55 protein-coding genes and 8 pseudogenes (1 of these 63 only partly in view) are annotated in these 55,809 nt (G+C 67.0%); 26 read left to right on the top strand and 37 right to left on the bottom strand.

All coding sequences use genetic code 11. The features are described 5' to 3' along the window. The 6 genes from NBG84_RS03670 to NBG84_RS03645 form a co-directional block, all read right to left on the bottom strand. On the bottom strand, positions 1-1,610 hold the 5' portion of the coding sequence (locus tag NBG84_RS03670; protein WP_250917781.1) for a thiopeptide-type bacteriocin biosynthesis protein. It extends 1,588 nt beyond the left edge of the window; only the first 1,610 of its 3,198 coding nucleotides appear in the window; the start codon lies at positions 1,608-1,610; the stop codon falls past the left edge of the window. A gap of 397 nt (positions 1,611-2,007) precedes the next feature. Beyond that, on the bottom strand, positions 2,008-2,289 hold the full coding sequence (locus tag NBG84_RS03665; protein WP_250917780.1) for a hypothetical protein: 282 nt from the start codon (positions 2,287-2,289) through the stop codon (positions 2,008-2,010). A gap of 183 nt (positions 2,290-2,472) precedes the next feature. Next, positions 2,473-2,775, bottom strand: coding sequence for a hypothetical protein (locus NBG84_RS03660; protein WP_250917779.1), 303 nt, complete (start codon positions 2,773-2,775; stop codon positions 2,473-2,475). 823 nt (positions 2,776-3,598) lie between these two features. Then, positions 3,599-4,693: a winged helix DNA-binding domain-containing protein gene (locus NBG84_RS03655; protein WP_250917778.1), complete on the bottom strand. Its 1,095-nt coding sequence runs from the start codon at positions 4,691-4,693 to the stop codon at positions 3,599-3,601. A 4-nt stretch (positions 4,694-4,697) separates the two neighbouring features. After that, the gene (locus NBG84_RS03650; protein ID WP_250917777.1) at positions 4,698-5,729 is read right to left on the bottom strand and encodes an aldo/keto reductase; all 1,032 of its coding nucleotides are present in this window, start codon (positions 5,727-5,729) and stop codon (positions 4,698-4,700) included. A 97-nt stretch (positions 5,730-5,826) separates the two neighbouring features. Beyond that, on the bottom strand, positions 5,827-6,249 hold the full coding sequence (locus tag NBG84_RS03645; protein WP_250917776.1) for a VOC family protein: 423 nt from the start codon (positions 6,247-6,249) through the stop codon (positions 5,827-5,829). Positions 6,250-6,385: 136 nt separating this feature from the next. On the opposite strand from NBG84_RS03645, the gene NBG84_RS03640 reads away from it, so the two are divergent. Both NBG84_RS03640 and NBG84_RS41345 read left to right on the top strand, forming a co-directional pair. Then, complete coding sequence (locus NBG84_RS03640; protein WP_250917775.1) at positions 6,386-7,372, top strand: helix-turn-helix transcriptional regulator; 987 nt, start codon at positions 6,386-6,388, stop codon at positions 7,370-7,372. A 148-nt stretch (positions 7,373-7,520) separates the two neighbouring features. Continuing rightward, positions 7,521-8,087, top strand: a pseudogene (locus tag NBG84_RS41345) (zinc-binding dehydrogenase); the annotation flags it as partial. Between the two features lie 840 nt (positions 8,088-8,927). On the opposite strand, the gene NBG84_RS03625 reads toward NBG84_RS41345, so the two are convergent. Continuing rightward, complete coding sequence (locus NBG84_RS03625; RefSeq protein WP_250917773.1) at positions 8,928-11,144, bottom strand: alpha/beta fold hydrolase; 2,217 nt, start codon at positions 11,142-11,144, stop codon at positions 8,928-8,930. Positions 11,145-11,837: 693 nt separating this feature from the next. On the opposite strand from NBG84_RS03625, the gene NBG84_RS03620 reads away from it, so the two are divergent. The 3 genes and pseudogenes from NBG84_RS03620 to NBG84_RS03610 form a co-directional block, all read left to right on the top strand. After that, on the top strand, positions 11,838-12,389 hold the full coding sequence (locus tag NBG84_RS03620; RefSeq protein WP_250917772.1) for a hypothetical protein: 552 nt from the start codon (positions 11,838-11,840) through the stop codon (positions 12,387-12,389). 550 nt (positions 12,390-12,939) lie between these two features. Continuing rightward, a complete protein-coding gene (locus NBG84_RS03615) occupies positions 12,940-14,343 on the top strand; it encodes an MATE family efflux transporter (protein WP_250917771.1) in 1,404 nt (467 codons plus the stop codon). A gap of 144 nt (positions 14,344-14,487) precedes the next feature. After that, positions 14,488-15,066 (top strand): annotated as a pseudogene (locus NBG84_RS03610) (transposase domain-containing protein); the annotation flags it as partial. Between the two features lie 386 nt (positions 15,067-15,452). On the opposite strand, the gene NBG84_RS03605 reads toward NBG84_RS03610, so the two are convergent. Next, a complete protein-coding gene (locus NBG84_RS03605) occupies positions 15,453-15,701 on the bottom strand; it encodes a DUF5133 domain-containing protein (protein WP_250917770.1) in 249 nt (82 codons plus the stop codon). A 231-nt stretch (positions 15,702-15,932) separates the two neighbouring features. Between NBG84_RS03605 and NBG84_RS03600 the strand changes: the two genes are divergently transcribed. Both NBG84_RS03600 and NBG84_RS03595 read left to right on the top strand, forming a co-directional pair. Beyond that, positions 15,933-16,091 (top strand): hypothetical protein, encoded by a 159-nt coding sequence (locus NBG84_RS03600; RefSeq protein ID WP_250917769.1) that lies wholly within the window; start codon positions 15,933-15,935, stop codon positions 16,089-16,091. Beyond that, on the top strand, positions 16,088-17,797 hold the full coding sequence (locus tag NBG84_RS03595) for a dihydroxyacetone kinase subunit DhaK (RefSeq protein WP_250917768.1): 1,710 nt from the start codon (positions 16,088-16,090) through the stop codon (positions 17,795-17,797). Before NBG84_RS03600 ends, NBG84_RS03595 begins: the two co-directional genes overlap by 4 nt. A 174-nt stretch (positions 17,798-17,971) precedes the next feature. On the opposite strand, the gene NBG84_RS03590 is transcribed toward NBG84_RS03595, so the two are convergent. Next, positions 17,972-18,259, bottom strand: coding sequence for a prealbumin-like fold domain-containing protein (locus NBG84_RS03590; RefSeq protein WP_250917767.1), 288 nt, complete (start codon positions 18,257-18,259; stop codon positions 17,972-17,974). Between the two features lie 113 nt (positions 18,260-18,372). Then, positions 18,373-18,591 (bottom strand): annotated as a pseudogene (locus NBG84_RS41455) (DUF7507 domain-containing protein); the annotation flags it as partial. 851 nt (positions 18,592-19,442) lie between these two features. On the opposite strand from NBG84_RS41455, the gene NBG84_RS03585 reads away from it, so the two are divergent. The 4 genes and pseudogenes from NBG84_RS03585 to NBG84_RS03570 all read left to right on the top strand — a co-directional run. After that, entirely contained in the window at positions 19,443-19,853 is a 411-nt protein-coding gene (locus NBG84_RS03585) for a GlcG/HbpS family heme-binding protein (RefSeq protein ID WP_308311999.1), read from the top strand. Positions 19,854-20,053: 200 nt separating this feature from the next. Next, positions 20,054-20,452, top strand: a complete 399-nt coding sequence (locus NBG84_RS03580) for a hypothetical protein (RefSeq protein WP_250917765.1) — start codon at positions 20,054-20,056, stop codon at positions 20,450-20,452. 1,625 nt (positions 20,453-22,077) lie between these two features. Next, positions 22,078-22,761, top strand: a complete 684-nt coding sequence (locus NBG84_RS03575; protein ID WP_250917764.1) for an HAD family hydrolase — start codon at positions 22,078-22,080, stop codon at positions 22,759-22,761. A 461-nt stretch (positions 22,762-23,222) separates the two neighbouring features. Then, positions 23,223-23,764 (top strand): annotated as a pseudogene (locus NBG84_RS03570) (aminotransferase class I/II-fold pyridoxal phosphate-dependent enzyme); the annotation flags it as partial. A 21-nt stretch (positions 23,765-23,785) separates the two neighbouring features. Here NBG84_RS03570 and NBG84_RS03565 read toward each other — a convergent pair. The 3 genes from NBG84_RS03565 to NBG84_RS03555 are packed head-to-tail and all read right to left on the bottom strand — an operon-like array spanning position 23,786 to position 24,855. Further along, positions 23,786-24,145: a transposase gene (locus tag NBG84_RS03565; protein ID WP_250917763.1), complete on the bottom strand. Its 360-nt coding sequence runs from the start codon at positions 24,143-24,145 to the stop codon at positions 23,786-23,788. Continuing rightward, positions 24,146-24,391, bottom strand: coding sequence for a transposase (locus NBG84_RS03560; protein ID WP_250917762.1), 246 nt, complete (start codon positions 24,389-24,391; stop codon positions 24,146-24,148). Beyond that, positions 24,388-24,855 (bottom strand): winged helix-turn-helix domain-containing protein, encoded by a 468-nt coding sequence (locus NBG84_RS03555; RefSeq protein WP_250917761.1) that lies wholly within the window; start codon positions 24,853-24,855, stop codon positions 24,388-24,390. Before NBG84_RS03555 ends, NBG84_RS03560 begins: the two co-directional genes overlap by 4 nt. A gap of 207 nt (positions 24,856-25,062) precedes the next feature. On the opposite strand from NBG84_RS03555, the pseudogene NBG84_RS03550 reads away from it, so the two are divergent. Next, positions 25,063-25,301, top strand: a pseudogene (locus NBG84_RS03550) (transposase); the annotation flags it as partial. A gap of 106 nt (positions 25,302-25,407) precedes the next feature. On the opposite strand, the gene NBG84_RS03545 reads toward NBG84_RS03550, so the two are convergent. The 3 genes from NBG84_RS03545 to NBG84_RS03535 form a co-directional block, all read right to left on the bottom strand. Continuing rightward, positions 25,408-25,557 carry a hypothetical protein gene (locus NBG84_RS03545; protein WP_250917760.1) on the bottom strand — a complete coding sequence of 50 codons (150 nt, stop codon included), beginning with the start codon at positions 25,555-25,557 and terminating at the stop codon, positions 25,408-25,410. Between the two features lie 331 nt (positions 25,558-25,888). Then, complete coding sequence (locus NBG84_RS03540) at positions 25,889-26,455, bottom strand: PhzF family phenazine biosynthesis protein (protein ID WP_250917759.1); 567 nt, start codon at positions 26,453-26,455, stop codon at positions 25,889-25,891. Continuing rightward, on the bottom strand, positions 26,452-26,790 hold the full coding sequence (locus NBG84_RS03535; RefSeq protein WP_250917758.1) for a PhzF family phenazine biosynthesis protein: 339 nt from the start codon (positions 26,788-26,790) through the stop codon (positions 26,452-26,454). Before NBG84_RS03535 ends, NBG84_RS03540 begins: the two co-directional genes overlap by 4 nt. A gap of 542 nt (positions 26,791-27,332) precedes the next feature. On the opposite strand from NBG84_RS03535, the gene NBG84_RS03530 reads away from it, so the two are divergent. Both NBG84_RS03530 and NBG84_RS03525 read left to right on the top strand, forming a co-directional pair. Continuing rightward, positions 27,333-27,764 carry a hypothetical protein gene (locus tag NBG84_RS03530; RefSeq protein ID WP_250917757.1) on the top strand — a complete coding sequence of 144 codons (432 nt, stop codon included), beginning with the start codon at positions 27,333-27,335 and terminating at the stop codon, positions 27,762-27,764. A 223-nt stretch (positions 27,765-27,987) separates the two neighbouring features. Continuing rightward, the gene (locus tag NBG84_RS03525; protein ID WP_250917756.1) at positions 27,988-28,272 is read left to right on the top strand and encodes a hypothetical protein; all 285 of its coding nucleotides are present in this window, start codon (positions 27,988-27,990) and stop codon (positions 28,270-28,272) included. Here NBG84_RS03525 and NBG84_RS40995 read toward each other — a convergent pair. From NBG84_RS40995 to NBG84_RS03505, 4 genes are all read right to left on the bottom strand, one after another. Continuing rightward, complete coding sequence (locus tag NBG84_RS40995; protein ID WP_250917956.1) at positions 28,269-29,093, bottom strand: Tn3 family transposase; 825 nt, start codon at positions 29,091-29,093, stop codon at positions 28,269-28,271. The two genes, NBG84_RS03525 and NBG84_RS40995, sit on opposite strands and share 4 nt — an antisense overlap. A 25-nt stretch (positions 29,094-29,118) precedes the next feature. Further along, the gene (locus NBG84_RS03515) at positions 29,119-29,412 is read right to left on the bottom strand and encodes a DUF4158 domain-containing protein (protein WP_250917755.1); all 294 of its coding nucleotides are present in this window, start codon (positions 29,410-29,412) and stop codon (positions 29,119-29,121) included. 238 nt (positions 29,413-29,650) lie between these two features. Next, positions 29,651-31,243 (bottom strand): MFS transporter, encoded by a 1,593-nt coding sequence (locus NBG84_RS03510; RefSeq protein WP_250917754.1) that lies wholly within the window; start codon positions 31,241-31,243, stop codon positions 29,651-29,653. Between the two features lie 128 nt (positions 31,244-31,371). Beyond that, positions 31,372-32,385, bottom strand: a complete 1,014-nt coding sequence (locus NBG84_RS03505) for an NAD(P)/FAD-dependent oxidoreductase (RefSeq protein WP_250917753.1) — start codon at positions 32,383-32,385, stop codon at positions 31,372-31,374. Between the two features lie 86 nt (positions 32,386-32,471). Here NBG84_RS03505 and NBG84_RS03500 point away from each other — a divergent pair, with 86 nt between their 5' ends. The 3 genes from NBG84_RS03500 to NBG84_RS03490 all read left to right on the top strand — a co-directional run bounded on the left by NBG84_RS03500 (position 32,472) and on the right by NBG84_RS03490 (position 35,172). Continuing rightward, positions 32,472-33,077, top strand: coding sequence for a helix-turn-helix domain-containing protein (locus tag NBG84_RS03500; RefSeq protein ID WP_250917752.1), 606 nt, complete (start codon positions 32,472-32,474; stop codon positions 33,075-33,077). A gap of 128 nt (positions 33,078-33,205) precedes the next feature. Beyond that, on the top strand, positions 33,206-34,078 hold the full coding sequence (locus NBG84_RS03495; protein ID WP_250917751.1) for a class I SAM-dependent methyltransferase: 873 nt from the start codon (positions 33,206-33,208) through the stop codon (positions 34,076-34,078). A gap of 266 nt (positions 34,079-34,344) precedes the next feature. Then, positions 34,345-35,172, top strand: coding sequence for a recombinase family protein (locus tag NBG84_RS03490; RefSeq protein WP_250917750.1), 828 nt, complete (start codon positions 34,345-34,347; stop codon positions 35,170-35,172). Between the two features lie 71 nt (positions 35,173-35,243). Here NBG84_RS03490 and NBG84_RS03485 read toward each other — a convergent pair whose 3' ends face one another. Then, positions 35,244-35,417, bottom strand: coding sequence for a hypothetical protein (locus NBG84_RS03485; RefSeq protein WP_250917749.1), 174 nt, complete (start codon positions 35,415-35,417; stop codon positions 35,244-35,246). A gap of 8 nt (positions 35,418-35,425) precedes the next feature. Between NBG84_RS03485 and NBG84_RS41450 the strand changes: the two are divergent. Then, positions 35,426-36,088, top strand: a pseudogene (locus tag NBG84_RS41450) (Tn3 family transposase); the annotation flags it as partial. Here the strand turns inward: NBG84_RS41450 and NBG84_RS03480 are convergent. The 3 genes from NBG84_RS03480 to NBG84_RS41445 all read right to left on the bottom strand — a co-directional run bounded on the left by NBG84_RS03480 (position 35,974) and on the right by NBG84_RS41445 (position 38,040). Then, positions 35,974-36,621, bottom strand: coding sequence for a VOC family protein (locus tag NBG84_RS03480; RefSeq protein ID WP_250917748.1), 648 nt, complete (start codon positions 36,619-36,621; stop codon positions 35,974-35,976). The pseudogene NBG84_RS41450 and the gene NBG84_RS03480 sit on opposite strands and share 115 nt — an antisense overlap. A gap of 194 nt (positions 36,622-36,815) precedes the next feature. Then, a complete protein-coding gene (locus tag NBG84_RS03475) occupies positions 36,816-37,643 on the bottom strand; it encodes a hypothetical protein (RefSeq protein ID WP_250917747.1) in 828 nt (275 codons plus the stop codon). Between the two features lie 235 nt (positions 37,644-37,878). After that, entirely contained in the window at positions 37,879-38,040 is a 162-nt protein-coding gene (locus NBG84_RS41445) for a type II toxin-antitoxin system HicA family toxin (protein ID WP_425608562.1), read from the bottom strand. Positions 38,041-38,686: 646 nt separating this feature from the next. On the opposite strand from NBG84_RS41445, the gene NBG84_RS03470 reads away from it, so the two are divergent. Further along, positions 38,687-39,496: a hypothetical protein gene (locus NBG84_RS03470; protein ID WP_250917746.1), complete on the top strand. Its 810-nt coding sequence runs from the start codon at positions 38,687-38,689 to the stop codon at positions 39,494-39,496. 9 nt (positions 39,497-39,505) lie between these two features. Here NBG84_RS03470 and NBG84_RS03465 read toward each other — a convergent pair. Both NBG84_RS03465 and NBG84_RS03460 read right to left on the bottom strand, forming a co-directional pair. Next, positions 39,506-40,312, bottom strand: a pseudogene (locus tag NBG84_RS03465) (IS5 family transposase). 337 nt (positions 40,313-40,649) lie between these two features. Next, positions 40,650-41,741 carry an nSTAND1 domain-containing NTPase gene (locus NBG84_RS03460; protein ID WP_250917745.1) on the bottom strand — a complete coding sequence of 364 codons (1,092 nt, stop codon included), beginning with the start codon at positions 41,739-41,741 and terminating at the stop codon, positions 40,650-40,652. Between the two features lie 500 nt (positions 41,742-42,241). Between NBG84_RS03460 and NBG84_RS41440 the strand changes: the two are divergent. Both NBG84_RS41440 and NBG84_RS03450 read left to right on the top strand, forming a co-directional pair. After that, a pseudogene (locus NBG84_RS41440) lies at positions 42,242-43,090 on the top strand (DnaB-like helicase C-terminal domain-containing protein); the annotation flags it as partial. A gap of 10 nt (positions 43,091-43,100) precedes the next feature. Then, positions 43,101-43,355, top strand: a complete 255-nt coding sequence (locus NBG84_RS03450) for a hypothetical protein (protein WP_250917743.1) — start codon at positions 43,101-43,103, stop codon at positions 43,353-43,355. A gap of 59 nt (positions 43,356-43,414) precedes the next feature. On the opposite strand, the gene NBG84_RS03445 is transcribed toward NBG84_RS03450, so the two are convergent. Beyond that, positions 43,415-43,636 carry a DUF6461 domain-containing protein gene (locus NBG84_RS03445; protein ID WP_285366333.1) on the bottom strand — a complete coding sequence of 74 codons (222 nt, stop codon included), beginning with the start codon at positions 43,634-43,636 and terminating at the stop codon, positions 43,415-43,417. A 522-nt stretch (positions 43,637-44,158) separates the two neighbouring features. On the opposite strand from NBG84_RS03445, the gene NBG84_RS03440 reads away from it, so the two are divergent. Beyond that, positions 44,159-44,296 carry a hypothetical protein gene (locus NBG84_RS03440; protein ID WP_250917742.1) on the top strand — a complete coding sequence of 46 codons (138 nt, stop codon included), beginning with the start codon at positions 44,159-44,161 and terminating at the stop codon, positions 44,294-44,296. Here the strand turns inward: NBG84_RS03440 and NBG84_RS03435 are convergent. Continuing rightward, the gene (locus NBG84_RS03435) at positions 44,290-44,466 is read right to left on the bottom strand and encodes a hypothetical protein (RefSeq protein WP_250917741.1); all 177 of its coding nucleotides are present in this window, start codon (positions 44,464-44,466) and stop codon (positions 44,290-44,292) included. The two genes, NBG84_RS03440 and NBG84_RS03435, sit on opposite strands and share 7 nt — an antisense overlap. Before the next feature lie 461 nt (positions 44,467-44,927). Further along, on the bottom strand, positions 44,928-47,486 hold the full coding sequence (locus tag NBG84_RS03430; RefSeq protein WP_250917740.1) for a galactose oxidase family protein: 2,559 nt from the start codon (positions 47,484-47,486) through the stop codon (positions 44,928-44,930). A 466-nt stretch (positions 47,487-47,952) separates the two neighbouring features. Here NBG84_RS03430 and NBG84_RS03425 point away from each other — a divergent pair, with 466 nt between their 5' ends. From NBG84_RS03425 to NBG84_RS03415, 3 genes are all read left to right on the top strand, one after another. After that, positions 47,953-48,351, top strand: a complete 399-nt coding sequence (locus NBG84_RS03425; protein WP_250917739.1) for a hypothetical protein — start codon at positions 47,953-47,955, stop codon at positions 48,349-48,351. A 198-nt stretch (positions 48,352-48,549) separates the two neighbouring features. Continuing rightward, on the top strand, positions 48,550-48,819 hold the full coding sequence (locus tag NBG84_RS03420; RefSeq protein WP_250917738.1) for a hypothetical protein: 270 nt from the start codon (positions 48,550-48,552) through the stop codon (positions 48,817-48,819). After that, positions 48,773-49,249 (top strand): hypothetical protein, encoded by a 477-nt coding sequence (locus NBG84_RS03415; protein WP_250917963.1) that lies wholly within the window; start codon positions 48,773-48,775, stop codon positions 49,247-49,249. Before NBG84_RS03420 ends, NBG84_RS03415 begins: the two co-directional genes overlap by 47 nt. 291 nt (positions 49,250-49,540) lie before the next feature. Here the strand turns inward: NBG84_RS03415 and NBG84_RS03410 are convergent, their stop codons facing one another. The 8 genes from NBG84_RS03410 to NBG84_RS03385 form a co-directional block, all read right to left on the bottom strand. Then, positions 49,541-49,825, bottom strand: a complete 285-nt coding sequence (locus NBG84_RS03410) for a hypothetical protein (protein WP_250917737.1) — start codon at positions 49,823-49,825, stop codon at positions 49,541-49,543. 1,391 nt (positions 49,826-51,216) lie between these two features. Next, positions 51,217-51,711: a GNAT family N-acetyltransferase gene (locus NBG84_RS03405; RefSeq protein ID WP_250917736.1), complete on the bottom strand. Its 495-nt coding sequence runs from the start codon at positions 51,709-51,711 to the stop codon at positions 51,217-51,219. A 112-nt stretch (positions 51,712-51,823) separates the two neighbouring features. Further along, positions 51,824-52,465 (bottom strand): glyoxalase, encoded by a 642-nt coding sequence (locus NBG84_RS03400; protein ID WP_250917735.1) that lies wholly within the window; start codon positions 52,463-52,465, stop codon positions 51,824-51,826. Between the two features lie 4 nt (positions 52,466-52,469). Further along, positions 52,470-52,844 (bottom strand): helix-turn-helix transcriptional regulator, encoded by a 375-nt coding sequence (locus NBG84_RS03395; RefSeq protein ID WP_425608569.1) that lies wholly within the window; start codon positions 52,842-52,844, stop codon positions 52,470-52,472. A 184-nt stretch (positions 52,845-53,028) separates the two neighbouring features. Further along, entirely contained in the window at positions 53,029-53,277 is a 249-nt protein-coding gene (locus NBG84_RS03390; protein ID WP_250917734.1) for a hypothetical protein, read from the bottom strand. 5 nt (positions 53,278-53,282) lie between these two features. Next, the gene (locus tag NBG84_RS41435; RefSeq protein ID WP_425608568.1) at positions 53,283-53,522 is read right to left on the bottom strand and encodes a hypothetical protein; all 240 of its coding nucleotides are present in this window, start codon (positions 53,520-53,522) and stop codon (positions 53,283-53,285) included. Positions 53,523-53,624: 102 nt separating this feature from the next. Further along, positions 53,625-53,735, bottom strand: a complete 111-nt coding sequence (locus NBG84_RS40450; protein ID WP_285366332.1) for a tetratricopeptide repeat protein — start codon at positions 53,733-53,735, stop codon at positions 53,625-53,627. Positions 53,736-54,232: 497 nt separating this feature from the next. Then, the gene (locus NBG84_RS03385) at positions 54,233-55,045 is read right to left on the bottom strand and encodes a DUF4253 domain-containing protein (protein ID WP_250917733.1); all 813 of its coding nucleotides are present in this window, start codon (positions 55,043-55,045) and stop codon (positions 54,233-54,235) included. A gap of 517 nt (positions 55,046-55,562) precedes the next feature. Here NBG84_RS03385 and NBG84_RS40445 point away from each other — a divergent pair. Further along, entirely contained in the window at positions 55,563-55,694 is a 132-nt protein-coding gene (locus NBG84_RS40445; protein WP_285366331.1) for a hypothetical protein, read from the top strand. Positions 55,695-55,809 lie beyond the last annotated feature (115 nt).

The raw sequence follows: 55,809 nt of genomic DNA, 5'->3' as shown, positions 1-55,809 counted from the left end.
ATGTCGGAGCTCCCGCTCAGGTGGACGATCTCGGCGAACACAGCATCGGGATCGAGGGCAGCCTCAACCTGCAGGTGGCGCTGAACGAGACCGGCGAGGTCGCGATCGGCATGGCAGAAGCGGCCGAGCGCCCCGAGCCCGGAGGGGCCCGCACACGAGCTGAAGAGGATCCGTGGTCCGCCCGTCGTGTTCGCCAGGCTGGCGACCACAGCGAAGCTTGCCGGAGCCGAACGCGGCGACTCGGCCGCAAGCGCCTCGATGTCAGCCGGCTTGAGCTCCACCTCGTGGCTTCCCGACTCGGCGGCGCGCAGAACCATCTCGAGCAGCGCCGCGTCGCGCCTCGTGGAGGGCGGGGGCGCCACTGGCCGATCGTTGCGCAGCAGTCCGTCGAGTAGTGACGCCCGTTCTGGCCTCGGAACGCCGAAACCAACGCCGATCCGATCATCCAGCGCCTCGGCGAGTGGCACCTCCCGTCGGCCGTAGCGCTCAGCGAACGCCAGCTTGAAGTTGACGAGCTCATCGGGAGCTGAGGGGGGTGCAATCCGCGCTAGCAGCCGCACGCCGTGTTCAATTTCTGCCGCTGTTGCGCGAGCCAGGTTCAAGCCGCCGCGCGGGAGCGACAGACTTGTGTGGAACGGTTGCGTCGGAGCAGCCACAGCGCGAATCTGGGCGAGCTGGTCCCTTATCCCATGGTGACTCTTCAGATCTTGAAGCCCGCCGATGTCGTCGAGCTGGTCCAGCGCGTCACGCACGGCGCGCAGGACCCCGGCCGTCGGGAGCCCGGCACCGACGTTCTCCAGATCGTCGATCAGCGCGTCCATCGGCATTGCCCCGGTGACCTGGAGTTGGAGGTCGGCGACCAGGATCTGCTCCTTGACAAGTGCCCGCACGAAGTCGAGCTGTCGTGGCGTCATCGGCCTGGGGGCTGCCACAGCGGAGGCAATCTCCGGTACACATGCACCCGGGCCCGCAGCATCCAGCGCACGCTCCAACTCGAGCGTGGGCCTGACCTCGATCGTCTGGTGCTGGCGATCGTCTCCGGCGGGACGTCTCCTATGCAGCCTAAGCCTGCCGGACACGCGGGTAATCGTCTCGTTCGGTCGCAGCGTGAGCTGGTCTCGCAGCACGGGCGAGTCGCACAGTGCCATCAGCAGAGCGTCCAGATATGCGCCGTCGAGCATCGTTTTCTGGCGCCAACGGTCGCGTGGCGGGATCGACAGCGACGTCGTCGTCGGCTCGATCGTCCCCGCGCCGCAGGCGGCGAAGAGGCCAAACGGCGTCGGCCGCGACGCCATCCGGAACAGATACCGCACCAGCGCGATCTGTGCGCGTGCAGGGAACGTGCCAGGAGCGTCACTGAGTGGCGGCGCACCGCCGTCAGTGGTGGCGCGCACCAGATCGGGTGACGCTTCGAATAGGGCACGGGCGATATCAGTACGCCGACACAAGGCCTGCAATCGTGACCCCAGCAACGCTCGATCGCGCGCCAGCGCTTCATCGAGTTCGGCGGCGGCCGCCCCCGGCGCTTCCACACCGGCCGACCAATCGGTCAGCGTGGAGAACGGCAGCGCCGGAACGCGGGCGACGAAGAACTCAGCGGGCTCGACCACGTGGACCCAACGAGAGCTCATTCGCCGTCAGATCAGCGTGCAAGCACCGTCGCGATCGAGGTTCGCGTCCGCCTCGCGCAGCCGTTCCAAATCTCAGCGTCATCAGCATTGAACACCACCGAAATATCAGCGGCCGAATAGGTGTTTGCGCGCCGCTACCAAGCTGCCTTGATGATCTATAATCGGGTCGGCGAGTCGGCATTGCCAATACAAGCACAATCCAAGATCGGGTTCAGTCGTAGATGAAGAAACACATCGGCATCGTGCCGTACCAATATTCGCAATCAGTAGGCCGATCTGGTTACGATCGGCCTACTGATAGTTCCGGCACTTCGCCGGCCTCGGATGGAAAGTGGACGACGATCCTGCGGCCACTCACTCCAATTACCGGTGTCTTCTATTTCTTCTCCTCTCCTCGGTCGTCCGTCATGTCGGCCTCACGGCGCTCGGCCTCCACCGCCTCATCGGCGAATTTGAATTCAGTGGTGATGCCCGCGACCGGTCGTGAGTACAGCCTGTCGATATCCGTCTCTTTGAATCGGACGACCGTGTCCCTAAAAGTGCCACACATTGTAGTGTAGCGTGCCACATCATTAGCGCACTCAAGATCATCCTCAGTGATCTCGAGCCCCTTAAGCAACTCGTCATTCGCCTCCATCGGCGCCTTTTCGTCTGCCACGATTCCCCTAGGTGTGTTGTGGTTTCCCGCGCGTCCTTCGATCTGGCGCCTGCGAAAGACCCTGCAAGCACCGTGACCGCACCGTCCAGGAATACGACGGCGGATGATGTGACCATCAGACGGAAGGCGGTTGTGCCCGCCTACGCCAACTCTGTCCTCCGACCCTCGCTGCGTCAAAGACCGCTAGGGCGTGTCCTGCAAAAACGCGGTTTCGATGTCTTGCGGCCATTCGCCCTCGGCCAGGATCGTGTACTTGGCGTCTTCGATGACCTCACGCTCGGCTGCTGCCTTCGGAACGGGCGGTACCTTGCGCAGCCACTGACCGCTGCTGGCCGACTTCAGCCCGGTTACACGTTCCGCCAACTCCTGCCACTTGGCGATATCTTCAGCGTCGAAGCCCAAGAATGCGTCGAAAGCGTTCTGGTCCCAGTCGTCGACGGGATTATCGGCAAGCCGTGAAGGCGCTGCCCGTCCAGCTTGTCGCATGATTTCTCGACTTCCTTCGCCCAGGTCGCGAAGTGATCGAAGTCCTTGTCGGACGGTCGCGATGTGATGTTGGGTAGATCCAAGTTCTCGCACCGCAGCGGCGCCGACTTCCCGATACCCCTGGGGTCGAATCCGATGAGGTCATAGGCGGCGTTGAGCGGAGTGTCCTTGAACTGCTCTTTGGGTGCCGACTTGCCGTTCCGGTTCGTCAGCCCTGACACTCCGGGACCGCCCGGGTTGTAGAACAGGACGCCTCGCCGAGCCTTGCTGTCCGCTGCCTTTTGACGGCTGATAGCCACAGATATGCGTTCGTGGTGCGGATGGGAGTAGTCCAAGGGGACCCCAACGGACGCGCACTCGACTTCCCGGTCGAACGAGCAAGGACTCCAGCGGATTTTCTGCTCGTAGAACGAACGAAGGTTCCGAGATTGTTCTGGCGCCTCGGCTCCCGCCGGAAGAACGGAACCGGCTGTCGCGCCCAAAATACTGATGCCAACGGTGCTGGTTCGCCCGAAACGGGAGTTTCGTGAATTCACCATGCCTCATAACTCCTCGATGTGATCTCCAGTCTTCATTTCCGCTGGGATGCTACATCGGGTCACGTCGACAAATGTGACGAACCGTTGACCGTCCTATGTTGACTCAATGACACGGAATTTTACCGAAAGCGACCCCTCGTATCGAGCCGGTCTGAGAGGTGTTCCGTAAGTGGCGAACTGCGGATTCGTGACTGTCCCGGGGGTGTTCGCAGAACTCTCTCAACTGGTCAATGATGAGAATCACGCGGCGTCCGACTGTGACACCCCTGCGGGCAGGGTGCGGTTCAGGTGGATTCGGCGATATGGATCGAGTCGATGCCCTGGTCCATGAAGGTGGCCAGGTTCTGGCCCTCAGCCTCCAGTTCTCGCTCTTCGGCCCGAGTGAGGGTGCGCAGGGGGCTGATCGTGAGGCGGCGGTCGCCGGTGGTCCAGGTGGCGGCGACGCGGCCGTCGATGAGGACGGCGCGTTGTCCGGCGACGGAGAGGCCGAGGTGCGGGTCGTCGATGATGCGGCTGCGGTCGTGGTAGCCGAGGATCGCGTTGTCGAAGGCGGGCAGGAAGCGGATGGGTGCGGGGGTGTCGGCGTGTGGGCGGGGTGCTTCGGGCAGGTCGAGGAGTAGACGGCCGTACTCGTCGAGGTAGGTGATGAGGTCGCCGCGGAGGGCTTTGACCGCGGCGGGCAGTCCGGCCAGGCCGCTCCAGGCGCGGATGTCCGCGGTGGTGGCGGGACCGTAGGCGGCCAGATAGCGCAGGACGATTCGCTGTCCGATCGGATCGTCCGGGTCCGCGGGCAGAGGGGGGATGGGCTGACGCAGCCATGTGGACAGGGGAAGGTTGCGGACGCCTGCGGTCCTCTTCCACAGCCCTCTGGGGGGTAGTTGGGCCATGGGGATGAGTGCGGCGACAAGGAGTTCGCCCAGCACCCGGCTGGGCGGCGTGGGCCAGCGGCCGCGGAGTGCGCCGACGAGTTCGCCCATGGCGCGTGGCTGGTCGTCGGCCATCACGGCCCGGGCCGCTGCGCTCAGTTCGTCCAGGTCGATGCCGGCGAGTTCGCTGCGGTAGGTGGACAGGACGCGTTGACGCAGCATGGCGTCGTGGCGGGCGCGCCAGGCGAGTGCGTCGGTGGCGGTGACGAGGTGGACGGTGCGGCGCATGAGGTGGGTGCGTACGACCTGGCGGCCGATGACCAGGTTGTCCAGGTCGGCGGGGGTGAATGCCCTGACGCGCGACCACAGGCCGGTGAACGGTTCCTGCGGGGCCTGGGCCTGCAGTCCGGCCAGGTGGGACATGGCATCGAGGGCGGTGCGGTCCTCGCGCTCAAGGAGGTACTGGCGGGCGAGGGTGGCCCGGTTGAGGTCGCGCTGGGTCAGGACACCCATGGTCTCAGGCTGCCGCACGCTCGCATCCGGGGCGACGCCGCTTGCCGGTGTCGGTAAGGGAGGGGGGTTGGTAGGACACGTCGAGTGGGCCGATGCCGGTGCCCGGCGGGACGATTTCGTCGATGCGGTCCAGGACGGCGTCGTCGAGCAGGGTTGAGGCGCCTGCCAGCAGGTCATCGAGCTGGTCGAGGGTGCGGGGGCCGACGATGGCCGAGGTGACGTCTGGGTGGGCGGTGGCGAAGGCCATGGCCAGGTGGGTGAGCGGCAGGCCGGTCCGTTCGGCGAGGGGGATCAGCTGCTCGATGGCGTCGAGCTTGCGGGGATCGGTCAGATGCCTGGGGACCCAGTGCATGCGGGCGTTGCTGCTCGGGGCGTCGTTCTTGCGGTAGCGGCCGGTGAGCAGGCCCATGGCCAGTGGGCTCCACACGAGCACGCCCATGCCGAGACGGTGGGCGACGGGGAGGATCTCGCGCTCGATCGCCCGGTTGAGGATGGAGTAGGTGGGCTGCTCGGTGCGGAGTCGGTGCAGGCCCCGGCGTTCACTGCCCCAGTGAGCCTGCACGATTTCGCTCGCGGGGAGGTTGGAGGAGCCGATCGCGCGGACTTTGCCGGATCGGACCAGATCGGTGAGGGCGGACAGCGTCTCTTCGATGTCGGTGTGTGGGTCGGGGTGGTGGATCTGGTAGAGGTCGATGTAGTCGGTGTTCAGGCGGCGCAGTGAGCCTTCGACCGCTTTCATGATCCAGCGGCGTGAGCTGCCGCTGTGAAGGGGGTTCTCGCCCACGGGGCCATTGAACTTGGTCGCCAGGACCACGTCCTCGCGGCGGCCCTTGAGGGCGCGGCCGATGATTTGCTCGGTTTCGCTGTATCCGTAGACGTCGGCTGTATCAATGAAGTTGATGCCGCCGTCCAGGGCCCGGTGCACGATGCGGGTGCATGCGTCGTGATCCGGGTTGCCGTTCGGGCCGAACATCATGGTGCCCAGGCAGTAGGTGCTGACTTCGATACCGGTCCGGCCGAGCTGACGCATGCGCATAACAGGGTCCGCTTCCATGTGGGCCGACTGCCGTCGGCGTGCTGATGGCAAAGTGAGCGGGGCGGGCACCCGTTGCGGGTGCCCGCCCCGGAGTGGGTCAGCCGTTGTAGGGGGCGGTGACGTCCAGGACCCAGGTCACGCCGAAGCGGTCGGTCAGCATGCCGTACAGCGGGGCCCATGCCGCGGGCTCCAGCGGGCGCAGCACGTTCGAGCCGTCGGCCAGTCGCCGCCACAGGGTGCTGATCTCGTCGGCGTCCTCGCCGCGCACGGACACGAAGAACGGGTTGGCGCCCTGCTCGTACGGCATCGCCGAGGGCACGTCGTAGGCCATGACATGGAAGCCGTTGTCGGCGACGACCTGGCCCCACATCACCCAGTCCGCCTCGCTCTCGTCCTGAACGTTGCCGGCGTCCTTGTAGGTCACCGCGACGGTGTGCCCGCCGAAGACAGACTGGTAGAAGTCCAGCGCCTCACGGGCCGATCCGCGGAAGTTCACATGCGTGGTGGTGGTGACGGACATGGTCTGCTCCTACCTTGAAATGCGCCGTATGAGGCACATATGAACGACGGGCGAAATGCCACTCTTTGGAATCTGTGATGGAGCATGACACCCATACAGGACAGCTTGTGTCCTGTACTTGCCGCATGATGGAGGCATGCAGAAAACGTCCTCGCGGCTCCTGGCCCTGCTCTCCCTGCTCCAGGCACGACCGGAGTGGAGCGGAGACGACCTGGCCGAGCGACTGGAAGTCACCGTGCGCACCGTGCGCCGTGACATCGACCGCCTTCGCGCCCTGGGCTACCCGGTCGCCACGGACAAGGGCCCGGGCGGCGGATATCGTCTACGTCCCGGATCGCAGATGCCACCGCTACTCTTCGACGACGAGCAGATCATCGCTCTGGCCGTCGCGCTGCAGAGCACCGCCCACCCCGCGATCGCGGAGGACGCCGACCGGGCGCTCGCGACGATCCGGAACGTCCTCCCTCCGCGCCTGCGGCAGCGCGTTGACGCACTCCACGTCACCACCGTGCGCCCAGCCGATCCCGGCGCCCCATCGGCCCAGGCCCTGGATCTGCTCACCACCGTGAGCACCGCGATCCAGCGCCGCGAAGTACTGCGCCTGGACTACACCCCGTACCAGGAGGCCGCACCACAGCGACGCCGCGTGGAACCCCACCACCTCGTGGCCTGGCGCACCCACTGGTACCTGCTGGCCTGGGACCTCGACCGCGACGACTGGCGCACCTTCCGCACCGACCGCATGACCCCACGCACGCCGACCGGTCCGCGCTTCACCGTGCGTCAGCTGCCTGGCGGGGGCGTCTCCGCGTTCGTCACCAGCCGGTTCCGGGGCTCCGACGGAACTGAAGCCGCCTGGCCGTGCCAGGGCGAGGCCATCCTGGATCTTCCCGCCTCAGAAGTCGTACCCCACACCGCCGACGGCATGGTGGAACCGCTCGGGCCCACACGATGCCGCGTCATCACGGGATCCTGGTCCTGGATCGCCCTTGCTGCCAGCCTTGGCCGATTTGACGCGAACCTGCACGTCATCGGCCCGCCGGCCCTCCAGGAAGCCTGCGCCACACTCGCCCGCCGCTACGCCGCCGCCGAGCCTGGCCGGCTGGACGCACCCAAAAGGTGATGGGACGGGACCGTATTCAAATGTCGCCAGATTCAAATGTCGCCAGTTTTCCGAGGAACCCAGCACGCTGGTGACCGTGTGTGATCTCCAGCGGCGTATCGGCTCCACGTGCCGCCGGTTTGACCCACGATCTCCGTGAACCGGCGTCGCGGGCGGCGGCGCCGCGAACGCTGAGACTGCCACCCGCGCGCTCGATCGGTTGAAGGTCGGCACCGGCATGACCCTGCTGATCGAGGGAGCGGCCGGGGGTCGGCACGGTCGCCGTCCAGCTCGCGGTGGCCCGTGGCGCGACCGTCATCGGCACCGCCAGTGCACACGACCATGAGTCCCTCGCCGGACTCGGGGCAAAACCGACGACCTACGGTCCCGGATCGGGCGTGCGGGTCGGCGTCATGGCAGCCGACGGAGTGGACCTTGTCCTGGACTGCGTCGGGTCCGGCTCACTGCCTGATCTGATACGCCTTGCTGGAAGTCCGGACCGGGTGGTGACCATCGCCGACATGTACGCCGCTGATCACGGAGTTCATCTGACCCGTTCAGCGGGCCCGGGCGTAGACCCGCAAGCGCTCGAAGGACTGACCGCGGCCGCGGCCCTCGCCAGCAGGGCCGCTTCACCGTGCCGATCGCGGCCACCTTCACCCTGGGGAACGCAGCCGAAGCGCACCGACTGAGCGAGACCGGCCATGCCCGGGGGAAGATCGTGATCACCCACTGATACCCCAGCCTGATTTCGTGATCTCGCGCCGGCGCCGGCCGGGTACGGGTACGGGTACGGGTACGGGTACGGGTACGGGTACGGCATGATCATCTGAGGATGTTCGAACTCCTCAAGATCGTGCAGTGGCCGCAGGCGACAACGTGGACGACGCCCGATGGCGGGCGATGTTCGACCAGGTCACGGACCGGATCACGGGCCGGTTCCGGCGCATTGAGCCCTGGGCCGCAGCCCGTACCTCCCTGCTGGTTCTGTTGCCGCCTGCTGAGCGGAGCAACTGCTGGCAGCTGGCCAAGCAGGCCGGTTGCGCCTGCCCCGGCCCGATGCGGCGCCAGCTGGGAGGTGGAACGCCCAAATCACACCCTGTTCGATGAATGGGTGTATGCGCCCCCCTGCCCCAGGTGTGCCGCGGCCGTTGCAGATCTTCTCCACATCTACAACTAGCACCCGTGCCACTCCGGAGCAGGTCGAGAACCCGGCGGAGATCGGCGCGCCCCTACAGGTACCGGCATCCCGCCGGCTGAACCGGCCTCCCAACCGGACAGCGGCGCGTCTCGATTCGCCACACAGCGCCCCTCTCCCGGCGCTTACCCTCTGCCCGTGCCACCGCGCGGGTTCCTGGCCACCGACCACACCGACCGCTTCGACGAGATCACCGCGGAACTGGCGGCCCGGCTCGCCGCAGGCTGCCGCGGCACTCGCGGGTCGTCTCGGACGGTCCGAAGCCTGCCCCGTCGGCGTGTGGTGGCACGTCCGCGACCAGGGGCAGACCCGTCCTTCGGCCCTGTGGTCGCTTCGAAGAAGGGACCACAGGGCCAGGTCGGACGTTAAGAGTCGAACTTAGGGCTTGGGCAGGGTGCAGCCTTGGCGCTTGAGATCCACGACGTTGCCGGATCCGATGCATGCGGCGATCTCTGCGGTCTGTGTGGCGTATCCGCGTCCCTGGTGGACTGTGGTGCCCTTCGAGTCCACCTCGCACGGGTTGTTGAGTTCGCACTCTTTCCCGTCACGATTGCTGGTGCTGTTCACCGCAACAAGCTCCCGGGTCTCGGAATTGACGACTGGCGAGCCGGAGCTACCGGGCTGAGTGTTGCATTCCTTCGCGTACCGGATCGCCTCGTTCGAGGTGTAGTCCCCTTCCTTGAGTGTGGGGATCACCGCTTCGGCCCGGCACGACCAGACGCTTTCCAGATAGCTGGACGCCACCGTGATCTCCTGCCCGGCAACGGGACCGGACGAGGCCAATGGGAACGCCTCGATCTTGTACGTCCGTTGGATGTCCGCGTATGTGGAGTCCAGCTGAGCCAGCATGATGTCGGTTCCGGTCATGGTCGCGTAGAGGATTTTCCCCGTCACCGGGCCGAGTTCGCGGCCTGCTGGGCTCAACACGGTGCCTTCGATCTGGACTTCCTGGTCAGTGATCACTTCGCCCGGCTTCGGCCGTCCCTCGGGGTGGCAATGCCCATTCGTGAGCAACAACGCCCTGTCCTCATCGCGGGCGGTGCTGGGGCGGACCAGCGAAGCGGAGCAGGCTTGGAGTTTTACCGTCCCAGCCAGATTTCCAGCAGGTCCTGGAGGTCCTGTTTGTTCGGCGGGGAACCCGGGGCAGCTACTGTTCGCCGTTGTGCCGTTGCGGAAGAAGTCGACCACCTTGGAACCGCAAGCGAGTTCTTTGGATTTCATAGTGGAGTGCGTTGCATCCATGACGGTCAGCAGGGATCCGCCGATCTTCTTCTGCATCATCTTTGCCCACACGTAGGGCGTGACGATCTCGAACTTATGGCCGGACAATTGCAGTTGGCTCTTTCCGGGCTTCAGATCCCACGGCTTGCCCGCCGGCCAGCCAGCGCAGTACGCGATTGGCTGGTCATTCCAATCCGGAGAGAAAGGGTACGTCTTCTGCCGCTCTTTCCTGAGCCTGATGAGATCGGAGTACTTCCGCCCATCCGCACTTGCATTGCACATGAAGGCATCATGTGTGATCCCGTAGTTGCGGCCCATCTCTCCGAAGCCGAAGGCGCTCCGGTTCACCCTCTTCGGCTTGGAGACCCCCTCCACACCGCTTTTCTGCAGTTCCATCAGTTTTGCGGCAGATCGCTTCCATCTGTGCGGTATCGCTTCAAAGTTGGGATCGAGAAGGGGGGTGAAATTTTCGCGACCGACCTTCGCCTGCAATGCCTTCAGTGCGGTTTCGACCTTCCGAGGCGAGTTTCCGAAATGATAAGTCGCATCCCTGCCGGCCAGCCACTCGAAGAATCGGCGATATCCAGCATGATACTGAGCCGTTTCTGCGGTGATCGCCGCATTGCCGCCGATCGGAGACATGATCGAATCCAGCCACATGCGATCAACACGACTATCGAACATTGATCGATAGACGGCACCTAGTGCGGTTCCACCGGAATTGCCATAAAAGTTTATCTTACGGAAACCCAACGCCTTCCGGACTCGATCCATATCTCGGGCCGCATTTTCCATGCTGATGGAGAGCGCCAGCGCTCGATCCTTGGCGATACATTTGCGACGCTCATCGGCGTATCGCCCAAACGCCTCCTTTTCCGTTTCTCCCTCCTTGGATTCGGGCGCATCACAGGAAATCTGGGCACTGTAGCCCGTCCCCCGAGTGTCAATACCAATGAAGTCGAATTTGTCGTTCATCGGTGCCAGTTGGCTATCGAGGAGCCCGTAGGGAGATGGAGTTCCGGCTAGCCCAGGCCCTCCGGGGTTGCTGAACAGGGCGCCCTTGCGCTTTCCAGTGGCCTTGATCCTGCTCACCGCGATGTCTATTTGCCTGCCTTTCGGCTTGGCGTAGTCCACCGGAACCGGAACGAGAGCGCACTCGCTTCGCTTATCTTTTTGATTCCAGTCCTCCGCCGCATCTCGACAGAGTTCCCACTTGACGCTTTCCGGGGCGGCGGATGAAGCCGCGCCTGCGGGAGCAGCTGTCGGAGTAAGAAGTGAGGCGGCAACGCTGATTCCGACTGCGAGCGATGAGAGGGTCAAATACCGCACGATGTCTAGACCTCTTCGATGGAAGGATGACAGCTTATTCGTCATTTTCGCGGTTTGTGTGGGCCTCGTCTTACTGGCGCCTCCTCAGGCAGGGGCAGGGCTGGAATCCGTCCCCACGCGGTGTGCGGGGAGCGTGGAAAGGTCTCTCTCAAGGAATTCCTGGCGGCGATCACAGGGCAGCGACCGTAAACGAGCCGGATGCCCGCCTGGAGGCAAGCCCTCTTCCGCGCTGCTGGACAAGGCTGGTACGTGAAGGCAGCAGTCGTGCGTCAGACATGTATCAGGCAGCACTCGGTTGATGTTGGCCTGCTGGCACGGGAGATTGATCCCTTTCCCCCCAACGCGCAACGGAGCACTCCCAACGCGGACCCTGAGAGACAGCAACACCGCCCGCCAACCCACCAGGGCCATCCGCCTCTCCACCCACACCCCACTCCTGCAAACCTCACCTACACCCCTAAGCCAAGAGCCCGCACGCCACCAGCGCCGCGACACCTCAACCCAGCAAGCGGCTCAACCGTCTCGTCGCAGACGCCTTCGCCCATGCAAGGCAGACGCTGATCAAGCCCCGTTGACGACACAGCGGCAAACCGCCACACCATGCCAATCGCCGGCAGTACTCCAGCGCACAGGGCCGTGCCCCTCCGCTTCGCCGAGGGCGTCCGCCGCGTCCTGAACGGGTAGGGTGCGTCGGTGTTTTGGGCTAGAGTCCCCGGACTCACCGAGGAGGCGAAGCGCATGCACGATGCCGAGATCGTCAACACCCTGTGCCACCCGGAGCACTGGCTCGTCTACGCCCTGCCCTGGCCCGAGGACGCCAGCGACGAGCCGCAGGCCGAAGCCGCGGTTGTCATCGCCCCACCCCTGATAGCCGGAAGGACTTTATTAGAGGCGCTGCCCGACCACATACTGGGCGTGCTGGCCTGGACGCAGGAGTACGCGGACGAGCACCCGGACCAGGAAATCATCTTCTTCACAGACGTCACCCGCTGGCTGGAATGGGAGAAGGGCCTGTCTTGGATATCGCTGGGCATCGACTGGGAACGGGCCCTAACCGACATTCCCGAGCAGCCCCTCCTCATGCTGTACCTGACGATCAACCGGCGTGCCTACCGGCATCTGATCGACACCGCCCGCGTCGCCCGCGTGTACTACACCGACGGCAGGTCCGAGATCCTCACCGCTGAAGAACGCCAGGCCGTGCGCGATGCCTTCGCGGGACAACTGAACGCCGACTGGCCCCCGTACATTCACAGATCGCTGACCGACGGCAGCCTCACCGTGGGCTAGAACCCGCCCAGCGGCAGATCCACGGCAGACACCGAGCCCGACCGGGCCACTCCCGCCCGGGGCCTGCCGACCGCCTCAGGGCGGGACGCCAACAGCGGGACACACGGGTCAAGCCGCTGCGGCTGCCAGCCTCGGAACGATCCGCCCTCGTCAGGCAAGCAGCGAACGATACGAAGCAGTGCCCGCGCACCACACGGAGGAGCCGCCTTGCCCACACCATGTCGCAACCACCGGTCAGCGGTTCCGCGCAGTGCTGCCGCACCGTTTCACGGTGGACAGCCGACCGCGGGAGTCAAACGTGTCACGGGGTGGCGACATGAGTTCAGCGACATCACACCGGTCGAGCGCCGCCTACATCAACACCGACCCGCTCGTGCCGCACCGCAACGGCCCGGCCGGCCGCTACTGAGAGGCGAGGAGGACAACGCCGCCCACCGCAAGGTCCCCTCGGGCGTCGCATGACCCCACAACATCAACAGGCCTGCTCATGAAGGCTGTTCGCGGCGTTCTGCACACGCTCTGAGCCCTGACGTTTGGTTGAGGTGAGTTCATGGCAACACAACGGGTCCGCGCTGACCTGGGAACCACCCGTGAGGTCGTACGGGTATCCGTGCCCCTGATGCTGGGCATGGGCGGCAACCTGATCATGATGCTGGTCAATGGGATCTGCCTGGCCCGCTACTCGGAGGACACCTTGAGGGCCTCGGGACCCGCAGTCTTCGCGGCGGGCACCGTGATCGTAGTGATCACTCGCACGGTGGGCATCACCCGGTCCTACGTAGCGCAGGCCCACGGCCGCAAGGACCGGAACGCCACCACAGAGGAAGGCGTCAATGGACTGCTGCTAGCGCTGCTCCTCGCGGTCGCGCTCCTCGCCGCCACGCCGCTGATGCCTTGGATTGCCGAACTGAATGGTCAGCCGCCGCACATCAAGGAGCTGCAGTCGCAGTTCTTGATACTGTCCACGAGTTTCGGCGCGGTGATGGCGTTGAACATGGCCTTGTCCTCGTACTTCAACGGCACGGCCCGCACCAAGGTCCCCATGACCGTGGCGCTCATCGGCCAGGGCGTGGGCGTCCTGGCCATACCCGGCCTGGTGTTCGGGTTCTACGGGTTGCCGAAGATGGGGATGCGCGGCTCGGCCCTCGGCACGCTCGCGGCGGTCAGCACCATGCTCGCCGGGTACGCGATCTGTCTGCCCGCAGGATTCTTCACAAGCTTCTTCCAGGTGCTCGGACAGGGTGTGCACAGAAATGCCGAGCGGCTGTGGCTGCGGCTGCGCATGGGCGCTCCGTCGGGCGGCGGGGCTGGACTCGACCAACTAGGCAATACCTCGTTCGTCTGGTTGGCCGCTGTCCTCGGCCCGGTGGCCCTGGCCGCGAACAACGTCGTCGTCTCCCTCAACTACGCGGCTGTCGTTCCGCCCATCGGCCTGGCCCTTGGCTGCAACGTGTTATGCGGCAACGCGATCGGCGAAGGACGCCACGACAAGGTGCCGCGCATCATCCGTGTCACCCTCGCCGTCGCGGGCGTGTACGTCGGTCTGATCGCTATCCTTCAGATCGCCACGCCAGAACTGCTGCTGCATCCGTTCGGCCTCGGCAACGCACACACGGCGGTCGCCGCCAGTGCCGTGGATGCCGCTCGCATGTTGTGGACCTACGCGGTGGCCTTCATGTTCTCCGCCATTGCCACCGCGGTGTTGGACTCATTCGGCCTCGCACGGTTTGGATTCCTGGCCAGAGTCGCGGTCATGTGGGGAGTGAGCGTCCCCACTATCTGTCTGATCACCCTGACCAACCGTGGCGACGAGTCACTCCTCCCCGTCATCTGGGCGGTCTACTCGGCCTTCGAACTGGTCATTGCAGCCGTGTGCTTCTGGCGTATCCGCCGAGCTGTCGTGGGCTTGGAGAACGGACTCATGACGGCGCCGGCTGCCAAGGCAGCCTCCTGAGGTCGTTTTCTCAAGGCCGCGAAGTCAGGCGGGATCTGCCCATGTCAAGCGGCTTGGCGAGACTGGTGGTTGCGCTGGCGAGGGCAACGAAGCCTCTGGTAAGAGGATGATCCGCCAAGATCAGCCCAGCTCTCCGAGGTCCCGTTGCGCCACCAGTCTGCCACCAGCTCGCTCACGCGTACCCCGTCCGCTCCCCAGGGTCTCTTCGCTCCAGGCCACCTGGGAGAACTGACCAAGTACATCCCGTCGAACTCGTCGACGCCGTACTGGAGGAGACCGGGTGCGTCCAACGGCGGTTACGGGCGTTAGCGTCTCGCGTGGGCGTCTACTTCCTGCTCACGCTCGGCATGTTCCCGCACCTGGGCTACGCCAATGTCTGGAGCAAGCCCGTCGCCGGCCTGAGCGAGGTGCAGGTGCCGACTCCATCGGAGAAGGCCCTGCGTGACCTTCGCCGCCGCGTCGGGCCAGCACCGCTGAAGGCGCTGTTCAAAAGTCGTCGCCGGCCCCTTGGCCCAGCCTACGACGCCGGGTGTCCGCTACCGGTGCTGGCGCACGGTTGCCTTCGACGGCTGTAGCTCCATCAAGGTGCCGGACGCGGAACGCAACCGAAGCTGGCTGGGCAAGCCCCGCAACCGGCACGGCCTGACCGGGTACCCGCTGGTGCGCCTTATGACACTCGTAGAGACCGGCACCCGCGGACTGCTCGGAGCCGCGTTCGGCCCCAGAGGGCAAGGCTCGCCCGAAAGGACTCTATACGGCGGCGCTTTCGAATCTCTCGGTGCGGAGCAGCAGCAACGGCCGATGATGCCGCCCGTACGACGGTTTCGGCATCACGACGGCACGGACGACACCGACGAACACCTCACCGAGGACGAGGTGAACTAGGCGGCTGCCGCGTCGAGGGCTCCGCGCGAAGCGACTCCGGCAGGATCTTCGTAGGCAGTAGATGTGGGCGAACCGGATGACGCGGTGGCCGAGGTGAGGAACAAGGTGTCCTGGTCGGAGACCACCGAGCCTGAGGCCCGTAGGCGTTTGCCCCGTGAACCTCGCGGAGCCGGGGCAGTGACAGGCCGACCAGCGGTGAAGCAGCGCAAGCCTGTGCGAGCCCCTCAGCTGGTGATGCTCTGGAGGATGTGCTTGTCCACGCCAGCGCATGCGTCGGACTCGGCGAGAAAGCGTCGGGCGGCGGCGACTGCTGCCTGCTCGTGTCGTGTTCCCGTACACACGCAGAGGGTGTAAACAAGGTCCTCCAAGCACTCACGTGCCGTGGTGGCGCCCTGCAAAGCAGCACGTGCCCGCAGAAAGTCGTAGCGCTCGACCAGATCACGCAGCGCAGCGGGGTGAGGCGTCAAAACCATGGGGCACCTCCTCGCCACCAGGGACATCTCTCCGATGGTGCGACACTCTCGTGCCCGCCGCATCACGAGCCGGCCTCCCGGTTCGAGCGCGGTTCCTTACGCTGAGAGTGCGCCCGCGCGTCGAGAAGAACGCTGGGGGCCGGGCCACACGGACGGACACCTCGATGGACCCGAATCCGCCCCCCCTCATTTGGTCGTACTGGCATAAAATCCTCTAAGCGAGGAGGTGTCATGATCACAACCGCCGCGAGGCGCTCCTGCTTCGCCGATGTCCCGCCCACGCTCCGCAGCGCTGCGGCCGCCTGTGTCGAACAGCGGCGTCCCCTGCCGCTCTCTGAGGCCACCCGCGAGCCAGTACCGCACTCCAACCCACCAGTGGAGGTCCGATGAGCTACTTCCTCCCCGAAGACGATGCGGTGCGCACGGCATGCCAAGGGCTGGCGCTGACGTATCCCGGAATCGGCCTGTGCGTCGAGCCCCTCTATTTGCTCGCGACCAGGCCCGCGCCCCCACGCAGGGTGGCACTGGTGACCGGAGGCGGCGCCGGGCATGAACCGCTGCACACCGGGCTCCTCGGCCGAGGCGGACTGGACGCCGTGATACCCGGCCCGGTCTTCACCTCACCCGGCAGTGCACAGATCGCCGCGGCCACTCAGGCGGCAGCCGCTCTCGGCCAGCGCGACGGCGTCCTGCACATCGTGAAGAACTACACGGGTGACCGCATCAACTTCCGTCTCGCCGCCGAACAGGTCCGCTCGGCGGGCATTCCCGTGGCCGAGGTCGTTATCGACGACGACCTTGCCACCGAGGGAGCCGCCGCCGGGCGCCGGGGCACAGCGGCGACGGTTGTGGTGGAGAAACTGCTCGGCGCCATGGCGGACCAAGGCGCCGACCTCGACACCCTCACCGCACTGGGCAACCAGGTCGCCGCCGCCTCCCGCAGTCTCGCCGTCTGCGCCCGCGCCCACACCGCCCCCGCCACCAAAACCCCCGCCTTCCGGCTGGAACCGCACGAGCTGGACTACGGCATCGGCATCCACGGCGAGCGTGCCGCCCACACCACCACCGAACCCCACACCGTCGGCCGTGTCGTCACTCGCATGGTCGACGAGCTCCTCGGCACTGTGGCACCGGGCGAGCACGGAGTGATCGCACTCGTATCCGGTCTCGGCGGAACCAGCGACCTCGAACTGCACGCCATCGGCGCTCTGCTCCACCACCACCTCACCACCCGCGGCATCCACGTTCACGCCCTGGCCGCGGGCACCTACGTCTCCGCCCTCGACATGGCCGGCTTCAGCATCACACTGACCGCCCTGGCCCCCGCCTGGCCGGCCCTGTGGGACCTGCCCACGGACACACCCCTGCGCCTCCCGGGCCCCGCCGCCTCCCGCACCACCGCCCTCACACCTCCCACCACGACGTTCGACCATCAGGGCCGAGAGCCGGAACTAGGACAAGGCAGCCGCGCCTTTCTCGATGAACTCGCGCGGCTGTGCGCCCAGGCCCACAGCGACCTCACCGCACTCGATCAGGCGAGCGGAGACGGGGACTTCGGCGACAACTTCTGCGGTGGCGTGGCCACCGCAGTCCGCCACGCCACCGCAGCAGGTATCACGGGTATCACAGCGCTCGCCGACACCTTCCGCGACCGCGTCGGAGGCTCCAGCGGCCCCCTCTTCGGTATCCTCTTCTCCGCGCTGGCTCCCGGCGCCGACCACACCCCGCCGGACATTCCCGCCATCGGTGCTGCGCTGCACCGGGCGTTGAGCCGCATCGCCGCCATCGGAGGCGCGTCCCCGGGCGACTGCACACTGATCGACGCCCTTGCCCCCGCGTCCGAAGCGATGGCCGCAACCAACCTCGCGGACTCACGACGACCTCTGACGGCGGCGGCGTTGGCAGCCGTCGAAGGAGCCCGTGCCACCGCCGAGCTCACCGCCCGCAGAGGCCGAGCCAGCTACACCGGCCATCGCTCCGTCGGCCGCCCCGACCCAGGCGCCGTCGCGATCGCCCTCGTCCTCATCGCCCTCGCCCGCGTCCACGAACCCCACCCCGCAGCAGAACTCCCCGAACCACTCACCATCACCCGCTAACCGCGAGACCGCCCGCCTGACAGTGGCCCGACGGACGTGTCCTGCTGCGCAAGGCCCCCTGCTCGCAAGCTGGATGTTCTGTGCTCGGGCCTCCTCAACCGGGATGTTCCGACGCGCTGTTCGAGGTGCGTGGTGCGGGCGCCCGAAGGGTGCCCGCACCGTGTGCCGATGGTGTCAGTACTTGCCCTTCTTGCCCTCGTCGGAACCGCTCTTGTTGGCGATCTTCATGGCGACGGGCAAGTCAGCGTTCTCCGCTGTGATCTCGTAGGGTCCGCTGACCGGGTTGTCGGGGAGGACGTATCCCTTGGGTGGCTCCAGCACGTAGTACTCGCCGACGGCCAGGCTTCTGAAGACGCAGGCCCCGACACGGCCGGTGAGCAGTCGTTGCCGGTCTCGGTGTCGGCTAGGACGGTGGCTGACGCGCGGGTCTGGATTCCGTCGATGCCGTTGGTCTCCGTCCACACTTCGAATTGGGCACCTCTCAGGGGCCCGCTGTTCTTCGCGTCGATCTTGCGGATCTTGATCTCGCGCTGCTTGGAGGTGATCGTCACGGTCGCCGGGTCGTCCGCGATGGTTTTCCCGGCGGGGTCCTCCGCCGCGGCTTGGGCGCGGTGGGTTACCCCGCCAGCCTGTCCGTCCGCCTCGGGGATGAAGTAGCTTACGCGGCACGTGGTGATGGTGTCCGGTTGCAGGGTGGTCGCGTCGCAGGTGATTCCCGTGACGTGGTTGTCGGTGATCTGACTGCCGGTCAGCTGTTGGCCACCGGTGTTCTGAACGGTGTAGGCATACTGCACCTGGGGCCCACGAGGTAGGGGCCCGAGGTCGTGACCTGCTTCTCGATGCTGAGCCCCCGCAAGCTGGGCGGTGGGTGTCGCCTCACTGAAGGGCGGGGAGACGGCCGGATTGCCTCCCGAGGTGCCGTTGGCGGTGGCGGTGTTGACTATCGCACCCCGACCACGTCCTGCGCGGTGACTGTGGACGTCGCCCTGCAGGTGACGGTCTCCCCCACCAAAAGGGTGGTGACCGGGCAACTCACCGGTCCGATGTTCGGATCGGCCACGTCCCAGCGTCGGACACGGATCTTGCACGCATACCCGGCGGGACTGACATGCCACACATCCCACACGACGCCAAGGGGTAAGGGCGTTCGCCGCCTCACCAGCGGAATCAAACTCCCCCCAGAGGCCAAGACAAGACCGAGGCTCGCACCTTCTCACCGACGACGAGCACTTCGGACACCGGCCTGCCGCCCACTGTAGTGAGGCTGCCCGGGGACGGTCGCATGGTACGCGGCCGCTTCCCGGGCTGTTCAGGTCATGCGTAGCCGATGTTGTAACCGCAGTCTCTCTTGGGGCCGCTGGCGCCGTCGCGGCGGCAGACCGTTATCTCCACCCTGGTACCTTCCGGTACCCGCTTCTTTCCCACGTGGACCGGATCAGAGTCGCAGAGGGGAGACGAGCCGTCAGCGTCCACCAGCGTGATCGAGCCGCCATTCCAGGTCCAGCGTTGCACCACTGAATAGGAACACCTTGGGCCGCCCGGATGTCACCGATTCGCCACGCGCCTCTGCGTCACTCGGGTACTTCTTCCACGTTGGGCGGCGTGGTCGAGCCGAGAACCACAAGGCGAGCAGCAGTCTGACCGTGTGATCCAGTGTGAATCAGTGACTCCAGGGGACGCACGACGTGTCATGGCGGCTGGAGAATCCAGGGCTGAGGAAATCGGTGTCCCATGCAACATCGCAGTCGTCGACGCCGGCGCTCACCTCGTGGCCCACATTCGGATGGATGGTTCCCAGTTGGGGAGCATCACCCACGCCATCGACAAAGCGTTCACGAGTTGTGCCTACCGAAGGTCCACCGAGGCCCTCGGGCGTGATGGGCAGCCTGCGGCGCCTCTCTACGGAGTAGCCAATTCACATCAAGGAAGGGTGGTCATTTTCGCTGGCGGGATTCCCCTAGTCCACGCGAGCAGGGTCGCCGGAGCAGTCGGAGTAAGCGGCGGCACCATCGGCGAAGACCGTTCGGTAGCCGAAGCGGCCTTCGCCGCGTTCTGAAGGCAGCTCGACCGGTTCTCCCTCTTGGTGGCTGGATCCGTTGGCTTGTTCGTTGACAGCCCAGCGAAGGGGAACCCGCCTTCGATGTTTGGTGAGCATGTTCCTTCACAAGCACTAGCAGCAAGGGAACTCCGCAGCTTCGAACGTTCCAGAAAAGTGGGGTTTCGCCGACAGTGGCGAGCTACCAGAAGGGCACATCAATGAGCGAGCCAGCTGAGATCTGCTCCGTGTGTAAGGGCTGGGAGTGGTCCGGTCAGCAGCCCAATTACGACCACATCCATCCTGTCAGAGACCTTCCTGAAGAACAGGACTTCGGAGCGCGCCTTGTTATGCGTGGCTTCGCAGCCGGGTTCGCGGGCCTAGAGGGGGAGGGTGTGTCGCAGACATGGGTGTTCTTTGAGGATTTGGAACCCGCGCTCACTTTCGGTCGGGTCGGCCAGATGTCCGGCTACGACATCTCCGGCTACGGTGTCTATGCGGCGGCCCGCGACATTTGTTTCGAGTCCGAGTCGGGCCAGAGAGTTACCACCTTGCATGTCAGCATTCCCGCACTGAACGACGAGGCTGCAATGCAGGATGCCTTTACTCAGCAAGCGTAGTGGTTGATCTACTGGTCGGACACGCGTCCTTGCCGTAGCGGCCAGTGTCCAACCCGTCGCCACTACGTCGCAGTCCGCCAGTCCTAGTGGGGTGCTCTTCGGCTCGCTGCCGGCACCGAAGCCTGCCGCACTACCGCAGGGCCCACAAGGACGATCGGTGTGTTCAGCGTCCGGGCGGTGTGATCCACATTTCCGATAGAGAATTAATCAGTAGTCGCATTGCTGTCGATCTGGGCGCCATGAAGTATGAGTTCATATCCTTAGGTACTCCCTATCTCCAGTCATGATTCTGTGATGCCGATCCGGATAAATAGCGCCCTCCCCATACTCCTTCTGGTCGCTCACTTTTCGCCTTAGCCTGATGACTCGGCATGTACTGGCAGCCTCTAAACTTCCGCAGTCGTAGGGCTAGGATATTTCCAAGTTATTGACTGCCGGCTCGGTCTCCGACCTGAGAGGTGGGCGCAATATGCCAGAAATCCTTCCATGGATTCCTGCAGCAGTGATCTTCAACTGGGATAGCACGCTGATGGACACCGAACTGCACTGGAAGGGTGCCAGAGATCTCGTGCTGAGCGAATACGCCGTGACACCGAGCAACGCGTTCGCTGCGCTTGCCAGAGGACTCCGCCCTGCCGATTCCGGTCGTCTCCTAGCGTCGGAAGTAGGGTGATGTCGATCTGGCACCAGAGATCACCGCCACTCCAGCGTGTATTTGTCCTACTCGCCGCCGAGGGCCGCTCACGCTCCCCGGAGCGGTTGAACTCGTCGTACTCGTGGCCGCGTTCGCTCCCGTGGCCGTCGTCACCGAGGGGCCTCATGGCGTTCTCGAGAGGTATCTCGCCACTCATGGCCTCAGCGAGCGCCTTTCTCATGTCAGTGCTCCCTCTGGAGGCTCCTACTGAACCGAACCCCGGGCTCTACCTGAAAGCGTGCAGAGGTATGCGGGGCTGATCCCGCTGCATGCCTCGCCGTGGAAAGCTCCCCAACTGGCATCGGGGGATCCATTCAAGCCGGCATGCGGGTAGTGGGCGCGGGGCCACACCCGATCCCGAAAGCCGCGCTCTGGCAGAGCACTGGGTTCGCTCGCTCGGCGATCGCGCCCTGATCACCTGGGCGGAGAATCGGGCTCTGGCGAGCCTCACTGAGGGCGCTCAGCGGTAGCAGTTGGCCTTTGGGTGACGTGGCACCTTCTCGCAGCGCTACCTGCCTACACGCCATCAATCAGAACAGTTCGTTGATCACCCGATTGACGGTTCGAGTGGGTCGTTGCCTGAACCCCAGTAGGCACAGGTTGATGTGCGACAGAGGCGTTCCCGAGGACAATCCGCCGACCGTGGCAGTTCAGACTGCCTCGTCACGTCGGATAGGTCACTTAATATGGATAACACTGTGATTATTGACGCCGCTCCTCAGCGCAATTAGCTTGACAAGAAGTCAGCTGCGGACCTCACCGCAGCATCCTCAACGCGCTAGATCTACCTGCTCGCGAAGCCGTTCTCAGCGGCCAGAAGTCTCGCGGCACACTCCTGCGGCTCAAGCTCCCCTATGTGCTCGTAGTCGCTCCCAGCGAAGCCTACCCCTGGGGTCTACCGCACCTGGATTCGCAAGGAAAAGGAAGAAACATGCCAGAAATCTTCCCATGGACGCCTACAGCCATCGTATTCGATTGCGATGGCACGCTCATGGACAGCGAACGCCATTGGCAGATGGCTAGAGATCGAGTCCTTCAACAGTTTGACATCGTTGTCAGCGATGATTTCGCCGAGCTGACCAAAGGAGTCCACTACACAGAGTGCGGCCAGCTCATGGCCGCTGAAATCCAACGGCCCGACCTCGAAGCAGTGTTGACCGCCGATCTCCTGGACACCTTCAGATCGCTGGTTGCGCAGTCCCCCGAGACCACACCCGGCGCGGCAGAGCTGGTCGCTCGCGCGGCAGAGTTCGCCCCTCTAGCTGTCGCGAGCAACTGTCCCCGGGACGTGGTCGAAGACTGCCTCGCTGCGGCCGGCCTGCTGCGGCACTTCTCGCACGTGGTCGTGCCAGAACACAACCTGCGCCCGAAGCCTCACCCCGACGTCTACCTCACGGCCGCCGCCGCATGCCAATCCGAACCCTCAAAATGCCTGGCCGTGGAGGACTCCCTGTGCGGCATTAGATCAGCAGTACGCGCGGGCCTGAGAGTCCTGGGCGTCGGCCCCCTACCCGATCGCGAGAGTCTCGCCATGGCCGACCACTGGGTGCTCGCACTGAACGACCGGCCACTCACCAGTTGGATGGCCAGCCGCGCCCTGTCAAGGGCAAGCTGAGGGATCGAGTCCTTAGGCCATCTAGCGGCGGTCGAGTGCGCTCGAACCCCGCGAGATCACGATCGGCCACAGCCACCAAACAGCTCACTGCATAGGGACAACGCGCCCTGCACGAAACGGGCGAGGAGTAGACCAGTGCCGCCCACGCCTGGGGGCGCTGGGCAAATGAGGCATCGGGCGAGCACGGTCAGGACGCGGGGAGAAGCCTACCCACAGCAGCGCGGTCAGGGCGGCCAGTGTTCCTATGCCGTCGGGTTTCCGGTCCGACGGCGAGGATCCGGTTGGCGCCTCCCTGCCCGGTTTGGGCTTGTGGGTGCGGCTGGCGCCGGAGCCGCGACGATCACGCTTACTCAGTCGTCCAGGCCGCAGAGGCCGAGATCTGGCACCACGCCACTGGACCGGCCTTTGCACCATCGTCGAGCTTCGCGGGAAGACCTCTTCCGGAGCGCGGTGTGGCTGGCTTGACGGCCGAAGACGTTTACCTGGGCAACGGAGCCTCCGAGCCGGTCCAGATGTCTAGGCAGGCGCTGCTCGACAACGGCGACGAAGTCGCTTATCCCCGCACCCGATTACCCCCTTTGGACCGCATCGGTCTCCCTGGCCGGCGGCACGATGCACTACCGCTGCGACGAGCAGGCTGACTGGTTCCCCGACCTGGCCGACGTCGAAGCCAAGATCGCCCGCCGGGCCCGGGCCGTCGTCGTCCTGACCAATCCGAACAACCCCACCGAATTTTTCTACTCAGCTGAGTTGCTGCACGGCCTCACGGACATCGCAGCTGCCACCAGCTGATCGTCTACTCGGACGAGATCTACGACAAAATCCTGTACGACGACGGGGTCCACACCTGCGCTGCCTCCCTCGCCCCGATCTGCTGTGCCTGACGTTCAACGGCCTGTCCAAGACATATCGGGTAGCCGGATACCGATTCGGCCGGATGACTGCCTCCGGGCCGAAAGCCCACGCCACCAGCTACATCGAGATCCTCAACAGAGTCGCCGACTACTGCCACCGAATCTCTGACTCAGGACACTACTGATCTTTTCGTAAGTTCGGTGGGTGTGGTGGGTGGATGGTGAGTCCGGTGTGGGTGAGGAAGGACCATGGCAGTTGTGGGTTGTGGGTTGTGGTTGATGCGGTGGATGCCCTGCTCGGTGGCGTCGGCAACATCGGCGAGGTGGTCGCCGGCGAGGTTGGCGAGTTCACGTTTCTTGAGCGAGGACCACAACAACTCCACCGGGTTCAGCTCGGGAGCATAGGCGGGTAGTCGTTCCAGGGTGAGCCAGTCCTGCTCGGCTACCCAGGCCCGCATCGCCCGGCTCCAGTGGGCGGACAGGCCGTCCCAGACCAGGACCACCCGCTCACCGCGGTAGAACACCTTCATCTACTCCAGGACCGCGATGAGGGCCGTGGTGTCGTAGCTACCGGGCTTGAGGTGAAAGCACAGCCGGGCCCCTCGACCGGGGTCGGTGGCGTGGTATCCCAAGGCTCCGGCCATCGACGCCCGCTTCCAGTTCAGCCGGTGCCGCAGCAGCGGGGTCCGACCCCGGGGAGCGTAGGTGCGGCGGATCTGAGGCAGCGGGGAGACACCTGATTCGTCGAGAAAGACGATCCAGGCACATGTGTTCACGGCCCCCTTTTGATCCGCGGGCACGCGTGCGCGATCCAGCGGGCGATCTCCGACTCGTCCCGCTCGACAGCCCGACGCTCGCGCCGCTGCAAACTCCACCCCAGCCGACCGGTCAGCAACCGCCACACCGACGCACTCGACAACACCACCCCCGTCACCCGCTCCACGACCACGCCGACCCGTTCCAAGGTCCACAGGTCAGCCTCGAAACCATGAGCCTGGGCACCTTGCCCCAACGCCGCCCGGACCATCTCGACCCGAGTGTCGTCCAGCTTGGGCGGACGTCCCGTGGCCGAACGCCGACGCAGAGCCGAAACACCGCCTTCCTCCCACACCCGCCGCCAACGCCGCACACCCTCGGCACACACCCCCACCGCCCGCGCGATCCCCGCATTCGAGACACCGCCCTCGAACAACTCGACTGCCCGAACACGCCGCGCCTCCGCCAACTGAGGCCGCGACAAAGGAGGAAGGAAAGAGCCGGCAACCGAAGGGGCAAGTTGATAAGCCAACCCGACACCCTCCCACCCACACCACCACACCCATCGGACTTACGAAAGGATCAGTAGTACTGCAACCGCATCTGGCGTGACGGAGACCGATCGTTCCCGTTGATGTGACTGTGTGCTGGCGCGTTGACGATGTAGCAGGTCGAGTCGTGGTCCGAGGGGATAGCGGGGTTCCATGCCCGCTTCGCCCGTCATTTCAGCAGGTCGGCCAGCTCCGGCCGGACGGCGTCCAGCGTCTGTTGAACCATGCGGAGTGGGACGAGGACGCCGTCCGTGATGATCTGCGCGACTACGTCGTGGAGACCATCGGCGACAAGAACGCCGTCCTGATCGGGCACGACACCGGCTTACTGAAGAAGGGCACCAAGTCCGCGTTCCGCAAGGACTCCGGACCTTCCGGAACTGCCCCGGGCGAGGGCAAGACCGTGTGACGAAGCCCTCCAGAAGGTCCGGGTGGTGGGCGTGCTAGTTGGCGCGGACGGTCGACCAGTGCACGGGCAGCACCTTCTAGGTGACGACGGAGTCGAAGCGGGCATGGACATCGAAGGGCCCACAGGACCGCACCCCCGCCAGCTCGTTGATCACCTCAGCGGGGGAGAGGACGTCGGACTGCCTGATGGCAGCGTGCTCCGTCGCCTCGGGGCCGCACGCGGCCATCTGACACACCGAGCCAGCCCAGACCGGCCAACATGCCATCCAAGCCGTGCGGAGTGCCAGCCCCGCGGACAGCAGTCGCCACGGTACGGACTTCGTAGGCGACAGCGGCGACCTGGGCCGGTCCGCCCACCGGGAAGGTACAGGCGTGGGCGAGGGTGTCGAACTTGAGCGGCAGATCGGGGGTATTGGTGGTCATTTCAGTAGCGATTCCAGATCGCACGTTCGTCATGGAGACGTCGCAGCAGTGGTCGACTAGCCCTGGCCGCAGGCTCCTCGAGCTGGGGCAAGCCTCTGCGTGGCCGCGGCGGCTTTCTCTTGGACCAGTCACGGCTCAAGAACACCCGTAGGAGTCCCTTGAGTGAGGGGCCTTGAGGACCCAGCGGTCGATCAGCGCATGGCTCGGGTGGTGGGGGACAGCCACCATGGTGCTCACGAACGCGGACGCGGACGGTAGTAGGGGCTGACGTTGCCCGCTTTCGCCTTGGCTGAGCGTCAGCTCGGCTCCGGAGTCGTGGAGTCCATGGCGGACCAGGTGGGCGGTCAGTGAGCCGGCGGCCGAACCGCGGGCCGGGTCTTCGGGCAGCGCGGTGTCGAACGTGCTGAACATACGGGTGGTGACCCGCCCGGGGCCCTCAGGGGCGAAGACGTTGATCCGGTGACGTCCCACGATCGCGCGCAGGGCCGCGAAGTCCGGGCGTAGCGCGGTCACCGCTTCGACGCTGGGAGCGGTGATGTAGACGTGTGCGATTCCCGCGTCGTAGGTGAGGACCGGTAACCGGCTCGGTGGCAGGCCGAGCACTTCCAGGAGCTCCTCTGGGCGGTCGTAGGCGCTGACGGTGGGGCGGGGCTGCTGCATCCAGGCGGTGAACCGGCCCTGGCCGTGGTGGGTGACGGTCACCGGGACCAGGCCGCGGGAGCCTCCAGCAGCACTTTCCGTGCCTGGCCGTGCCGATGGGCCAGCAGCGCGGCGGTCCCCAGCAGCGGGTGACCTGCAATCGGCAACTCGACCGTCGCCGTGAACAGCCGAACTCGGGCACGCAGCCCACCGGGATGGGCCTCGACCTCTCGGACGGCGGCCGTCTCCGACAAGTTGAACTCCTGCCCCAGGCGCTGCATCTGCCGGCCATCGAGGTCTGCCCCCTCATGGACCACGGCGAGCTGATTGCCCTGGTGCGGCACGGCGGAAAAGACGTCCGCCAGCTCATCCGCGAGGGTGTCCATGGCGTCATTCATCGGTCGACTCTAGCCGGGATGCCGGACCGGGCAGACCATCGATTTTGACGAGTTCACGGGTGAGTGGATCCGGTGGAGGGGGTAGGGGCCGCTCCGTCGGCGGCCTTGCCGGGCCGGATGTGGTTGAACGCCCGAGCGGACGCCGCCCAGCCGGTGAAGGCAGCGAATTGGCTTCCCGCAAAAGCGACCTCCGTGAACAAGTCCGTCAGCCTGGAAGAACGCCCACCACCCATCCGGCACGAACCGCCGACCATCCTCACCCGGCATGCAACCACCAACCGCCCCCTGAGATGACCGAAGATCCCGGCATCCATTGCGGCAGTTCTGTCCGGGACGCGGTCCGGGCAAAGCACGGACCAGCACGGACAGTCGGCGCCTGTCCGGGACAGCCAGCTTCCGTTGCGCCACCTGCCGATGGCCAACAGTCTGTGTCGTGCCCGGTCAGCCGAACAGTCGCCACGGCGCGGCCCGCTGTGTCGATGAATGCCCTCCCACGCAGCGGGCTGGACCCGAACCGGAAACCCAGATGAAGGAGCTTCCCCATGCGTGCACGACATACTTTCGTGACTGCTGCACTCAGCAGCATGCTCGCTCTCGGCGCAATGGTCGCGCCCACCTCTGCGGCAGCGCAGAATCCACCCGCGGGCATGGCGAACAAGGCACCGAACTTCACGCCATCGGACGCCCCCATAGGCGCCCTGGCCTGCAACGCCCAGCCCACGTCGAATGGTTATGGAGGCGCGACCGTGACGCGCTCCATCGCTCTCAGGTCCGGCCCGAGTAGCGCCTGCGCCGATGTCTCCCCCAGGCTCTATGCGGGGCAACGACTCGGCGGCTGGTGCCGGTACAGGAACCCGTCCTCGGGATACTGGTGGTACTACGTCAGCACGGGAGGCGCGGCGCCCTACGGCTGGATCTACGCAGGGAACATCTCCGGAGAGGAGACGATCACAACGCCCTGCAATGACTACTGACGCACTGCGGACCCCTTCCGCGGGTTGACGTGAAGTCACTCAGGGGCCTGCCTGGCTTCTGCAGGGCAGGCCCGTTGCCCGAACACCGGACTGCCAGAAGACGGGCCGACCCCCTTGCTACACGTTCCGGTAGGGGATGGGGTCCGAGTAGGAACGGAACAGGAAACCGGTGTAGCCGTCATATCTTTTGACGGACCGTGAGGTGGGCTGTCAGGGTGCGCCCATGGGTGACGACCCGACGATCGGTTTCCTGAAGGCGGACGTGGCGCGGTTCTGCGCCGGGCTGGATGAACTGGCCCCGGCGATCCGGCTGCGACTGCTTGTGCAGCTGCGGGCCGCGCTCGACGAAGTGACGGACGCGGCACTGGATGAGGGCATGGCCGCGGCGAAGGCGGAGGGCTGGGGACTGCGGCAGATCGGCGGTCAGGTGGGCCTGTCGCACGAGAAGGTCCGCTACCGGCTCGCCCAGGCCGCGGACGAGGACGAGCCGGCCGGGGAGCCGTCCTAGACCGTGGTGGTCTTCTCGGGCTTGGCGGTGGAGCGGAGTTGTCCGCCCTGGATCTCGGCTGGCAGGGCGAAGCTGTAGCGGCCGTGGAAGTTGATGTGGGCGAACTTCAGCGGTGAGAGGCGGGCGATGTCCTCGTCGCGGACGTGGATGCCCTCGGCCCGCATCTCGCCGGTGATCTTCTGGAAGTACACCGTGTTCCAGAGGACAACGATGTTGAGCATCAAGCCCAGCGCGCCGAGTTGGTCTTCCTGGCCCTCTCTGTAGGACTGCCTGAGCTCGCCCTTCTGCCCGTGGTAGATCTTCCGGGCGAGTTCGTGGCGGGATTCCTGCCGGTTGAGCTGGGTGTTGACCCGGCGCCGCAGCAGTTCGTCGGTGAAGTACGTGGACAGGTAGGCGCTGCGGTCTAGGCGGCCGAGTTCCATGACGGCCTTGCCGGTGGGGGTGGGCTTGCCTCCGGGCGCGAGGACGCGCAGGACCTCGGAGGCTTTGATGGTGCCGGAGCGCAGCCGGTCCAGCTCGGACAGGCGCTTGCCGGCGGGGACGACGACGAGTTGCTGCAGACGGGCGGCCCGCTCGGCGGTCGGGGCTGCGGCGAGGGTGGACCACAGGCGCTTCTCGGCGCGCTCGCGGGTGCCGGAGACCAGGCGTTCCAGCACGGTCACCCCGGGCAGCACCACCTTCTTGTCCACCAGGCGCTTGGCGGCTAGGTCGAACAGCAGGGTGGGGCGCTCGTTGCCGATCCAGGCCCGCTGGTACATCCAGCGGGCGAGCGCGAACCACTGGTCGAACTCGAACTTCGTGTACTCGTACTCCTTGCGGATCTGCTCCTGATGGTCCCAGCGGGCCTCACCCGCGCCGTACCCGGCGAGCTCGCCGGGGGTCCAGGCCGAGCTGCTCGGCGACGTAGCCGACCACCACGGCGGGCACCTGTTCGGGGTTCTCCAGAAAGGTTCCCAGGCAGCGGAGGGTGCCGAGCTGGACAGCCCAGCCGATCCGGTTCCGCGCGCTGCGGGCGGCCATCGCCCGGCGCCGGGCGGTCTGATCCAGCAGGAAGGACCCGGCGAGCTGTCCCTCGTCCGGGTCCTCGGTGAAGCGACCGAAACGTCTGCGCTGTTCGTCACTCAGAAAGTTGGTGGGCACCGGCCCGCTCCTTGATCCGTCGGCGTGATTCGCGCGACGGTGCCAGGCTGGCTGACGGTGCGTGAGGTGATCGCCGATTCCAGCCCTGAGCATCACCCCATGTGATAGATGGGACGGGTGGGGTTCTACGTGACGGGCGGCGCGTTCCAGCCGGACCGGGATCCGTCGGCTGATCGTGCGCCGGCGAACACGATGTTCACGGAGCGGTGTGTCTGGTGTGCGTCTGGCTCGTGTGCGGTCAGCGGGCGGCGAGGGTCTCGGCGGTTTCTGCCTCGGCGATGACCGCAGGTGTCGTGTTCTTGGGGCCGCGGAAGACGAGGTAGACGAGCAGGGCGCCCATGACGGCGGCGCCTGCCCACATGGACTGCTGCCAGCCGTCGACGAAGGACTGCTGGGCTGCGTGGAGCAGATCCTGGGCGTGCGGGCCGGCGTTGCTGGCTGCTTCGACGGCGTTGGCAACGCCGTCGCGGGCGGTGTCCGCGGTTCCCTGCGGGATGCCGTGCAGCCGGTTGTCGATGGCGCTGCGGTAGCCGTTGGCCAGCAGTGCGCCGAGCAGAGCGACGCCGAGTGCGGTGCCGAACTCGCGGGTGATGTCGTTCAGGGCGGAGGCCACGCCCTGCTTGGCGCGTGGCAGGGACGCGGTGATGGCGGTGGTGGACGGGGTCATCGACAGGCCCATGCCCAGTCCCATGGCGAGCAGTCCGGGCAGGATGGACAGGTAGCCGCCCTTGGCGGAGACGAGCAGGGCCATGAGCACGAGACCGAGTCCGGCCAGCGCGATGCCTGCCTCCATGGTGGTACGGGAACCGATGCCCGCGGCGAGCTTGGGGGCCAGGCCGGAGGTGGCCATCATCATGACGGCCATGGGCATCATGGCGGCCGTGGACAGCAGCCCGGACCAGCCGAGCACGGCTTGGAAGAACGGGAAGAGGACCACACCGATGCCCGCCTGGACACCGAAGACCACCAGCAGTGTGATCGAGCCGCCGCTCAGGCCGCGCTCGCGGAACAGCCGTACGTCCAGCAGTGCGCTGTCGCGGCGGTGCAGCTCCCAGGCCACGAAGCCGAAGGCCGCGAGGAGACCGACGGCGAGGCTGATCAGAGTGACGGGGGCGGTCCAGCCGCGTTCGGGGCCTTCTTGCAGGACGAAGATGAGGCCGGTCACGGCGAGGGTGGAGAGCAGCGCGCCGGCGGTGTCGAAGCGGTGGGCCGAGGTCTCGCGGGAGTTGGGAACCGACTTCGCCGTCATGGCCAGGGCCGCGAGGATCAGGGCCACCGGCAGAGCGAACAGCCAGCGCCAGGAGGCGACGTCGACGAGGAGGGCGGAGAGGAACATGCCCAGGATGCCGCCGCCGCCGGCGACGCCGGTCCATACGCCGATCGCCTTGCCGCGCTGTTCTTCGGGGAAGGTAGAGGTGATGACGGCCAGGGTGATCGGCATGATCATCGCTGCGCCGATACCGCTGGCGACGCGTGCGGCAATCATCACCTCTGCCGTCGGGGCCAGGGCCGAGACGACGGTGGCGACGCCGAAGAAGCCCAGTCCGGCGAGGAGCATGGGCTTGCGTCCCAGGCGGTCGCCGATGGCGCCGAGCGGCAGCAGCAGGGCAGCCAGGGCGAGGGTGTAGATGTTGATGATCCACAGGACCGTGTTCTGCGAGGCCCCGAACTCCACTGCCATGTGGGTCTGCGCGACGTTCAGCCCGGACACCGAGGCGATGACCGACATCAGCGCGAGGGAGACGGCGATCAGGACCGTCCGCAGCTGACGCGCGTCCGGGCCGCCTTCGCCACTGGCCGGCGCGGCGTGTGGGGGCTGGGGTGTGCTCATGGATTCCTCACAAAATGGGCATGCCGAGCCGACGCCGGGCAGGGCCGGTCGGCGGTGAACGGAGTGGGCGGGGGCCCAATGGGCGCGGGGCGGGTTCGGTCGGCCAGCCGGCCGGGCCCAGGGGGATGTCAGGGGGCGGGCGTCTCACCCCGCGCGGCGGCGAGCGCGGCGTCGGTGTCCGCAGTGACCAGCACGGCGTTGATGTGGGAGCCGGCCAGGGCGCCGGCCGCGGCGGAGGCGCCGACCTGGGCGGAGAGGTCGGTGGCGTTGCCTGCCACCCACACGCCCGGCACCTCGGTGGTGCCGGCCATGCCGGAGGCGAAGCGGCGACCCATGTGGTCGGGCAGGTCCTCCATCGGCAGCTTCAGCGCGTCCAGGCCCTCGGTGCGGGCATGCATCTGCGTGGCGACCGCGAGGACGCGGCGGGCCACGACCTGGCCGCCGGTCAGGCGCAGCCCGGCCAGGGTGCCGTCCTCGTGGTCGACAACCTCCTGCACCGGGGTGTCGATGATGCGGATACCGCGGGCGGCAAAGCGGGCGCGGGTGTCCTCATCCAGGGCAGTGCCGTGGGTGAAGTAGGTCAGGTCCTCGGTCAGCTGGCGGAACAGGAGTGCGTGCTGGAGGGAGGCGGGGCCGGTGGCGAGGACGCCGATGGGCTGGTCGCGGACCTCCCAGCCGTGGCAGTACGGGCAGTGCACCACGCTGTCTCCCCAGTGCTCGGCGAGCCCGGGGACCTCGGGCAGCACGTCCCGCAGACCCGTGGCCACCAGGAGGCGGCGCGCGGTGATGCTGCGGCCGTCGGCAAGGGTGAGGGTGAAACGCAAGTCTTCGTCGGCCGACGGGGCGGCCGGGGCGGCAGAGGCCACCTCGCCGAAGACGATGCGCCCGCCGTACTGGCGCACCTGCTCCCGGCCCCGCCGAAGAATCTCGCGCGGCTCGGTACCGTCCAGCACGATGAAGCCGTGCATGGCCGCAGCTGGCGCGTTGCGCGGGGATCCGCCGTCGATCACGACAACCGACCGGCGGGAGCGGCCCAGCATCAACGCACCGTTCAGCCCTGCGGCACCCCCGCCGATCACCACTGCGTCGACGGTCCCACCGGGCAGTGCGTCGCTCGCGTACGGAGAAGTCGTCACAGCCATGTCCTCCTGCTTTCGTCGTGCGTGGTCCCAGGGGGTGCGGACCATCTGCACACGACGCTAACCCCACATTGCACCGAAGGCATACAATGTTGCCCATGACGCAAGAAAGTGGAGAGCTGGACAGCCTCGTACGCAAACGAATCCGCGCCCTGCGGGTGGCGCAGGGCTTGTCACTGGAAGAACTGGCCACCCGCTCCCACCTCAGTCAGTCCTCGCTGAGCCGTATCGAAAACGGCCAGCGCCGCCTCGCACTGGACCAGTTGGTCACCCTCGCCCGCGCCCTGGACACCACGCTGGACCAGCTCGTGGACACCGCCACCGACGACGTCATCACCAGCCCCACGGTCGACAGCGCCCACGGCCGGATGCGCTGGACCCTGAAGGCCGACCCCGGCATGAGCGTGGTGCGCCAGCGCCTGACCGCCCCCCCGCCCGACAACCCCGCCCGCATGCGCGCCCACCCGGGACGCGAGTGGCTCGTCGTACTGTCCGGCACTGCGATCCTCATGCTCGGCCAGCGCCGCTTCCGCATCGAGACCAACCAGGCCGCCGAGTTCCCCACGATGATGCCGCACGCGATCGGCACCGAGGGCGGACCCTGCGAGATCCTGGGCCTCTTCGACCACGACGCCCGCCGCGGCCACCAGCGCGATGACGGCGACGGCAGCGACGCTCAAGGCGCTCCCGAATGACGGCGCGAGCCGCACGACGACCTCCGCAGTGGTGGCCTTTTGCGCGTCAGGCAGCACTTACGGCCATCGCCTTGCGCAAATAGGGAGACAGTGAGCCTCTGACGCATAGTCGACCTAGGGTGAAGAGCATGAACCAGGCACACACGCACACCCCCCACCACGGCGTTTCGCACGGCCACCACCACGAGCAGGACACCAGCGGTCAGGCGGAGATCCTCGACCTGGACGCCGAGGTCCTCGCCGAGCACACCGCCTCCATCACCGCGTCGCTGCCACTGAAGACCGCCCCAGGCCACATCGTGGACCTCGGCTGCGGCACGGGCGCGGGCACCTTCGCCCTCCTCGACCGCTTCCCCGACGCGCACGTCACCGCCGTCGACACGTCCGCCGAACACCTTCAGCGCCTGCACACCAAGGCGTGCACCCGCGGCGTCGAGGGACGCGTGCGCACCGTGCAGGCTGACCTCGACGACGACGCCTGGCCCGACCTCGGCTCGCCCGACCTGATCTGGGCATCGGCATCGATGCACCACATGGCCCACCCCGAGCGCGCGCTGCGCACCGTCCACGACGCGCTCGCGCCCAACGGCCTGTTCGCCGTCGTCGAACTGGCCGGCCACCCCCGCTTCCTGCCCGAGAATGCCCCCAAGGACCGGCCCGGCCTGGAAGAGCGCGTCCACGCCGCAGCCGACCGCCGCCAAGCCGAACGCATGCCCCACCGCGGCGCCGACTGGGGCCCGATGCTGACCGCCGCCGGCTTCACCGTCGAGGACGAACGCACCATCGCCGTGGACATCGAGGGCGACCGCAGCGAAGCGATCGGCCGCTACGCCCTCGGCGTCCTGCAGCGCATCCGCAGCGTCATCGCCGACAGGCTCTCCCCCGAGGACCTCTCCGCGCTCGACCGGCTCCTCGACACCACCAGCCCGCACAGCATCCTGCGCCGCGACGACCTGACGGTACGCACCGAACGCACCGTCTGGGCCACCCGCCGCGCCTGACCCCTAACACGGGGTGCCACGTCCGGCGCGGTCACGCGGAACCAGGCCGTCACGTCCGCGTGACACAAGGGCATTCTCACAAATGACCAGATGCGAGAGTTCTGAGAACGCCCCCGGAGCGACCACGTTTCCGCAGGTCGCCGTTCGCACAACTCCTGTCAGAATCTGGGCGTTCTGCGAAGCACTTCTGAGAGTCTGATCTCATGCAGCTGACGCCCGATCAAGCCGCAAATGCGGCAGAACGCCACGACTACCCCAAGTGAGAGGTGCCCGGCGGGAGTCCGTGCCGCACCCGCGGCGGCAAGACCACCACGAAGTACCACACCGCCCGCTTCATCCTCGTGCCCGCGCTCCGCGAGGAACTCGAAGTTCTTGTTCCCGAAGACCGCGGCCCTGGACGAGCGTGGAAGCCGGGGCCGCCGGTCGAGGAGATGCCCGCCGCCCCGCCGGCCAGGCCCATCCGGATCGGGTACGCCCGCTGTTCGACCGCGACGCAGGAACTGCAGTCCCAGCTCGACGCGCTCGCCCGCGCCGACTGCAAGAGCGTCTACTCCGAGAAGATCAGCACGAGGATCAAGACGCGGCCGGAGCTGGAGAAGGCGCTGAAGCTGGCGTACGACATCAAGGAGGCCGCCCCCGACAAGGAGGTCATCCTCGCTGTCCACGAGCTCAAGCGCCTCGCGCGGAACGCCGCCGAGCTGATGACGCTCTCCGGCCAGCTCCAGGCGGCCGGCGTCCAGCTCGAACTCCTCACCGGCCCGCTCACCGGCATCCACGACCCCAACGGCATGGGCGCCATGTTCTTCGCCGTACTCGCGGCCGCCGCACAGATCGAGCGCAACTACATCCGGGAGAAGACCCTCGAAGGCCAGGTGTCCGCCGCGTCGAAGGGCAACCACGGCGGACGGCCCAAAGTCATCGACGACGACATGCTCACCTTCGCCCAGGCGCTCAAGGACAAGGGCATCCCCGTCCCAGAGATCGCCAAGAAGCTCACCATCAAGACCGGCAAGAACAAGGACCAGCACCCCTCGGTCGCCTCGGTGTACCGGGCACTCGCGGAAGCCGAGCAGGAGGCAGAGGCGGCCTCGTGAGCGCAGAAGCCGAAGCCCACCTCACGGCCCGTCAAAAGATTTGACGGCTACACCGGTTTTCTGTTCCGTTCCTACTCGGACCCCAATTCCGGGCAGCCTTCGAGGGTCCCGCCGTCGACCTGCTCGATGTAGAGGGACGGGACACCCAGTGGACTGCCCAGCAGCGGGTCACCCTGAAGCAGAGTGCCCAACATCTTCAGGGCGTACCCAACACCCTCCCCCAGTTGCTTGCAACGCTCCTGCATGTCCCTGAGTGCGCGACTCCTCCACGAGATCCCGGGCCTCCGCGGTGGCTTCCCGATGGTTTGCGAGGAGGAGCCCGGCCGCTCCCGCGACCAGCTGTTCCGGGTCGAGCAGAGCTACCCACGCGACGAAACACTCCGCCTCGCCAACGCCGTCCTCGTCGACTACCAGGCCACCTTGCCCATCGTCGGGGAACTGGGGCGGCGGCGAACTCTCCTCCGCCGATGGTCTGCGCTTCGCCACCCCCCTACGGGTCCTCAACTCCGGACCGAACCCGAAGCACTTCGCCGCAAGAGGCATCACGCTCTACAACTACCTCTGGGACCAGTACAGCGGCTTCAACCACGTCGTCATCCCCGGCACCCGTCGTGAGAGCCTCCCTCTGCTCGACGGCATCCTCGACCAGCCCACCTCGCTGAACCCCACCGAGACAGCCACCGACACCGCAGATGCCTCCGCAATGATCTTCGGGCTGTTCCGGCTCCTGGGCTACCAGTTCTCCCCACGTCTGGCGGACGCCGGGCACACCCCGCGCTACCGTGCCGACCCGGCCGCCGACTACGGCCCGTTCAACCCGCTCACCACCGGCCGCATCCGCACGCGCACCATCACCGAGAACTGGGACGACCTGCTGCGTCTGGCAGGCTCCCTGCGCGAGGGAACGGTACGCGCCTCCCAGATACTGCCCGTCCTCGCGGGCCAGGGCCGTCCCAGCCCGCTCGGCCGCGCGGTCATGTAGATCGGCAGCCTGAACGGCTCCGCCTTCCTGGAACGGCGCTTGTACAGCTCCAGCTTGACGGGGCTGGACTGACCGGGGGTGAACTCGGCGTACTTACCACCGAAGCTCCTGGCCACGGTCGGGCCCTGGCCGACGTAGAACTGCTCGGTGGCCTTCACGTCCTCGACGCCGAGCAGCAGGACGGCCTCGTCGATCTCGCGGGTGGCGGGGCCGGTGTCCTTCTTCGCCGAGGTCGCGATCTTCCAGATCGTCCCGTCCGGGGCCTGGACGATGCCTCCGCAGCCCCACAGCGACTTCGCGGCGGGCTTCAGCACCGCGGCGCCCACTTCCAAGGCGGCGCCGACGAAGCTGTCGACGGTAGCCGGCCCGGACACCGTGAGCGCCAGGGTGAAGCCGCGGAATCCGGTGGAGTGCGCTTCGGACGCCCGCAGACCCCATCGAGGAGGACCATCCCCGCTCGGGTCCACCTCAGGTCACCGCCCGGCCCGTGCCAGTCGGGGAGAGCCCCGCGGCGCCACCGCCGTAGTAACCCCTCCTCCTGCCGGACCGGCAGGAGCCCGCTCGGCGGGCTGAGACGCGGACTCGGACTGCCGCGGCATGTGGACATCTTCCGGGTTAACGGCGGTTCACCGGATCATGGGCATGCGTTCGGGCGCCGGGATCAGAAGCACTTCGCCACCTGACCGGGTCGGACGTCCCGCACTTCCGGGCACTGTTTGAGCGTGCGTGTCGGTGCCATCGTCCAGGTGTACTGAGCGGGCCAGTACCCCATGCCCGCCCCGTCCTCGCTGCCCACCAGGGGGCCGGCGTCGCCGGAGGCGACGACTTCATGGAGCCCGACGCTCGTTACGAGACCGATCCTCAGCCGGTAGGTGAAGGAGCCGGGCGAACCGGCGAGGTCGACCAGGACGTTCTCGCGGGCTCCTTTCAACCGGCTCACTTTGTACTTCCGGCGCGCGTTGGGGTTCGGCAGGTATTCCTCGCCGTCGACGACCGATACAGCCTCAGGGTCGCGCCAGGACATTCGCGAACTGCGACGCGGGAGACAGGAAAGCCTGGCGACCGGAGCGAGGGCGGGATCTCGCGGTTTGTAGGAATCGTCCCTCTCCAGAGCCATGGACGAGATGCGAACGTCGGTGGCGAAGTTCGCGGAGATGTCGAGGGTGTGCAGCACACGCCAAGTGGGGACGGCTCCCTGGGCCAGCGCCCATCGGCGCATTTCACGGCAGTCCGCCACCTTGGCGGGAGGATCGCGCCGGGCGATCTCCTCGGAGGCCATCAGGGTCCAGCTCTCGTCCTTGCCCGTTTCACCGAGGCGGATACCCACGGACACCCGGGGCTTTTCTCCGGCCGCGGGGCGAGCCTTCTCACGCTGTTTCGGCGGCTTGGCATCGGGGTCGCGCTCTGCGGCCGGGAACACGAAATGGCCCGTTAAGAGACCGGCGGCGAGCACGACCAGAACAAGGGAAATCCCCCTTCTTCGCCCCATTACAATTCCCTCTCCTCGATTCCATGGCCTTTCGCGGGAATCGAGGCGCCGAAGCCATGGCCGGGTCCGATGCGCGAAGGGCATGCGCCGCCGACCGCGAGCGATACTGAGTCCGGGACCGCCGGCGGCGTACCCGGCCCGCGTCCGGCCCACCGAAACGGCCGGGGCGGCAGTCTATCCGGCGGGTCCGCACCGCGCCACGGGCAGATCGCACGAGCCGATCACCCCGGCATCACTACGACGGATCGAGCGCGCTCCGGAGGATCTGATAATGGGTCCCTTTCGCTATCTGCGCATGATTGGGCACGCTCACCGTCCGGCTATTTCCATCACGAAGGACACAATGCGTGCCATCGCGAACCATACGGAATCCCCGGCTCTTGAGGAACTCGATCATTTCGGCGGCGGAACAGGGAAAAGCGGGAGGTCGGTGCGCACGGCGCCGTCGACTCATGGACTGGCTCTCCTCGAAGGCTGTCCGCGCCGGGCAGCGCGCACTGCCCGGCGCGGAGGCGGAAACGCCTTCAGTCAGCCGCGCCGGGGCACCTCGGATCGAGCAGGTCGGACGAGTCCGGCGAACCTCGGACGGGCCCGGACCTCCGCCGGTAGGGTGCAGTACCTTTTCGGAGCGTCGGGGGTGGGGGATGGACGGCAGCGCAAGCAGGGCCGAGGAAGAATTCGCGAAGTGGCTGCGTGAAGTGCGCGCCAGCCACGAGTGGCTGACCTACAAGGATCTCCGCAAGAGGACCGGCATACCCACGTCCACCATTTCGAATGCCTTCGGGGGAAGGCACTTACCCTCGTACGACAATGCCCAGAAGCTCGTCAGGGCCATTTCCGGAGACGGCGGATTCGCAGACGAGTGCCGTATCCGATGGGTCACCGCGAGGGAGGCGCGAGAGAAGCGGAACAACCCCGACCGGGCCGAGCCGCCCCGGATCGAGGACGGTTCGGCCGGACCTGACCCGGCCTCTCCGGACTCTCCCCCGGCCACCGCTTCAAGAACCCCGCCGGAATCCGCTCGCCCCCACCGCGCCGTCCGCGTGCTGATCGTCGGCGCCGTGGCCTTCTCGATGGGCCTCGTCCTTCTGTATGGATATCGTGCGCTGACGGTGCAGGACGACCGTCGCGGCGCGGGCGGCGGACCGCAGGATGGCGTCGACCGGAACATCGCGGTGTACACCGAACTCCTCGATCAGCCGGACAAAGGTCTGATCACAGCCTCGAAGCACGAATTCATTCCCTCGCCGAGCGAACGCAGATTCCTCTCCACTCCCTACACGATCGGTACTCAGAGATATTTCGACATCGTGAGAAATTCGGCGGAAGCCATCGAGGTCGAGTCAGTGACGTCGAGCATCCTCCTGACCAATGAGCGGAATCAGAAGATCAAGATCGTGAACATAGAAATCGACATCGTGGAGCGCGGCAGTCCCTGGTCCGGAACCCTCTTCTGCGTCGGCCCTCAAGCAGGCGGCCCAAATATGAAGATGCTCTTCGACCTGGATACCGCGAAGCCGGTCGCCCGCTCGACGGACGCGACAATGGAAGAAGTCGGCCCACCTTTCTTCTACAGCAGTACGATCGACCTGGAGGGAAAGGGGCAGGAGACCATTGCGGTGCGAGCGGTGACAAAAAGAAGCTTCGTCTCTTTCCAGCTCCTGGTCACCTATGTGATCGGCCGGGAACGCAAGATGGTGACGATCGACAACAACGGACGCCCCTTCCGGGTGACGGCTTTCAACAAGACGGGAGCGGGCATCAGTTCCTACCGCCGGGTCTTCTCGATGACCCCCGAGTACGCCTTGCGGGAGGCCGCCGGGCGCGGGAAGGGCGCACCCTGCGGCGTCTAAGACGGTGTCTCACGTGGCGATCTTGGAGAGCTTCTTGTAGCAGGTCATGACTGCGGCGAGCCCGAGGAAGGCGAGGAAGTGACCGCCCTTGCGTTCATAGCGGACGGTCATGCGGCGGTATCCGAACAGCCAGGAGATCGACCTCTCGATCTTCCATCGGTGCCTTCCGAGGCGTTCGGAGGACTCCACGCCCGGCCGGGCGATCCGTGGGGTGATGTTGCGTTCGCGTAGCCACGCCAGGTTGCCGGCCGAGTGGTACCCCTGCCGGCCCGGACCTTGTCGGGGTGTCGCCGACGGGGGCCGCGGCGTGAGCGGACGGCCGGGATTCCGAGGATGAGCGGGCGAAGCGCTTGGACGTCGTTGACGTTCGCGGCGGACACCCCGACGACCACAGGCAGCCCCTGCGCGTCGGTCAGAACGTGCAGTTTGCTGCCCGCTTCGCCTCGGCCGACCGGATTCGGACCCGTCAGCGTTCGCGCGCACCGAGGCCGCGTCGACGATCACGGAGCTCCAGTCCAGTCCGCCGCGGGCTCCGATCTCGTCCAGAACCACCCGGTGCAGCTGACGCCACACTCCGGATGCGGTCCAGACGGAGAACCTCCGGTGAGCCGTCGCCGGCGACACTCCGAACGTCGGTGGCAGATACCGCCACGCGCACCCGCTGGTCAGCACGTACACGACGGCCGTGAACACGGCACGCTGGTCGATCGGCGCGGTGCCACCGCCCTGCGGGCGCGAGCGGAAGGACGGCAGTACCGGCTCGACCATGGCCCATAGATCATCCGGCACGAGCCGCTGCGACAGATCCCCACCCATGAACGATCATGATGCCGCTGCCGGGCGGCCCCCGGCGACGGTCGGTGTAGGCGTTGGGCTGATTGCCCCCGCCACCTCAGAATGGGCACATGGCTCCTCCTTCCGTCGACCCGCGCCCGTTGAACGCCGACGAGCGCGCAGTACTTCAACACGTCCTGTCAGCGGAGTTCGTCGGCGCGTCGCAACTGCGGAGTCAGCTGGACCACACCGAGGTGATCGCTGTCTGGGGGCCCGACTCCGTGAGCGTCGACCTGCAGGTCCGGGAACCTTGCGAGCATGCAGCACTGCCGAAAGAGCTCGTGCCTGTAGACGCACAAGTCCATGACCCGTCCGGCGCCTACGTCGGCGAGATCCTCGTATGGACGGACCAGGGAGCCACGCTCTCAGCCCTGGAGTTCGCCTGGGTCACCGACGAGATGCCCACGTCTCTACCGGTCATCGTGACCGTGTCCCACAACCGCACCGTTCCACTCCCGATGACGGCGAGGGTGGCGCCGTCCGGACTGAACACGGCCGCGTTCACCGTGTCGGTGTGGCCGGCGAGAGTGTGGCGGTGTTTACCGGTGACCGTGTCCCACAACCGCACCGTCTTGTCCGAGGTGTCGGTGGCGTGGATGCCGCCCTTGAGACTGAACACTTCGCAATACTCCTCGCCTCCAAGGATCTGCTTGATGGGGAGGGCTGCGGCGCGGTAGAGGCTGGCGGTGGCGTCGTCGGTGGGGCTGGTGGGGTATGCCTGGACGGCCAGGAGGGAGGCGAGGTCGGGGTTGGTGCCGATCAGAGTGTCAGACTGGGCTGCGAGTTGCCGGGACTGGGCCTCGTGCTGCGCGGTGGTGGCGATCTCTTGTTGCCGCCAGGCCAGACCAGCTGCGGTCAGGGCGAGGGCGAGCAGTCCGGCTAGGACAGTGCCGCAGATAGGGGGCCGATCCCCTCCGGCGGGGGACTGTGCCGTGCTAGAGCGCGGCATTGAGCCGGTGCTGGGCTGGGTGAGGAGTTCCTCGAACTGGTCGATGATCAGGAGCAGGCGCTCCGCGTTTGGTTCGGCGGCCAGCCGGTGCCGGGCCGCGGCGGGGATGCCGTCGCACATCGCGCCCGGTAGCCCGGCGTGTTCCAGTCTGGCGGGCAGGTCACCAGCGGGCCGGGTGGAGACCGTGAGCCAGCGGTCGCTTCCGGGTACCGCCCCGTCGCGGAGGACGGGCAGGAGACCCGCCTGGACGAGGGAGGACTTGCCCGCCCCGGAGGGTCCCAACAGCAGCAGAACTCGCGGCAGTCCCGCAAGCGTTGCCAGCGCACTCTCCACCGCGGTGTCCCGGCCGTGGAACCAGACGGCGTCGTCCGCGGTGAACGCCTCCAGCCCCCGGTAAGGCTCGACCTCCCCACACTTCCAGCTCCGGGACCACCCGCCGCAGTACCTCGGTCGGTGTGGCATAGGCGATTGCGAGGCCCCGGAGATGGTCGTCGGGGGAGGTGATGGAAGTGACCATGCCGATCACCAGGCCGGTCTCCTGGTCGATGACCGGACCGCCGCTGAATCCCTGGGTCAGATCGTTGGCACCGGTCAGCTGCAGCAACTCCCCCTGCCCTCACCATCGGCCGCGGTCAGCGTGTCCCCGACAATGCCGTACCCGAAGTGCCCTCCGGGCGGTGCCTGATCGGGGAACCCGAACGCACGCACCCGGTGCCCCCGGCATCCTGCGGACGCCCCCATCTCGAGTGCTTCCAGCCCGGCCGGGGCTTGGTCGAGGCGGATGACGGCGACATCGTCACCGTCCGCCTCTCGCCACCGCTCGGCGCCTCCGGCACCCAGTGACACCACTTGGTGAGGTGGGCGTTCCGGCTCGGGTTCGGGGCTGAGGTGCTGGGCTGGGTTAGAATCCGCTGCGGTGGCCGTGCGTTGGTGTCGGCCCGTGCGAGCCCTCTTTCGGTCCCGTGGTCGGTGAGGGCGCTGAGCCCCAGGTGCTTGCGCATCAACGCCGACGAGCCCCTCCTTCCGTGTGCCCTTGGGCGACCGACGGCGGTGCGGACCACGGGCCGTGCCGCAGGAACGGAAGCCTCGCCGTGGTCCGAGATCATGCCCGCAAAGCTGATGCGCGACGCCGCAGCCGTGCTGGTGAAGGTAGCCACCGGCGCACCGTCAAGCAGCAGAGTCCCCGTCCTCGTGTCCGTACCGGTCTCACCGCCCTCGACTCTCTCCTCGGCGGCGGTTTGCGTCCCGGCCGGCTCACAGTGATCGCCGCGCGCACAGCGATGGGTAAATCGATGCTCTCCCTGGCAATTGCGAGGGATGTTGTTTTCCGCCAGGGCCGTCCGGCGCAGGTCGCGTCCCTGGAGATGTCGAACGCCGAGCTCATGGAGCGGCTGATCTCCGCGGAGACCGGCCTGCTCACCGAGAAGGTCCGCCAGCACGAACTGGACGAGGCCGAGCGGGACCTGATCCGTGAGTTCGCAGCCCGCATCCGCGACCGCAGCCACCTGCTCTCCCTCGGCGGTGACAGCAGCACCCCCACGGTCGCCGACATCGAACGAGCCTGCGGTCCCATGCTCCAACACCACGGCCGCCTAGACCTCCTCGTCGTCGACTACCTCGGTCTCATGAACGGACCGCTGCGAACTCGGGCCATGGACCGGGCGGCGCAAATGGCCGACATCGTGGCAGAGCTCCACGAGCTCGCCGGACGATTGCAGGCGGCTGTCGTCGTCGTGGAGCAGCTCACCCGCGCCCCGCTCTACCGCGACGACCCCCGGCCCCAACTCACCGACAGGGTCCACGAGAAGGCGCTCCTCGCGCATGCCGAGACCGTCGTCATGCTGCACCGGCCCGCCTTCCACGACCCCCGCCACCAAAACGGGCCGCTACACCCGCTCCCCCGATCCCGACCAGTACCCCGCGCACCTCTTCCCCCGGCATGGGCTGCCCGAGCCGGCCGTGCAACACGCCGAACTGCATGTCCCCCACAACCGGTACGGGCGCACGGGAGTTGTCCGGGTGAGTGTGGAACTCGCCCGGGCCAGCTTCCACGACCTCCCCGACAGCACCGACTGAATCCCGTCGCTCAGACCCCCGTTCCCCGGCGGGTCCCACTTCCCTGGCGGCCTCGGCGGTCAGGGAAGTGGGGCTGGTGGAGGAGCGTCTGTCCGTTTCGGGAAGGTGCTGCCCATCCCTTCAAGATCCGCCGTTTCTGGTTCGTCGCGGTGAGCTTCGTCCGCCTCGATCAGCCCGGCCGTTCCCTCCCCCGTGCCGCGCGGTTCCGCCTCCATCGCGCGCAGCACTTCGCGCGGGGTACGCCCCCGTATCAGGGTCAGGGTGTACCCGCTCTCCATCATCTGGCGGAAAAGTGGAGAGGTGCGGATTCAGGCGTAGTCGTGCGCGGTCACCGATTTCATACGGCGCAGTGTGCCTGATGTCTCTGACAACCTCGGGTTACAAGGCGTTTCTTGGAGCAGCCACGGGTCCCCAGCCGTTTTCCGACCACGCCGGTCACCAGCTGGCGCGCTGGCCCGCTCAGGCAGCCACCCCGGACGGGACCAGGCCCCTCAACTCCCACACGGTCTCCCGCGCTCACCGGGGCCTGGGGCCAGGAGCTACCGGATAGCGGCAAGGACGACTCACACGTGAAACGCCGTTCTCCCATATCCGCGCATTCGCCCAGGCCCACAGGACCACCTGGCGCATGGTCACCGCGGGCGAGCCCCTTTCGGCACCTGGCGGACCAGCCCACGCGCGGGAATTGCTGCTCGCCGGCTGTGCGCCACTTCCCCAGGCCGAGTTGAACCTTTGCCCAGCAGCCGTGGTCATCTTCGCCGCAGTCCTCTCCTGGGCGGTGGCTCATCGCTGTCTCCGGAGCAGTGGCCGAGCTGTACCGCGCCCACGCGCCCCGGCTGCTGGTGGTGCTGGCCGGAGCGGAGGGACTGGACGGGACCCAGGACGTGTCGGACGGGGCCTGCTGTGTCCTTGCCGGGGTCGCCGGGTGCCGGTATCAGTAGACGGTGCCAGGCCCCACCCAGAGCGTCTCGAACGCCCCGGTCGGCGGGGCCGCGAGGAAGACCTTGACGTCGCAGAAGGCGAGCTGCGCCATACGCTCAAGACCAGCAAGGTCGTCCACGACCACTGGTGTCGTCTCTGCCCACGCGCCAAGGCGGGCGGGGAGCGCCACCGCTACAACATGCGGCTTGCCGTCTCGTTTCTCGTAGAGGGGCCGGCCGTCCCCGTACGTGTGCGAGGGCGCTCCGAAGAATGTGTCGTGGCCCTGCCCATTGCTCCACGCACGATCGTTTCGAAGGCCCGCCACCATGGCGAGCCGATGCCGGTCCGTTTCCAAAACCGCCCATACGCTGCTGCCTTCGCCTTCTTCGCTGCCTGCTCTGCCTCCCAACGGGCTTCCTCGGCTGCCTGCTGCGCCGTCCCGCGACGTTGTTCCTCGGTGGCTGCGGCCGTGTGGGCGGGGATGGTCCAGAACGTTCCTCGGTGTCCCCAGGAAGGGAAGGACACCTTCTCGGGCACGCGGGGGTGGGCTCGCCCCGCCCCGCCCCGGGTGTTGCGACGTTCATTGGAACCCGACGGGGCGGGGCGGGGCGGGGCGAGGGGGTTTCAGGTGGTGGTCGGGAGTGGTGGGGGTCAGGGGATGGTGATGAAGCGGGCGGTGCTGGGGACTCCTTGGGCGTTGAGGGCGAAGAGCATGTAGGTGCCGGGGAGGACGACGCCCCTGTCGGCCGGGATGGAGACCGTATGGGTGTTGGCGCCCGCGGGGGTGGAGGTCAGGGGGACGCGCCGCTGGTCGTTGTCGGTGGAGTGGGTCGCGGCCGCCGCCCGCATCAGCACGAAGGAGGCCACCGGCCCGCCGGTGGTGACCGTGAGCGAGGTGCCCGCGGGGGCCTGGGGCGGTACGCCGCCGGTGATGGCGGGACGCGGTTTGGGTGAGCCGTCCGCGTTGAGCAGGTACGGCGGGGTGAACACGGCTCCGTCGGCGTGGTTGGTGGCGCAGTCGCCGCAGAGGCCGCCGCCGCCGGAGAAGATCCGGCCGTCGGGCAGCAGGTTCGCCACGCTGTGGTAGTTCCGCGGGATGGCCATGGTGGCGAGCGGGGTGAAGCTGCCGGTCGCCGGGTCCCACAGTTCGGGGGTCAGCACGGAGGTGGCGTCGCTGAACGGCACGGGGTACGACTGGCCGCCGAAGACGGCGACCTTGCCGTCGGGCATGACGACGCTGTTGCCGAAGGCGCGGGCCTGGTCCATGTCGCCCGTACGCGCGGCCTGGACCTGGCCGCCGTTGATGCTCACGGTGTACGCGCGCCGGGTGGCGGGCACGTTGTCGTACGCGGGCGAGCCGCCCAGGGTGAGCAGTTTGCCGATGTCGTACGCGACGGCGTTGCCGGTCATGGCGTCCTGGCTGTCGGCGCGGGTGCCGGCCGGGGTGATGCTGCCGTTCCCGGCGGTGGTGATCCAGTTCATCTGCTTGCTCGGGCCGAGTTGGAGCACCTTGCCGCCCGAAGTGGCGTACAGCCACATGTGGTTGTCGGCGCGGTAGGGGCCGGCCGGGTCGGCGGTCATGGTCGAAGTGGCCGGGACGCCGGGAAGCTTGCGCCAGGTGGAGGTGTTCGGGGACCAGACCTCGCCGGCCTTGTCACCCGGGGCTCCGCTCCAGGACCCGCCGAGGACGAAGGCCTCGCCGGTGGAGAGCAGGGTCATCGACTGGTAGCCGCGGGCGATGTTCATGTTGCTGGTCGCGGACCAGGTGTCGGTGGCCGGGTTGTAGATGCTGGCCTTCTCCGCGTTGCTGCCGCCGGTGACCAGGACCCGGCCGTCGGCGAGCATCGCGATGCCCGGGCAGAACATGTCGTGGCCGGTGTTGTCGACGCGGCGCTGGGTGACCTTGCCCGTCTTCAGGTCGAGGATCGCGGTCTGGGTGTAGCCGTTGCTGCCGCCGAAGCGGTCGACCGCGTACGCCGACCAGGCCAGGAGCTTGTCGCCGGGCAGGACGGCGGTGGCCACCGGTACGAGGGGGAATCCGGTGATCCGGTCCCAGGCGCCGTGGGTGGCCGGGTTGGCCGGTCCGCTCAGGCGTATTTCGGCGGCCGTGGTCCAGGGCCCGCGGTTGCCGGCCTCGCCGGTCGCGGTCAGGCGTACGTAGCGGGCGGTCGCGGTGCGGGTGAAGGTGGCGGTCTTGACGGTGTCGTCGTCGCGCCAGGTGCCTGCCGCGACCGGGGTGCCGAAGGTGGTCCCGTCGGTGCTGGTGGTAACGGTGTACGCGCCCGCGCGCCCGTTGGGGCCGTCGTTGCGGGGCTGGTAGACGAGGGCGGAGACGGCCGTCGTGCGGTTCATGTCGATGGTGATGCTGTGCGGCAGCGGGGCCGGGGTGCCGGCGTACCTGCTGTGCCAGATGGTGGCCGCGTTGCCGTCGAGGACGTTGGCCGCGCGGCCGTTCTCGGCGGCGGTCTCCTCATCGCCCGCCGTGGCCGTCCATCCGGTGCGGGGCAGGTCGACGGTGGCTGCCGGGGTTCCCGGGTCGCCGAGCAGGTTGAGCTCGGCGGCGGTGGTCCACGGGCCGCGGTTGCCGGCCTCGGTGACGGCGGTGAGGCGGACGAACCGGGCGCCCGTCGGGGCGAATCCGAGGGTCTTGGCGGCGGCGTCGTCCGCGAGGGTGCCGGTGGCGACGGGACTGCCCCAGTTCTGCCCGTCCGCGCTCATGCTGATGCTGTACTCGCCGACGCGCCCGTTGGGGCCGTCGGTGCGGGGCAGGTAGACGAGGCCGGAGACGACCGCCGTGCGGTTCATGTCGATGGTGATGCTGTGCGGCAGCGGGGCCGGGGTGCCGGCGTACCTGCTGTGCCAGATGGTGGCCGCGTTGCCGTCGAGGACGTTGGCCGCGCGGCCGTTCTCGGCGGCGGTCTCCTCATCGCCCGCCGTGACGGTCCATCCGGTCCGGTCGAGTAGCGGAGCCGCGGGCTCCATGGCGTTCGCCGGGGCCACGGCGTGGTGCGGCGACGCCTTCGCCGCCTGCTGGCCGACTGGTGCGGACGCCGGCCGGAGCGCTGCCCCGTCGGGGCCGCCGCCCGGCCCGGTACTCGCCACGCCGAGCCATGGCGTGGCCCCGACGAGCAACGAGCCGAGGGCAAAGGCGATGAGCAGAGGGGAACGGCGTAACGCTCGGGGGAGAGCGGGGATACGTCTGGGCTGCAATCGGACCTCCTGGGCAGACCGCGGAAGCGGAAAGGGAACGGTGAAGCGCCGACATCGGCTGTGAGCCCGCTGTGGGCCCGCTGTGAACCCCTTGAACATAAGATCGTCGCACATTAACTCGGGCTTAGAACAAGCGAGTTGGCGCAAAACCCCCCGCCCTTGTACCCGAAGCCGACCCCTCCGCCGGATGAAGCCCACACCACCCATGCCGCCCGGACGGCGAACGCCCTCTGCTCGCCTCGTTCACCAGCGGCGAGCACTCCCCGGCAGCCCGCGGGGGAGCGGGCGCACATCTCCCTCCGGCAGCGGAGCACGACGAGCCCCGCACAATGGTGGCGTGCAGCCCCATACCAGTACAAAGAGTGGCGCACCTCCGCACGCGCATCCGCGCGGTGTGCGCCACCGGCAGCCGCGCCTCTCCCCGTACCCCAACCCGTACGCGTAACTTCTGCAAGGGATGGTCCCGATGACCGTTGAGCACCTGCCGGGGAAGCTGGTCGTCGAGGTGGGTGAGCGCCAGGCGTGGCCCTTCCTCGACACCGAGAGCGACCCGGAGCGCGAGCTGCGGCTCTACCTCGACACCGACTGGCTGATCACGCCGCCCGGCGACGCCGGGGCCGGGGCGGCCGGGAGCCCGGACAGCTTGCTGCCAGAGCTGGTCCGCCTCAACAACCGGTACGTGGTGACGGCCGTCGAGAACGCTCGCGTTGCTCCCTCTCCCGACGAACCAATCACAACGGTCCACCGCAGAGCGCCACCCCTTGAGAACTCCAGACACAGGGGTAACGAGGCATCCATCTACTACGTCACACCAACGGTCACGCCCCCCGGAGAACGCGCCCTACGTCTGCTATGCGGACGGTGACGACATCCTGCCGCCCCACTCCCTCGCGGTCCGCTACCAGCGCGCGGTGGAAACCGGCCTCGGCTGGGTCGCGGGAATGTCCGCCGACCTGGTGAAGAACGGCGACCTCGCCCTGTGGGACTGTGCCACCCCGGTGGGGCTCCACGACCCCGGCGACGGTGGACGTACTGGCCCTCTCCCCAGAGCGGCAAGCCACCCATGGGCCACACCATGCTCCTCACCCGGACGGCCATCGCCCGCGCCTACGCAGGGCACGGCGGGCTGACCAAGGGGGAGGACTACGTGTACGTCCTGTCGGTCACAGGCAATACCGCCGGCGAGCACCTGCCGGACATCACATACCACTACCGCCACCACGAGTCAGCGGAACCAAACGACAAGGCGTACGTTCTCGGCCCCGTGGACCTCGCTGAGGATGCGCATGACGCTCCAGACCCGGCCCCAGTCAGTGTCGATCCCCGCGGCTGAGGCGCGGGTTCGAGTGCCTGAGGCGTCGGTCTCCTGCCAGTCCGTGGTGTCCAGCTCGGCCCAGGTCAGCCAGGTGGTCCCGTGCACATCGCGGGGCCTGCAACGCGCCCGCGTCCGCGCACTCACCCTGCGCGCCGAAACACTGCGCCCCGCCGCCACGACACCCCTCCAGATGACCCTCGACCCAGCCGACGACCGCGCACTGCACCTCGAAGCCGCCGTGGACCGGGCGCGCGCCCGCTTCGGACCCACCCTCGCCAAGCCCGCCGTCGACGACCCGGTAGGGACCGACCCGGGTGGGGTCACCAGCACGGGCGGGCTGCAACCGGCCGTCAGACCGAGCGATGCTCACAGGGCATTCATTCCACTTCAGCGATGGAGCAAGGGGAAGCTGGGTGCGGCGATCGCAACGAGTCCGCCCCCAGCCTGACGGCTGGATGCTATCCGTGGGCGATCACCTTGCGCGGCACCTCTCACGCATTGTGCTGGGCGGCGGTGTGCGTCGCGCTGCGCATCAGCGAAACACCGCTCGTGCTGCCACCCACTCCAGGACGCTTATGTCCTGCAACTCGTCGACCTCCGTGCACAGCCACGGGCTTCCCGAATCGACGTCTCGGATGAGCACTAACAGCAGGCTCGCGACCAGTCTGTGAAGTATCGGGGCCTCCCGTCCGATGCCGGACGTAGCCCGCCGATCAGACCCGCACAGCTTCGGCCGCTGTCAGGCGTCGATACGAAGCCACGTGTCGCCCGCGCGGAGCCACAGAAGACCGTCACGCCCCTGACCGCAGCGCAGGACCACCCTCCCTGGCACTCGAACCCTGCGCCGCTCGGTCGCGCTCCAGGTATCACCATCCAACTCAGCTCGTACCACCTCGGTTGCCCGCTGGTTGTGAACGCGCTTGGTCAGCACTGCTCGACGGTCGCGCACGGCGAACCCGTCCGGGGCGCCCACGGGGCTGGGCCAACTGGTCACCTCACCCGTCGAAGGGGTGATCCGCGTCAAGAACGTGCCTCCCCGCTGGCTGCCGGAATACCAGATCAGCCAGACCTGGTCCCCCTCGGTGGCAGCGGTGCATCCCTCCAGAGGGACGTCGGGAAGGCGACCTCCCGGGGCCCACAGTGCCTGACCTTCGGGACTCCAGCCGGCAAGACCGGCAGCGGACTCCGGATGCCCTCCGTAGATGCCTTCATCTCCGTAGGCTGTCCAGATCGATCCCCCGCGATCGGTCACCAGAGCAGGGATGTCGTCGCCGATGCAGAAAGTGGCCTCTTGTTCACCACTGTCCAGAGAGAACACCACAACGTTCGGGCCCCACGCCCCCAACTCCTCCTTGCGCGCCCGACCGCATGCCATGAGAAGTCGGGAATCCGGGAGAAATGCGATGTGGCTCGGCCTGACCGGGACGTCCTTGATCGGTCGGCGTTGAAGCGACCCGTCAGCCTGGCGAATCACCAGCACCGCATCGAACGGAACCTGCGGGCCCCATCCTACCCAACCCTTCACATGGCGGCTTCGGTGTAGGTACCGCCGATGAACGAGGAGAACAGCCAACTCCCCCATCGGGCCAGCGGTCCACCACAAGGGACGTCGTCCCGCCCAGAGGTCCGTTGCAGACGGCTTCCAGACCCTCTGCATGTCGGCCGTCGACACCGCATTCCCCCCAGTCCTCCGTCGCAGCACCCGCCATAAGCACTGATGAGAGGAGTGTATTGATGCCAGAACAACTGGCATCACCTGGACGTCGCGGCGATGTGACGGTCCAGGATCTGTCCGGACCGAGACGAGGAACGTCTGCAGGCTGGGAAGAAGTGGCGTGTGCTGTGGGCGGGTAGGTGTTGAACCGAGGGCTGGGCAAAAAAGGAGCAGCGTGCCCAGGAGTCACATGGACGGCGCGGCGCTGGCCGGACGCTCTCTGTCCTGGAGAGGGACAGCCGTCGTTGTGGCAATTCGATGTCCGTGACGGCTAGGGCGATCTCCTCACCTGCCTCGAAGAGCTCTGGCTGATCAGCGGCAGGCCGGCCGTGCTTTGACTCCGCCTGACGGTTTCGAGTACCCGAGGAACGGCTGCCAGCGCACCGACCAGTCCTACCCCCAGGTCATCGACCGGGACCTCAGCTCGCTCATCGAACTGACCAACGTCAGCTGCGGCGCGGCCACGATCGGGGACGTCACCTTCCGGGCCAGCAGTCGATCGGCCGTAACGTGCCGCCCTTCTCTGAAGGCCCCGACTACCCCTTCCCGCCGGTGCCGCCCCAGGTTGAGGCGGCGGGCGCGGGCACGGACGTGATCACCGTCGGGGCGGGAGGAAACACCCTCGGCTTCGCCGACATCCTCCTCAGGTGCCAAGAGAGCCGCACACGCTGCTCAGCTAGGCGACCAGCGGCACTGCGGTGTCATGGAGCTTGAGGGACCTGAAACCGGAGGCAGGACATGGCGTACGCGGTATCTGGCGGATAGATTTCGCGGCGCTGTACGGGTCCGGAGGCCAGGTGGGAAACGAGTGGGGGCCAGAAGTGGGCTGCGGCGTGGTTGGCACGGTCAAAGGACAGTGTCCGATGGCCTGGGTGACGTCGCAGGACTTGTTGGGCGGCGGCCTTGCCCATGCCATGGCGACGATGGCGGCGCAGTACGAAGAACTTGCTCATCTCCCGTGAACTGTCGTCCAGTTGCCGGGTCATACTGAAGCCCACAAGGATTTCACCGGCTTTGAAGAGACACGCCTCCCGGTCGCGTTCCTTAAGGAAATCGTCGAGGAAGTGGTAGGCGAACCCACCCTGCGGGGTGACATCGAGATCCCGCAGCTCAGAGAAGTCATACAGATAGAACTGCAGCAGGTTCCCCAAGACATCCCTGTCCCGCTCCGCGGCCGGGACCACCTCAACTCTCATACCCATCAGTGTCCCGTGCGCCGGGACCGCATCGACAGGGTTCCGGGCATCGACAGCAGCATCGGACGATCTTCACTGCGCCGACTCGCCGGTGCACAGCGCAGAGCCCCGGCTAGCGCCCGCTCCAGGCGAACCCGTCCGGGTCGGTAAAGGTATCGGCGGTGCTGCCGAGGACGATGCGGTGCGAGCCGGCGCCGTCGGCGGGGACGCCGAGGTCCTTGGCAAGGGAACGGCGCTTGTACAGCGCCAACTTCACGAGACTGGACTGACCGGGGGCAAACTCGGCGTACTTACCACCAAAGCTCTTGGTTACGGTCAGGCCCTGGCCGACGTAGAACTGCTTGGTGGCCTTCACGTCCTCGACGCCGAGCAGCAGGACGACCTCGTCGATCTCGAAGGTGGCGGGGCCGGTGTCCTTCTTCGCCGAGGTCGCGATCTTCCAGATCGTCCCGTCCGGGGCCTGGACGACGCCACCGTAGCCCCACAGCGACTTCGCGGCGGGCTTCAGCACCGTGGCGCCGGCGTCCACGGCGGCGCCGACGAAGCCGTCGACAGTCGCTGGCCCGGACACCGTGAGCGCCAGGGTGAAGCCGCGGAATCCGGTGGAGTGCGCCTTCGACGCCCGCAGGCGTATGTAGGTGTCCACGCCGAAGGCGCTGTAGAAGCGGCGGGCGGCCTCGGGGTCGGCCACCTCAAGGGTGACGGACGCGAGGGACATGTTGGCTGCGATGGAAGTGGTGGTTGCCATGACCATCACGCTAGGGGCTGCGCGGCGGCCGGGGCTTCTCGATTCCTGACCGGACTTGCGACGTGTTTCGCCACGCACGCCGGCATCCCCTCCACCTTGATCGCCGCCCCCCATCGCGGGCCGTACCCGCAGTATCGGCCCGGTCGGCCGCCGCATCCGCAGCCTGGCGGCGGAAGACCCCGGGCGGCATGCCGACCAGTTCGTTGAAGCGGGTGGAGAACGTGCGCAGCGACGCGCGGCCGAACGTGAAGCAGACCTCGGTGACGCTGAGGTCGCCCCGCCGCAACAGCGCCATCGCCCGCTCGATGCGACGCGTCATCAGGTACGCGTACGGCGACTCACCGTAGGCGGCCCGGAACTGCCGACTCAGGTGCCCGGCGGACATGTTCACATCATGGGCGAGCGCCTCCACGTTCGGCTGGTCTCCCGGGCCGGTGTCGGCTCCCACCAATCCGCGACTAGCTTTGGCAAGTTCGTCAGCCACAGCTCAGTGGCGACCAGGGCGTGCAGGCTCTGTTTGGTGCGCACCGACCAGGCTGAGCGCTCCAAGGATCTGCCGAGCGACGCCTTCAGCGACAGACGGGGCATTCACACGCCCTGCGCTTCGTCGCTCCGACGCCCCGGATGTCGTCGGCGATCTCCACGCGGATCCGCTCGTCGGGTTGCTCGGGCCGCCACCGGGCGCCGTTGTTGAGGAGGACGATCCACTCCCGATCACGGCAGGATTGCGCCTGGAGCGTGGCCAGGCACTCGTCCAGGAACCGTGGCCGGTGGCTGGGGGTGAAGATGGAGAACTTGGGTCTCGTGGTCGACGTCATCTGCGCTACCTGCCTGGGGGCTCGGAGTTCACGGTGGCTTCGGTGCTCTCGTCGGGTGAGGTGCTGGAGGCGACCGACTCCCTGAACGCCTGCGGCACATGGGAGCGCAGGGCGGAGTCGAGCTCGACGGCCTGGCGGTAGGCTTCCCGCGCCTGTTCGCCCCGGCCCTTGCGGGCCAGCGTCTCGCCGATGTGGAAGTAGGCGGTGGACGCCTTGGGGTCGACGACGACGACGGCTCTCCGCAGGAGCTTGAGTGCCGCGTCGGGGTCGCTCTTCTCCAGCAGCAGTGCCTTGTTGAAGAGCGCCGAGGTGTACGACGAGTCGGTCTTCAGTGCGGCGTCGTACGCCTAATGGGCGTCCCCCGGGCGGCCCTCGTTCTGGGCGAGGACACCGAGGTTGTACCAGGCGAACTTGCTCTTCGGGTCCAGGGCCAGGACCTGTGAAGGTGATCTCGGCATTGGGGATGTCCTGGTGGCGGACCAGCAACAGACCGGACTCCAACAAAACGTCGACCCTGAGCCTGTTGCCGTTCGCGTTGTCGAACGCGTCATGGTTCGATGCCGGGGTCGAATGGGTCGCGGTGACGACCCAGACGACGGCTCCGGCGGCGAGCGCGACCGCTACTCCGACTCCCGTCCACATTCGTCTCATCTATCACCATTCGGGTCGATAGGGATACGGCGGTCAAGGTAGACGACGCACCTACCGTGCCGTCATCTCTCACGGGCCCGGCTCCCCGCAGACCACTCGAACGTACACAGAGCCGCCCAGGCCCCACCTCACACGCCCCTGCCACCGCAGGACGGTCGACGCGCCCCGCACCCGATGCCGACAGCCGTGGCTGCCCCCTTACTGACTCCGCAGCCAGGGCCGACCGCCCCCGCCCCCGGAGCGTCGCGCCCCTCCCCCGCCGCAGAGTGCCCGGCTCGGTGCCCTCCTCACCCCTGACGTGGGGTCAGTCCCACCAGAAGTCCCAGAAGTAGGTGTCGACGAGTCGTTCGGCATAGGAGGTCAGCGTGTGGAAATGGGAGCTCTGCCAGATGTTGTCCGGGCAGAACGCGAAATGCTCCGCGGCGATGAGGAGGGCGTCTTCCATCTGCGTCGGGGGTGTGGCGACGCTGAGGTGGAGGGTGTCGAACCCTGCGGCGACGACGCGTGCGCCGAAGCGCTGCTCCCAACTGCGCAGTACGGCGGAGAACTTCGCGGTGTCGTTGTCATAGTTGACGGGCCCCTCCCATCCCACAACGGCGAGCGCGTCAGCACCTGAAGCTGCGGGGACCAGCCCGAGCCGGACTCGCGACCGGAGGGAGACGAAGAAGTGAGCGTGCTCGTCGGCCTCCTTGTCGGGATCGGATGCGGCCGGACGGCCGGCGGCAAGGCCCGGCCATTGCTGCCCGAAGGGCGCGGTGACGCGCAGCCGCTCGCCGGGCGGAGGCGTGTCGTCGTCCTCGTCCACGGCAGTGTGCTCGCGCCACCACTGTGCGAGGAGCTCGGCCGGGTCGTGGGCTCCGGGTGAAGACATGCGCTCGGGGGACAGTTCACCCGAGCCCCAGGGCGGGAACTCATCATCGCGAGGATTCTGGGAATCGAGCAGGAGCGGCCACAGCCCGGTGCGGACGTGTTCGGCACGTATCCGCGTCCACAGTCCGGCGGAGGCCGGCCCGTCACTCAGCCAGAGGGGCTGACTGGCTCCGCTGACGTCATCGGACGCGATCATTCGGCCTGGTGGCAGTGGGGTTTCGAGAAGCAGATGGGGTTCAGAGGTCATCGGCGCATAGTAGGCGTGGGGTCTGACACGCACGCAGCCGACGGCACGGGAGGCAAGGTGTCCTCGATCCGGTCCCTCACAGGGGATCCCCCTCGGCAGACGTGATGATCCGCCCCAAAGCCCCCCTCATCGGGCATGGGCACGAGGCTTCCACGGGACTCGGTGGGAGCGGATCTGACGTTTCGGCCGCGCGCCGGGCGGACGTACCAACCATCAGCCAGGACGACGAGCATCCCCACTCCCCCAGAGTCGAGCAGGCACAGCAGTCGCAACAGTGGGAGGCGGCGGAGCGGTTCTTCGAGGAATACTTCGGCGACGTGGCGCGCAGCCCGTTCCAGGCGCCGCCCGCGCACTTGGCGCCGCTGATCGACACCATGGCTGCCGGCTATGAGGCGTCGCTCAGCGTGGAGGAGGCTGCGGAGAAGTGGCTGAGGGCGCACGCGCCGAAAGCCCCCGAAGCCTTGTGGGAGCAGACCGGGCAGCGGCTGGATGAGCTGGTGCGGCTGCTGGTCGCAGAGTGCTGGACGACGCGGGTGACGACACGGCCTTCCTCGCGCTGGGTGAGGAGGCGCTGCTCGACAACATCTGGACCGTGTTCGTGCTGGGCAGTCTCGGACTGCAGATCGGGGGCGCACGGACGAGATCCTGAAGAACATCATCGCGGAGCGCGTGTTGGGGCTGTCCCGGGAGCCACAGGTGTCGTGATCGCGGTCAGATGAGCTGAACGCGCACTTCCTCGGCCACGGTCTGCAACGACTGGACGA

Source organism: Streptomyces albipurpureus (assembly GCF_023701525.1).
Taxonomy (GTDB): Bacteria; Actinomycetota; Actinomycetes; order Streptomycetales; family Streptomycetaceae; genus Streptomyces; species Streptomyces albipurpureus.
This window is presented reverse-complemented; position numbering and strand designations above follow the sequence as displayed.

Bases quoted from the DNA above. Each gene is read 5' to 3' on its own strand.
- NBG84_RS03605 (WP_250917770.1), bottom strand. From the start codon at position 15,701: ATGGTTTTGACGCCTCACCCCGCTGCGCTGCGTGATCTGGTCGAGCGC.
- NBG84_RS03625 (WP_250917773.1), bottom strand. From the start codon at position 11,144: ATGACGAATAAGCTGTCATCCTTCCATCGAAGAGGTCTAGACATCGTG.
- NBG84_RS03510 (WP_250917754.1), bottom strand. From the start codon at position 31,243: ATGAGCACACCCCAGCCCCCACACGCCGCGCCGGCCAGTGGCGAAGGC.
- NBG84_RS03600 (WP_250917769.1), top strand. From the start codon at position 15,933: ATGATCACAACCGCCGCGAGGCGCTCCTGCTTCGCCGATGTCCCGCCC.
- NBG84_RS03640 (WP_250917775.1), top strand. From the start codon at position 6,386: ATGCAGAAAACGTCCTCGCGGCTCCTGGCCCTGCTCTCCCTGCTCCAG.
- NBG84_RS03575 (WP_250917764.1), top strand. From the start codon at position 22,078: ATGCCAGAAATCTTCCCATGGACGCCTACAGCCATCGTATTCGATTGC.
- NBG84_RS03495 (WP_250917751.1), top strand. From the start codon at position 33,206: ATGAACCAGGCACACACGCACACCCCCCACCACGGCGTTTCGCACGGC.
- NBG84_RS03385 (WP_250917733.1), bottom strand. From the start codon at position 55,045: ATGACCTCTGAACCCCATCTGCTTCTCGAAACCCCACTGCCACCAGGC.
- NBG84_RS03450 (WP_250917743.1), top strand. From the start codon at position 43,101: ATGCCGAGACCGTCGTCATGCTGCACCGGCCCGCCTTCCACGACCCCC.
- NBG84_RS03620 (WP_250917772.1), top strand. From the start codon at position 11,838: ATGCACGATGCCGAGATCGTCAACACCCTGTGCCACCCGGAGCACTGG.
- NBG84_RS03615 (WP_250917771.1), top strand. From the start codon at position 12,940: ATGGCAACACAACGGGTCCGCGCTGACCTGGGAACCACCCGTGAGGTC.
- NBG84_RS03660 (WP_250917779.1), bottom strand. From the start codon at position 2,775: ATGCGACAAGCTGGACGGGCAGCGCCTTCACGGCTTGCCGATAATCCC.
- NBG84_RS41445 (WP_425608562.1), bottom strand. From the start codon at position 38,040: ATGATCGAGTTCCTCAAGAGCCGGGGATTCCGTATGGTTCGCGATGGC.
- NBG84_RS03535 (WP_250917758.1), bottom strand. From the start codon at position 26,790: ATGAATGACGCCATGGACACCCTCGCGGATGAGCTGGCGGACGTCTTT.
- NBG84_RS03445 (WP_285366333.1), bottom strand. From the start codon at position 43,636: ATGATGGAGAGCGGGTACACCCTGACCCTGATACGGGGGCGTACCCCG.
- NBG84_RS03395 (WP_425608569.1), bottom strand. From the start codon at position 52,844: ATGTCCGCCGGGCACCTGAGTCGGCAGTTCCGGGCCGCCTACGGTGAG.
- NBG84_RS03405 (WP_250917736.1), bottom strand. From the start codon at position 51,711: ATGAGAGTTGAGGTGGTCCCGGCCGCGGAGCGGGACAGGGATGTCTTG.
- NBG84_RS03650 (WP_250917777.1), bottom strand. From the start codon at position 5,729: ATGCGCATGCGTCAGCTCGGCCGGACCGGTATCGAAGTCAGCACCTAC.
- NBG84_RS03460 (WP_250917745.1), bottom strand. From the start codon at position 41,741: ATGCCACACCGACCGAGGTACTGCGGCGGGTGGTCCCGGAGCTGGAAG.
- NBG84_RS03655 (WP_250917778.1), bottom strand. From the start codon at position 4,693: ATGGGTGTCCTGACCCAGCGCGACCTCAACCGGGCCACCCTCGCCCGC.
- NBG84_RS03565 (WP_250917763.1), bottom strand. From the start codon at position 24,145: ATGAAGGTGTTCTACCGCGGTGAGCGGGTGGTCCTGGTCTGGGACGGC.
- NBG84_RS03545 (WP_250917760.1), bottom strand. From the start codon at position 25,557: ATGGCCGCGTGCGGCCCCGAGGCGACGGAGCACGCTGCCATCAGGCAG.
- NBG84_RS03485 (WP_250917749.1), bottom strand. From the start codon at position 35,417: ATGCAGGAGCGTTGCAAGCAACTGGGGGAGGGTGTTGGGTACGCCCTG.
- NBG84_RS03420 (WP_250917738.1), top strand. From the start codon at position 48,550: ATGGGCCACACCATGCTCCTCACCCGGACGGCCATCGCCCGCGCCTAC.
- NBG84_RS03390 (WP_250917734.1), bottom strand. From the start codon at position 53,277: ATGACGTCGACCACGAGACCCAAGTTCTCCATCTTCACCCCCAGCCAC.
- NBG84_RS03525 (WP_250917756.1), top strand. From the start codon at position 27,988: ATGGGTGACGACCCGACGATCGGTTTCCTGAAGGCGGACGTGGCGCGG.
- NBG84_RS03475 (WP_250917747.1), bottom strand. From the start codon at position 37,643: ATGGGGCGAAGAAGGGGGATTTCCCTTGTTCTGGTCGTGCTCGCCGCC.
- NBG84_RS03580 (WP_250917765.1), top strand. From the start codon at position 20,054: ATGAGCGAGCCAGCTGAGATCTGCTCCGTGTGTAAGGGCTGGGAGTGG.
- NBG84_RS03530 (WP_250917757.1), top strand. From the start codon at position 27,333: ATGCGTGCACGACATACTTTCGTGACTGCTGCACTCAGCAGCATGCTC.
- NBG84_RS03645 (WP_250917776.1), bottom strand. From the start codon at position 6,249: ATGTCCGTCACCACCACCACGCATGTGAACTTCCGCGGATCGGCCCGT.
- NBG84_RS03500 (WP_250917752.1), top strand. From the start codon at position 32,472: ATGTTGCCCATGACGCAAGAAAGTGGAGAGCTGGACAGCCTCGTACGC.
- NBG84_RS03425 (WP_250917739.1), top strand. From the start codon at position 47,953: ATGACCGTTGAGCACCTGCCGGGGAAGCTGGTCGTCGAGGTGGGTGAG.
- NBG84_RS03595 (WP_250917768.1), top strand. From the start codon at position 16,088: ATGAGCTACTTCCTCCCCGAAGACGATGCGGTGCGCACGGCATGCCAA.
- NBG84_RS03505 (WP_250917753.1), bottom strand. From the start codon at position 32,385: ATGGCTGTGACGACTTCTCCGTACGCGAGCGACGCACTGCCCGGTGGG.
- NBG84_RS03415 (WP_250917963.1), top strand. From the start codon at position 48,773: ATGACGCTCCAGACCCGGCCCCAGTCAGTGTCGATCCCCGCGGCTGAG.
- NBG84_RS40450 (WP_285366332.1), bottom strand. From the start codon at position 53,735: ATGCCGAGATCACCTTCACAGGTCCTGGCCCTGGACCCGAAGAGCAAG.
- NBG84_RS03400 (WP_250917735.1), bottom strand. From the start codon at position 52,465: ATGGTCATGGCAACCACCACTTCCATCGCAGCCAACATGTCCCTCGCG.